General features: G+C 69.8%; 41 protein-coding genes and 2 pseudogenes. 30 read left to right on the plus strand and 13 right to left on the minus strand.

The annotated features are described in order from the left end of the window. The first annotated feature begins 104 nt into the window (after positions 1 to 104). The 6 genes and pseudogenes from ACWEOO_RS40380 (at position 105) to pgsA (ending at position 6657) form a co-directional block, all read left to right on the plus strand. A complete protein-coding gene (locus tag ACWEOO_RS40380) occupies positions 105 to 2522 on the plus strand; it encodes a DNA translocase FtsK 4TM domain-containing protein (RefSeq protein WP_452147562.1) in 2418 nt (805 codons plus the stop codon). 4 nt (positions 2523 to 2526) lie between these two features. Beyond that, positions 2527 to 3093 carry a hypothetical protein gene (locus ACWEOO_RS40385; protein ID WP_452147563.1) on the plus strand — a complete coding sequence of 189 codons (567 nt, stop codon included), beginning with the start codon at positions 2527 to 2529 and terminating at the stop codon, positions 3091 to 3093. A gap of 112 nt (positions 3094 to 3205) precedes the next feature. Then, on the plus strand, positions 3206 to 3973 hold the full coding sequence (locus ACWEOO_RS40390) for a helix-turn-helix domain-containing protein (protein WP_452147564.1): 768 nt from the start codon (positions 3206 to 3208) through the stop codon (positions 3971 to 3973). Positions 3974 to 4021: 48 nt separating this feature from the next. Beyond that, a pseudogene (locus ACWEOO_RS40395) lies at positions 4022 to 4609 on the plus strand (MiaB/RimO family radical SAM methylthiotransferase); the annotation flags it as partial. A gap of 273 nt (positions 4610 to 4882) precedes the next feature. Continuing rightward, positions 4883 to 6037, plus strand: a pseudogene (locus ACWEOO_RS40400) (radical SAM protein); the annotation flags it as partial. Beyond that, positions 6034 to 6657 (plus strand): CDP-diacylglycerol--glycerol-3-phosphate 3-phosphatidyltransferase, encoded by a 624-nt coding sequence (gene pgsA, locus ACWEOO_RS40405; RefSeq protein WP_359933609.1) that lies wholly within the window; start codon positions 6034 to 6036, stop codon positions 6655 to 6657. The pseudogene ACWEOO_RS40400 and the gene pgsA, both read left to right, overlap by 4 nt. Positions 6658 to 7706: 1049 nt before the next feature. Here the strand turns inward: pgsA and ACWEOO_RS40410 are convergent. Further along, complete coding sequence (locus tag ACWEOO_RS40410) at positions 7707 to 8822, minus strand: DUF2332 domain-containing protein (RefSeq protein WP_452147565.1); 1116 nt, start codon at positions 8820 to 8822, stop codon at positions 7707 to 7709. A gap of 173 nt (positions 8823 to 8995) precedes the next feature. Here ACWEOO_RS40410 and ACWEOO_RS40415 point away from each other — a divergent pair, with 173 nt between their 5' ends. The 3 genes from ACWEOO_RS40415 to ACWEOO_RS40425 all read left to right on the plus strand — a co-directional run bounded on the left by ACWEOO_RS40415 (position 8996) and on the right by ACWEOO_RS40425 (position 10930). Continuing rightward, a complete protein-coding gene (locus tag ACWEOO_RS40415) occupies positions 8996 to 9856 on the plus strand; it encodes an SCO6745 family protein (RefSeq protein WP_452147566.1) in 861 nt (286 codons plus the stop codon). Between the two features lie 161 nt (positions 9857 to 10017). After that, on the plus strand, positions 10018 to 10476 hold the full coding sequence (locus ACWEOO_RS40420) for a CinA family protein (RefSeq protein ID WP_452147588.1): 459 nt from the start codon (positions 10018 to 10020) through the stop codon (positions 10474 to 10476). Between the two features lie 163 nt (positions 10477 to 10639). Next, positions 10640 to 10930: a helix-turn-helix domain-containing protein gene (locus ACWEOO_RS40425; RefSeq protein WP_355690095.1), complete on the plus strand. Its 291-nt coding sequence runs from the start codon at positions 10640 to 10642 to the stop codon at positions 10928 to 10930. A gap of 5 nt (positions 10931 to 10935) precedes the next feature. Here ACWEOO_RS40425 and ACWEOO_RS40430 read toward each other — a convergent pair whose 3' ends face one another. The 3 genes from ACWEOO_RS40430 to ACWEOO_RS40440 all read right to left on the minus strand — a co-directional run bounded on the left by ACWEOO_RS40430 (position 10936) and on the right by ACWEOO_RS40440 (position 16936). Continuing rightward, positions 10936 to 11421: a DUF4262 domain-containing protein gene (locus ACWEOO_RS40430; protein WP_452147567.1), complete on the minus strand. Its 486-nt coding sequence runs from the start codon at positions 11419 to 11421 to the stop codon at positions 10936 to 10938. Positions 11422 to 11501: 80 nt separating this feature from the next. Continuing rightward, positions 11502 to 12287: an Fpg/Nei family DNA glycosylase gene (locus ACWEOO_RS40435; RefSeq protein ID WP_452147568.1), complete on the minus strand. Its 786-nt coding sequence runs from the start codon at positions 12285 to 12287 to the stop codon at positions 11502 to 11504. Between the two features lie 11 nt (positions 12288 to 12298). Further along, entirely contained in the window at positions 12299 to 16936 is a 4638-nt protein-coding gene (locus ACWEOO_RS40440) for an ATP-dependent helicase (protein ID WP_452147569.1), read from the minus strand. Positions 16937 to 17045: 109 nt separating this feature from the next. Here ACWEOO_RS40440 and ACWEOO_RS40445 point away from each other — a divergent pair, with 109 nt between their 5' ends. Together ACWEOO_RS40445 and ACWEOO_RS40450 are read left to right on the plus strand one after the other, a co-directional pair. Beyond that, on the plus strand, positions 17046 to 18188 hold the full coding sequence (locus ACWEOO_RS40445; protein WP_452147570.1) for an LppM family (lipo)protein: 1143 nt from the start codon (positions 17046 to 17048) through the stop codon (positions 18186 to 18188). Further along, complete coding sequence (locus ACWEOO_RS40450; protein WP_355690102.1) at positions 18185 to 18379, plus strand: DUF3046 domain-containing protein; 195 nt, start codon at positions 18185 to 18187, stop codon at positions 18377 to 18379. The genes ACWEOO_RS40445 and ACWEOO_RS40450 overlap by 4 nt, the downstream gene beginning before the upstream one ends. A 28-nt stretch (positions 18380 to 18407) precedes the next feature. Here ACWEOO_RS40450 and ACWEOO_RS40455 read toward each other — a convergent pair whose 3' ends face one another. Further along, positions 18408 to 18968, minus strand: a complete 561-nt coding sequence (locus ACWEOO_RS40455; RefSeq protein WP_452147571.1) for a GrpB family protein — start codon at positions 18966 to 18968, stop codon at positions 18408 to 18410. A gap of 39 nt (positions 18969 to 19007) precedes the next feature. Continuing rightward, entirely contained in the window at positions 19008 to 19799 is a 792-nt protein-coding gene (locus tag ACWEOO_RS40460) for a hypothetical protein (RefSeq protein WP_452147572.1), read from the minus strand. Positions 19800 to 20049: 250 nt separating this feature from the next. On the opposite strand from ACWEOO_RS40460, the gene recA reads away from it, so the two are divergent. The 6 genes from recA (at position 20050) to ACWEOO_RS40490 (ending at position 27889) form a co-directional block, all read left to right on the plus strand. After that, the gene (recA, locus tag ACWEOO_RS40465) at positions 20050 to 21123 is read left to right on the plus strand and encodes a recombinase RecA (protein ID WP_359933627.1); all 1074 of its coding nucleotides are present in this window, start codon (positions 20050 to 20052) and stop codon (positions 21121 to 21123) included. Between the two features lie 1759 nt (positions 21124 to 22882). Further along, positions 22883 to 23443 (plus strand): regulatory protein RecX, encoded by a 561-nt coding sequence (locus tag ACWEOO_RS40470; RefSeq protein ID WP_452147573.1) that lies wholly within the window; start codon positions 22883 to 22885, stop codon positions 23441 to 23443. 378 nt (positions 23444 to 23821) lie between these two features. Beyond that, positions 23822 to 24214 carry an MmcQ/YjbR family DNA-binding protein gene (locus ACWEOO_RS40475; protein ID WP_452147574.1) on the plus strand — a complete coding sequence of 131 codons (393 nt, stop codon included), beginning with the start codon at positions 23822 to 23824 and terminating at the stop codon, positions 24212 to 24214. Between the two features lie 195 nt (positions 24215 to 24409). Next, positions 24410 to 24754: an antitoxin gene (locus ACWEOO_RS40480; RefSeq protein ID WP_359933635.1), complete on the plus strand. Its 345-nt coding sequence runs from the start codon at positions 24410 to 24412 to the stop codon at positions 24752 to 24754. Positions 24755 to 25742: 988 nt separating this feature from the next. After that, on the plus strand, positions 25743 to 27383 hold the full coding sequence (rny, locus tag ACWEOO_RS40485; RefSeq protein ID WP_452147575.1) for a ribonuclease Y: 1641 nt from the start codon (positions 25743 to 25745) through the stop codon (positions 27381 to 27383). A gap of 11 nt (positions 27384 to 27394) precedes the next feature. Continuing rightward, the gene (locus ACWEOO_RS40490) at positions 27395 to 27889 is read left to right on the plus strand and encodes an N-acetyltransferase family protein (protein ID WP_452147576.1); all 495 of its coding nucleotides are present in this window, start codon (positions 27395 to 27397) and stop codon (positions 27887 to 27889) included. On the opposite strand, the gene ACWEOO_RS40495 is transcribed toward ACWEOO_RS40490, so the two are convergent. The 5 genes from ACWEOO_RS40495 to ACWEOO_RS40515 form a co-directional block, all read right to left on the minus strand. Beyond that, the gene (locus tag ACWEOO_RS40495) at positions 27886 to 28836 is read right to left on the minus strand and encodes a neutral zinc metallopeptidase (protein WP_452147577.1); all 951 of its coding nucleotides are present in this window, start codon (positions 28834 to 28836) and stop codon (positions 27886 to 27888) included. The genes ACWEOO_RS40490 and ACWEOO_RS40495 overlap by 4 nt on opposite strands. 27 nt (positions 28837 to 28863) lie before the next feature. After that, a complete protein-coding gene (locus ACWEOO_RS40500; protein WP_359933643.1) occupies positions 28864 to 29154 on the minus strand; it encodes a hypothetical protein in 291 nt (96 codons plus the stop codon). Positions 29155 to 29223: 69 nt separating this feature from the next. Continuing rightward, entirely contained in the window at positions 29224 to 30387 is a 1164-nt protein-coding gene (locus tag ACWEOO_RS40505; protein WP_452147578.1) for an acyl-CoA dehydrogenase family protein, read from the minus strand. Positions 30388 to 30432: 45 nt separating this feature from the next. Next, a complete protein-coding gene (locus tag ACWEOO_RS40510; protein ID WP_359933647.1) occupies positions 30433 to 31008 on the minus strand; it encodes a DUF1707 SHOCT-like domain-containing protein in 576 nt (191 codons plus the stop codon). Between the two features lie 21 nt (positions 31009 to 31029). Beyond that, positions 31030 to 31722, minus strand: a complete 693-nt coding sequence (locus tag ACWEOO_RS40515) for a type 1 glutamine amidotransferase (protein WP_452147579.1) — start codon at positions 31720 to 31722, stop codon at positions 31030 to 31032. On the opposite strand from ACWEOO_RS40515, the gene ACWEOO_RS40520 reads away from it, so the two are divergent. Genes ACWEOO_RS40520 through trxA form a run of 7 tightly spaced genes read left to right on the plus strand, consistent with a single transcriptional unit; the run spans position 31703 to position 37676 of the window. Further along, on the plus strand, positions 31703 to 32638 hold the full coding sequence (locus ACWEOO_RS40520) for an FHA domain-containing protein (RefSeq protein WP_452147580.1): 936 nt from the start codon (positions 31703 to 31705) through the stop codon (positions 32636 to 32638). The genes ACWEOO_RS40515 and ACWEOO_RS40520 overlap by 20 nt on opposite strands. A gap of 17 nt (positions 32639 to 32655) precedes the next feature. Then, positions 32656 to 33867 (plus strand): 1-deoxy-D-xylulose-5-phosphate reductoisomerase, encoded by a 1212-nt coding sequence (dxr, locus tag ACWEOO_RS40525; RefSeq protein ID WP_359933653.1) that lies wholly within the window; start codon positions 32656 to 32658, stop codon positions 33865 to 33867. Then, positions 33864 to 35180 carry a M50 family metallopeptidase gene (locus ACWEOO_RS40530; protein ID WP_452147581.1) on the plus strand — a complete coding sequence of 439 codons (1317 nt, stop codon included), beginning with the start codon at positions 33864 to 33866 and terminating at the stop codon, positions 35178 to 35180. The genes dxr and ACWEOO_RS40530 overlap by 4 nt, the downstream gene beginning before the upstream one ends. Before the next feature lie 6 nt (positions 35181 to 35186). After that, positions 35187 to 36335, plus strand: coding sequence for a flavodoxin-dependent (E)-4-hydroxy-3-methylbut-2-enyl-diphosphate synthase (gene ispG / locus ACWEOO_RS40535; protein ID WP_355690133.1), 1149 nt, complete (start codon positions 35187 to 35189; stop codon positions 36333 to 36335). A gap of 40 nt (positions 36336 to 36375) precedes the next feature. Further along, positions 36376 to 36924, plus strand: coding sequence for a nucleosidase (locus tag ACWEOO_RS40540; protein ID WP_359933657.1), 549 nt, complete (start codon positions 36376 to 36378; stop codon positions 36922 to 36924). 57 nt (positions 36925 to 36981) lie between these two features. Further along, entirely contained in the window at positions 36982 to 37344 is a 363-nt protein-coding gene (locus ACWEOO_RS40545; RefSeq protein WP_359933659.1) for a MerR family transcriptional regulator, read from the plus strand. Further along, positions 37341 to 37676 (plus strand): thioredoxin, encoded by a 336-nt coding sequence (gene trxA, locus ACWEOO_RS40550; protein WP_359933661.1) that lies wholly within the window; start codon positions 37341 to 37343, stop codon positions 37674 to 37676. The genes ACWEOO_RS40545 and trxA overlap by 4 nt, the downstream gene beginning before the upstream one ends. A 30-nt stretch (positions 37677 to 37706) precedes the next feature. Here trxA and ACWEOO_RS40555 read toward each other — a convergent pair whose 3' ends face one another. Beyond that, positions 37707 to 37871, minus strand: a complete 165-nt coding sequence (locus ACWEOO_RS40555) for an SRPBCC domain-containing protein (RefSeq protein WP_452147589.1) — start codon at positions 37869 to 37871, stop codon at positions 37707 to 37709. A 39-nt stretch (positions 37872 to 37910) separates the two neighbouring features. Further along, positions 37911 to 38270, minus strand: a complete 360-nt coding sequence (locus ACWEOO_RS40560) for a nuclear transport factor 2 family protein (protein WP_452147582.1) — start codon at positions 38268 to 38270, stop codon at positions 37911 to 37913. 122 nt (positions 38271 to 38392) lie between these two features. On the opposite strand from ACWEOO_RS40560, the gene ACWEOO_RS40565 reads away from it, so the two are divergent. The 6 genes from ACWEOO_RS40565 to ACWEOO_RS40590 all read left to right on the plus strand — a co-directional run bounded on the left by ACWEOO_RS40565 (position 38393) and on the right by ACWEOO_RS40590 (position 43619). Then, a complete protein-coding gene (locus tag ACWEOO_RS40565; protein WP_359933669.1) occupies positions 38393 to 38557 on the plus strand; it encodes a ribbon-helix-helix domain-containing protein in 165 nt (54 codons plus the stop codon). Continuing rightward, positions 38554 to 39189 (plus strand): VOC family protein, encoded by a 636-nt coding sequence (locus ACWEOO_RS40570; RefSeq protein WP_452147583.1) that lies wholly within the window; start codon positions 38554 to 38556, stop codon positions 39187 to 39189. Before ACWEOO_RS40565 ends, ACWEOO_RS40570 begins: the two co-directional genes overlap by 4 nt. A gap of 92 nt (positions 39190 to 39281) precedes the next feature. Further along, positions 39282 to 40523, plus strand: a complete 1242-nt coding sequence (locus ACWEOO_RS40575; protein ID WP_452147584.1) for an MFS transporter — start codon at positions 39282 to 39284, stop codon at positions 40521 to 40523. A gap of 49 nt (positions 40524 to 40572) precedes the next feature. After that, positions 40573 to 41397, plus strand: a complete 825-nt coding sequence (locus tag ACWEOO_RS40580) for a GNAT family N-acetyltransferase (RefSeq protein ID WP_452147585.1) — start codon at positions 40573 to 40575, stop codon at positions 41395 to 41397. A gap of 10 nt (positions 41398 to 41407) precedes the next feature. Next, a complete protein-coding gene (locus tag ACWEOO_RS40585; RefSeq protein ID WP_452147586.1) occupies positions 41408 to 41767 on the plus strand; it encodes a DoxX family protein in 360 nt (119 codons plus the stop codon). A gap of 88 nt (positions 41768 to 41855) precedes the next feature. After that, on the plus strand, positions 41856 to 43619 hold the full coding sequence (locus ACWEOO_RS40590; RefSeq protein WP_452147587.1) for a proline--tRNA ligase: 1764 nt from the start codon (positions 41856 to 41858) through the stop codon (positions 43617 to 43619). Positions 43620 to 43655: the final 36 nt, after the last annotated feature.

The raw sequence follows: 43655 nt of genomic DNA on the forward strand, positions 1-43655 counted from the left end.
CTGGCGCCCCGACGCGGGGGCAGCGAACGACGCGCGGGGGTGCACCCCCCCCCGCGCGGACCAGCACGCCCAAAAACAGCGGACCGGGCCCGTTCGCGGCCGCCATGCTCGCGCTCGGCCGCGGGGTGGTGAAGATCTGGATCGGCATCGCGCACCTGCTCGGCAGCATGGTGCGGGGCATCGGTCACAGCGCTCGCGACCTGGAGCCGGAGCACCGCCGGGACGGCGCCGGCCTGTTCCTGATCGGTCTGGCGGTCGTCGTGGCCGCCGCGATCTGGTGGGACCTCCCGGGCGCGGTCGGCAACGGCGTCCGGACTGTCGTCGGCGGCAGCATCGGCATGCTCGGCTGGGCGCTGCCGCTGATGCTGGTCGTCATCGCGATCCGCACCCTGCGTCACCCCGACCGCAACGGCCCCGCCGGACGACAGGTCATCGGGTGGACCGCGGTGTGCCTCGGCGTCCTCGGCCTGATCCACATCGCCAACGGCCTGCCGCGCCCCAGCAACCCGGCCGACGGCCCGCTGCGTGACGCCGGCGGCGCGATCGGGTACTTCATCTCGTCGTTCCTGTCGGACCTGCTGACGCAGTACGTCGCCGCGCCGCTGCTCGTCCTGCTGTCGATCTTCGGCGCGCTGGTGGTCACCGGCACGCCGGTGTACGCGATCCCGCTGCGGTTCCGCGCGGCGTTCGACGTACTGATGGGACGCACCGAGCTGCCCGAGGACGCTCCGTCCGTGGCCGCCGCCCCGACCGACGACACCGTCCGGCTGACCCGCAAGCAGCGGCGTGCGAAGGCCGAGCTCGACGAGGACGGCGAGCCGACGGTCAAGCCGTACGACTCTCCGGTGCTCGCGGAAGGCCCGAAGCGCGGCCGCAAGAAGGCGAAGCCGCCGGAGGACGACGCGTACGACGTCGACAGCGATGAGAGCGCTGCCGCCGCTGTCGAACCCGCCTTCGAGGCGCCTGACCCCGTGAGCAAGCCGCCCGCGCCGGCCCCGGAGCCGCCGCCGCACACGCCGCTGCCACAGCGGGTCGAGCAGCTCAGCCTCTCCGGCGACATCACCTACACGCTGCCGGACGGGCAGATACTCAAGCCCGGCTCGGTGCACAAGGCACGCACCAAGGCCTCCGACCAGGTCGTCGACCGGCTGACCGAGGTGTTCGAGCAGTTCGGCATCGACGCCCAGGTCACCGGCTACACCCGTGGCCCGACAGTCACCCGCTACGAGGTCGAGCTCGGCTCCGCGGTCAAGGTCGAGAAGGTCACCGCGCTGTCCAAGAACATCGCGTACGCCGTCGCGTCGGCCGATGTCCGGATCCTGTCGCCGATCCCGGGCAAGTCCGCGATCGGTATCGAGATCCCGAACACCGACAAGGAGACCGTCAGCCTCGGCGACGTGATCCGGTCCGCGACCGCCCGCAACGACCACCATCCGATGGTGGCCGGACTCGGCAAGGACGTCGAAGGCGGGTTCGTCGTCGCGAACATGGCGAAGATGCCGCACCTGCTGGTGGCCGGCGCCACCGGTTCGGGCAAGTCGTCGTTCGTCAACTCGCTGATCACGTCGATCCTGATGCGCGCCACGCCCGACGAGGTGCGGATGATCCTGGTCGACCCCAAGCGGGTCGAGCTGAACAACTACGAGGGCATCCCGCACCTGATCACGCCGATCATCACCAACGCCAAGAAGGCGGCCGAGGCGCTGCAGTGGGTCGTCCGCGAGATGGACATGCGCTACGACGACTTGGCGGCCTTCGGCTTCCGCCACGTCGACGACTTCAACAAGGCGGTCCGCGGCGGGAAGGTGAAGCCGCCGCCGGGCAGCGAGCGGGTGCTCACGCCGTACCCGTATCTGCTGGTGATCGTCGACGAGCTCGCCGACCTGATGATGGTCGCGCCGCGCGACGTCGAGGACTCGATCGTCCGCATCACCCAGCTGGCCCGCGCCGCCGGCATCCACCTGGTGCTCGCGACGCAGCGGCCGTCGGTGGACGTCGTCACCGGTCTGATCAAGGCCAACGTGCCGTCCCGGTTGGCGTTCGCGACGTCGTCGCTGGCCGACAGCCGCGTCATCCTCGACCAGCCGGGTGCGGAGAAGCTGGTCGGTCAGGGTGACGGCCTGTTCCTGCCGATGGGCGCGAGCAAGCCGATGCGTATCCAGGGGTCGTGGGTCGACGAGGCCGAGATCCGCTCCGTGGTCGAGCACTGCAAGGAGCAGCTGCAGCCGACCTACCGCGAGGACGTCACCGCGGCGCCCGGCCCGAGCAAGGACCTCGACGACGAGATCGGCGACGACCTGGACCTCGTGGTGCAGGCGGCGGAACTCATCGTTTCCACCCAGTTCGGCTCCACGTCGATGCTGCAGCGTAAGCTCCGCGTCGGTTTTGCCAAGGCCGGCCGGCTGATGGACATCCTGGAGAGCCGCGGCGTCGTCGGTCCCAGTGAGGGTTCCAAGGCCAGGGACGTCCTGGTCAAGCCCGACGACCTAGAGGACTTCATCACCACCCTCCGAGGAGAGTGACACCGTGACCGCCGCGAGCGCACTGCCCAGGCAGGAACGATTCGACGTCGATCCCGAGCCCACGCCGTTCACCGTCCGGGCCTCCCAGAAGGTGCACGGCGGACTCGCCGTCGGCGCGGCGCTGGTGGCGATCGGCTTCGCGGCGTCGGGATCCACCAGCCCGACCGGCGTCCTGCGCTGGCTCGCGGCCGCGGCGTTCGCGGTGCTGGCGCTGGTGTGCGCCCGCGCGCTGACGGTGGGGGAGATGCTGGTCGCCGACGACGTCGGCATTCGGCTGCGGATCGGCAGCGAGTGGGTGGGTACCCGCTGGGAGGACATCGAAGAGGTGACGGTGCTGCAGCGGCGGCATCCGCTCGACGACGGGCGGATCGCCGTACATCTGCAGGATCCCGGGCCGATCCTCGGCGCGATGCCGAGTTCGACCCGCAAGACGACTGATGCCAACCGGCGCCTGACAGGGTCCTCGCTCGCGATACCGTTCGGGTTGACGGCCCGGCCGTCCAACGGGGAAGTGGTGCAGGCGCTGCACATGCTGGCCGATGCGAGATGTCCGGTCAGGGAACAACTCTGACTCGTCCGTGACTCCGTCGGGCGAGGGCCGTTGAGATGATGTCCGCGGCACTGCCGTCGGCGAGCACAGCCCGTCCGGGGGACAGGGCGACGAACGAGAGGGTGGTGGCGAGGTGAGCATCGGCAGCGATCTCACGGCGGCCCGCGAGCGGGCCGACATGACGATCGAGCAGCTGAGCGCTGCGACCCGAATCAGATCCGGGCTGCTGATCGCCATGGAGGCCGACGACTTCTCCCGCTGCGGCGGGAACTTCTACGCCCGCGGGCACATCCGGTCGATCGCCCGCGTGGTCAAGGCCGACCCCGCCCCGTTGCTCGCCGCCTTCGACGCCGAACACGCCGTCGAGGAGGAGAAGTCCCGCCGCGAGGAGCGCGCCGCGGTCAAGGCCCCGACGCTGCGGCCGGCGAGGCCGCGCTGGGCACTGCTGGTCGGCGCGATCCTGGTCATCCTGATGGGCTGGGGGATGGTGCGCCTGTTCACCCTGCCCAGCGACATCGAGGCCAACGCGTCGAAGACCGCGACCGCCACCGCGACGGTCACGACGCCGACCCCGAAGCCGACGCCGCAGCCGAGCGTTCAGCCCACCAAGACGCCGACCTCGGCGAAGCCGCCGGCGCTGAAGACCTCGCTGACGCTGACGGCGAAGGGCAACGGCACGTACTTGACGGTCCGCGACAAGAAGAACCGCCGCCTGTTCCAGGGCCGCCTCGGCCCCGGCATCGCGCAGTCCGTCACCAGCTCCGGCGACATCCGGGTGACAGTGGGCAACCCCGCCAACCTCGTCGTCGTGCTGAACGGCAAGCAGATCCCGACCAAGCTCTACCGCTTCACCGCCCACCCGGACGGCACCCTCAGCAAGACCTCCGGCACCGGGTCCTGAAGCTGCTGAGTTAGGTAGGGACGTGCACAGCGCGTCATACTCGTCGGGATGACTACGCCACCCACCACCGTCGCCCTGGTCACGCTGGGCTGTGCCCGCAACGATGTCGACTCCGAGGAACTGGCCGGCCGGCTCGAAGCCGGCGGATTCCGCCTCGTCGACGACGCCGCCGAGGCGGACACGGTGGTGGTGAACACCTGCGGCTTCGTCGAGGCCGCCAAGAAGGACTCCGTCGACACGCTGCTCGCGGCCGCCGACTACAAGGAGTCCGGGCGCACGCAGGCCGTCGTCGCGGTCGGCTGCCTCGCCGAGCGGTACGGCGAACAACTCGCCGAGGCCCTCCCGGAGACGGACGCGATCCTCAGCTTCGACGACTACGCCGACATCTCGGACCGCCTCCGCAGCATCCTCTCCGGCGCCAAGCACCAGCCCCACGTACCCCGCGACCGCCGCAAACTCCTCCCACTCGCCCCCGCCGACCGGCACACCACTCCCGGCGTAGCCATCCCCGGCCACGGCGACACAACCCCCGACGCCTCAACCGGCACCGCTGCCGCCGGAACCGGTGCCGCCGGGACTGCTTCCGCCGGGACCGCTTCCGCCGGGACCAGTGCCTCCGCGGCCGGTGCCTCCGGTACTGCGCAGTCCGGGACTGCCGCGTCCGAGGCCGCCACCTCCGGGGCCGCCACCTCTGGGACTGCCGTGTCTGGGACTGCTGCGTCCGGGGCCGCCACCGCCGGGACTCCCGGCACCGGCTCGGCCGCCTCTGGGGGCTCCGCCTCCGGGCGGGCTGCTGTTGTGGGCTCGCACATCCCCGAGCAGCTCCGGCCGGCCGGCGCCGGCCCGAGCGCTCCTGGCGAGCTCAAGGGACGCTTCGTCACCGGTGCCCCGGACGAGCTGAAGATCGACGCCCCCGACCTCGCGACCGCCCCCGCCAGCGGCCCCCGCGTGATGCGCCGACGCCTCGACGGCGGCCCGATGGCCCCGCTGAAGCTAGCCTCCGGCTGCGACCGCCGCTGCGCGTTCTGCGCGATCCCGATGTTCCGGGGCGCCTTCGTGTCTCGCCGCCCGGGCGAGGTGCTCCGCGAGGCCGAGTGGCTCGCCGAGAACGGCGTACGCGAACTCTTCCTCGTCTCCGAGAACTCCACCTCCTACGGCAAGGACCTCGGCGACCTCCGCCTCCTGGAGACCCTGATCGGCGAGATCGCCCAGGTCGCAGGCATCACCCGAGTGCGCGTCTCGTACCTGCAGCCTGCCGAGATGCGCCCCACCCTGATCACCGCGATGACCGGCACCCCCGGCGTCGTGCCCTACTTCGACCTGTCCTTCCAGCACGCCTCCGGCCCGCTGCTGCGCCGCATGCGCCGCTTCGGCGACTCCGAACGCTTCCTCGAGCTCATCGCCCAGGTCCGCGCGGCCGCACCCACCGCCGGCATCCGCAGCAACGTCATCGTCGGCTTCCCGGGCGAGACCGAGGAGGACGTCGACATCCTCTGCGACTTCCTCTCCCGCGCCGGCCTGGACGCGATCGGCGTCTTCGGCTACTCCGACGAGGACGGCACCGAGGCCGAGACGTACGACGGCAAGCTCGACGAGGACACCATCGCCGCCCGCCTGGACCGCGTCACCCGCCTGGCCGAGGACCTGACCTCCTCGCGCGCCGAGTCCCGCATCGGCGAACTCGTCGAGGTCCTGGTCGAATCCCTCGACGACGCCTCCGACGCCTCGGGTTCGGACACCTCGGCTTCGGACGCTGCCGGGTCGGAGACCTCGGGGTTGGACGCTGCTGGGTCGGACGCCTCGGCGTCGGGCACCGCCGGGTCGGACGCCTCGGGGTCGGACGCTGCCGAGTCGGCCTCCGGGCAGTCGGCCGAGGGACGGGCCGCGCACCAGGGCCCGGAGGTGGACGGAATCACCACGCTGACCGGCCTTCCGGACGGCGTACGGGTGGGCGATCTGGTGTCCGCGAAGGTCGTCGCGAGCGACGGTGTTGACCTGATCGCCGAGTTCGCGGCACTCGTGAGCACCCCAAGCGGCCGTCCGGCAGCTAACCTGACCGCGTGAGCAACCCCCCGACGAACCCGGCACCGGGCGCCGCCGGCGGTCCACTCCACGCGCCCAGCGCCTGGAACCTGCCGAACGCGCTCACGGTCCTGCGGCTGGTCCTGGTACCGCTGTTCGTCTGGCTTCTGCTCCGCGACGGCGGCGAGGGCACTGGCGACCGGCTGCTCGCCACCGCCGCGTTCGTCGTCGCCATCGTCACCGACCGCTTCGACGGCGACATCGCCCGGCGCTGGAACCTGGTCACCAACTTCGGCAAGATCGCCGACCCGATCGCCGACAAGGCCCTCACCGGCGCCGCGTTCATCGGCCTCTCGTATCTGGGCGAACTCCCGTGGTGGGTCACCGTCGTCGTCCTGGTCCGCGAATGGGGCGTCACCCTCCTCCGCTTCTGGGTCATCCGCCACGGCGTCATGCCCGCCAGCCGCGGCGGCAAACTCAAAACCGTCCTCCAAGCCATCGCCCTGGGCCTCTACCTCCTCCCATGGCAAGACGTCGCCCTGATCCACTGGCCCGCCGTCATCATCATGGCCGCCGCCGTCCTGGTCACCCTCATCACAGGCCTCGACTACCTCCTCCGAGCCCTCCGCCTCAGAGCCGCAGCCAAACGCCCCCTCCCATAACCGCCGAACACGGCTCACCGCGCCGCCGACAACTGCCCGCACATGGCGCGCAGCCCACCGCCCTGGAACCCGGTGCGGACGGGTACGGCGTACGGCCGGGCCCTGCCCGTGTACGCCATGCCGCGGGGGCGACAGGTGCGCGGTCCGGGGTGCCGATGCGTCCGGGTATGGGGTGCTGCCTGGGACTGTTCGCACGCGGCGGCAGCGAGCATGGCGTGTGCCGCCGGAGAACCTGGTGCGGACGGGTGCGGCGCACCGCCGGGCTCTGCCCGCGTACGGCGTGCGCGGGCGACAGGTGCGCGGTCTGGTGGCTCCCATGCGCCCGGGCGGGGTGCTGCCGGGACCTGTTGGCACGCGGCGGCAGCAAACAACGCGTGCCGCCGGGGAACCCGGTGCGGACGGGTACGGCGTACCGCCGGGCCCTAGCCGCGCGGGCGTGCCCTGAGCGACAGGTGCGCGGTCCGACGGTTCCGGCGCGTGGGGTACGGCGCGCTGCCGGGGACTGTTCGCACACGGCGGCAGCAAACAACGCGTGCCGCCGGGGAACCCGGTCTGGACGGGCACGGCGTATTGCCTGGGACTGTTCACGTACGGCGTGCTGCGAGCGACAGGGGCGCGGTCCTGGGCTTCCGGTGCGTCCGGGTACGGCGTGCTGGCGGGGACTGTTCGCGTACGGCGTGCCGCGGGCGACAGGTGCGCGGTCCGGGGGTTCCGGTGTGTGGGTACGGCGTGCTGCCGGGGATTGTTCGTGTACCGCGCGCCGGGGGCGACAGGCGCAGACTCCCAGGCAGGTGTGGAACTGCTACGGCGTGACCGCCGGGATCGTGGGCTTACGGATCTGTCGGACCGAAGGCTGGTCAGGCCGGGGATGGTCGGACCTAGGGACCGGTCTGACCCGCGGGCCGGCCAGCGCAGGGGAGCTGGGCAAGGCGTCGGTGCGATCCAGGGGGCCGACGGGGTAGGGCTGGGCTCAGGACTCGCCCAGCAGGCTCAAGAGCTCTCACGGTCGGCTCAAGACTCGGCCAGCGGGCTGACGGCGGTCAGTGGGCTTACGACTCGGCCAGCCAGGTGAGCATTTCGCCGCGGAGCCAGCAGCGGCCGACTGCGGTGGCGTGGAGTGAGCTGTGATTGAGCACCGCCAGCCCGAGAATGCTGTGGCCGGAAGCCCGCCGGTCGCCGAACGTCGGGATCGCCGGCGCGACCCCGACCCCCTCGACCGACACCCACGCGACCGGCCGCCGGGTCGCCGCCTCGTCCAGCCGCTGCAGGAAACGCAACCGCCCTTCGAGATCCAGACCGGACAACGCCCAGGTCGTGATCACCACCGGCAGTACGCCGTCCGGCACCGACCCGATCGCGTCCGGAAGAACGTCGACAACGTCACCCTGGACAAGCAACGGGGGAGCCGCCGTCGCCAAAGCCAACTCCGCCTCGAGCCTCGCCCCTCGCTCCACCTGATCCGGCGGCACACACGCCCGTAGCCACCGCGCCACATCCGCATCCGTCACATCAGCCGGATCCGCATCAACCACCACCCGAGCCCCAATCTCCGGCATACCCAGAGACGGCACCCGCCCCTCACCCACAACCGAAGCCGACACCTGAACCGCCGACCCCGGATCACCCAACGACTGCCCGTTCCCGTACGCGATCCCCACCCGATCAACAGTCAAATTCAGCCCAGTCGACCGCCCCACATCGACCAACCCGACCGACTCCGCCCCCACCCGCCGCGCCACCTCAGCAACAGCCGGGTACACCAAGGCATGCCGTCCACCCTCGTCCCCCAACACCTTCCGCCCCGAGGCAACCTCCACGAGAGCCTCTCCCAACCGCCCCACCACCCCCACAGCCACCCGACCAACCTCCGTACCCGGCGCGCTGGGGTGAACTGCGGTGCTGGCGAAGGCGGCGACTAGCTCGGGGGCCTGGCCGGCCAGGGCGAAGTAGTGAAGTGCGGCGAGGATCCCCGCCGGACGCCGGCCGCGTGGAGAGGCGCTCTCGATGACCCGCAGCGCTTCGTCAGACTCACTCAGCGCGATCGCGATCTGCGCGTACACCGGTGAGATCTTCGGCGCGTCGACCTCACCGAACCGTCGATATGTCTGCGCGAGCGTACGCCCACGACCGCCACTCTTCGCGCTTCCAGCAGTCGACTTCGGCATCCGAGCGAGTCTAGTCACGCCCGCGCCGCCTGCCCCCAATACGACCAATCTCGTAACTGCGCGAGACAGGGTGCCGTGAGACTTCCTCAAGCGTGTCGGATCAGGACGAGCGTCTTCGTAGCCACTGTGAGAGACCAGCAACGGGCCGGTCGCTTCAACCTCCGGAGATCAGCATGTTGGACACCCGCACCGCCTCACTAGCACTCGCCACGCCGGCCGCCGTCGCGCGTCGGCTCGGGAACGAGCTGCTGGAACCGCTGCACCTGGTCGCTTACATGTCCGACGAGCCGAACGAAGCGCTCCAGGCCCTCGGGTATGAGGGCTACTGGCCCGGATACTTCGCCGCACGATCCGCCCCACTGGGCCGGGTACCTGCCGAAGTCGTGGACGCGCTCTTCTACAACTTCGCCCCTGGCGAGGTCGCCGCCTGCATCCCGGCCTGCTGGGCCGTCGCAACGCCCGAGGCAGCACTCGAGGCCCACCGCCAAGGATGTGTCGCGGCACTACGGCGCATCCTGGGTGACCTCGCCGACACGCCGGCGGTCGCCCGCGCCGCGGACCTCGCGATCCGCGCAGCGATGAACGCCCCTATGGGAGGACGGATCCTGTACGCCGCCCTACGGTCGCTCCCGGTGCCGGACGAGCCGCTCACCCGCCTCTGGCACGCGGCCACGCTCCTCCGCGAGCACCGCGGCAACGGCCATGTCGCGGCGCTGGTGTCCGAAGGCATCGACGGCCAGGAAGCCCACGTGCTGCAGGCGCTCGACTGGGGCATGGCCCCGGCCGACTACGGACGGCTTGACCCGCTGACGCCGGCTCAGCTCGAGGCGGTTGTGGACGGCCTGCGCAAACGCGGCCTCGTGGACGCAGAAGGCAAGTTCACGCCTGCCGGCCGCGAGACGAGGAACCGCATCGAGGCCCTCACGGACGCGCTCGCCGCCCCCGCGTACGACTGCCTGCAGCCGCACGAGATCGACCAACTCACCGCCGACCTCGAACCCCTGGTCGAACGCATCGCCACAGCCGGCTACTAGCCGAACGCGCACCCACCGTCACCGTCGACACACCACGAGGGGCATGGTGTGCGATGTGGGGTAGTGGGTGTGGTGTTGGCTGATGGCACTGGAGCGCCGGTGTGGATCGAGAGTCGGAGGTGGGCGTGGCCGGAGACGCAGTTGAGGCGGCGGTTGGCCGATTGGTGGAGCTCTTGCTGGAACATCGCGTGACACTGGCCACGGCTGAGTCGTTGACAGGGGGGATGGTCGGGGCGGTTCTGACGGATGTGCCGGGGGTGTCGGCTGTGTATCGGGGCGGCGTGGTGGTCTACGCGACTGACCTGAAGGCCAAGCTCGCGGGTGTGCCGGAGGATATGCTGGCTGCTGTGGGGCCGGTGCACCCGGACACGGCCGCAGCGTTGGCCACCGGTGTGCGGGAGCGTCTGGGGGCGGATTACGGGCTCGCGACGACAGGTGTGGCCGGTCCGGACCCGCAGGCGGGTATCGAAGCCGGCACGGTGTACGTCGCAGCGGCCGGGCCGAGCTCCCTGCAGGTGCGGAAGCTGCAGTTGAGCGGCGATCGGACAGCCGTCCGCAGGGGGAGTGTGCAGGCCGTCCTGGAACTCGGGGCAGAAGTTGTGACGGAAGATCTCGACTGAACGGGGTGTTGGGACCAGCATGGGGACAGGTAAGGCAGACTGGCACGGCGCACCGAAGGTGGACATTGCGAGAAGTAGTGACCGAGCAACAGGTACCGTTGGTTCCTACGGCCGAGCTACCGTGCGAGTAGGTACGGCCGGACAGGCGGAAGGGAGAAACCTCATGGTGCTGGTTCGTGGCCTGCTGGGCGACGTACTGCGGCGTAAGCGGCTGCGCCAGGGGCGCACTCTGCGCGAGGTCTCCGCCGACGCACGGGTCAGCCTCGGCTACCTGTCCGAGGTCGAGCGCGGTCAGAAGGAAGCTTCGAGTGAGCTGCTGGCGGCCATCTGTATGGCGCTGGACGTGCCGCTGTCGACCGTCTTCGCCGAGGTGAGCGAGGATCTGGCGCGGGAAGAGGCTCTGGTGCTGGCGCACCCGGCCATCGAGACCGAGGTCGTCGCCTCCGCCGCCTGACCTGGTCATCGCCCGTCTCCGTCGGGACCAGGACTACTGCTGGGCGGCTGGATCAGGCCTGTGCGTCCCGGCCACACGAGCTGCAGGGCCGGCAACGACGGCTGCCCAGGCTGCCGGAACATCGCGTTGGCGGTGAACAGGTGCAACGCTGAGTCCGGAAACCGGAGCAGCTCGGCTGTGTGTGGGGGCGGGAACAGCTCCGACAGGTCGTCGCCCTCGTCGAACGTCGCGCCGTCCATCACGGCCCAGGCGAGCGGCTTGAGCCCGAGATAGGCGTGACACGGCTCAGGCTCGAAAACGATGATCTCCGGATGCCGGTACAGGCTGAGGCCGAGTGTGTACCCGAAGGCCGGGTTCCGGTCGCCGTCGCCCTCGACGAACTGCATCGTCCACCCGTACGTCTGGATGTTCCGCTCGATCTGCCGCGAGTACCGCTCGTCGGTCAGCCCGCCACACTGGTCGCACATCGCCTTCTCCTCTCGCTCGAACATTTGTTCGATGCGTCAGAGAAGGTATCCGTGTTCGATCCCGTCGGAGGAGTTGTCCACAGGGCATTCCCACGACGGAGAGGTCACGTCTCGGGCTGGCAGGCCGGGCACCAGTAGGTGACTCGTTCCCGGGTCGGCTCGCCGAGCATCTCGGTGAGGATCGTCGTGCCGCACCGGCGGCAGGGCTTCCCGGCGCGCTCGAACACCCATGAGCGTTGTCCCGGCCGGTCGATGCCGGTGCTGACCTGCGCGACGTTGCGTACGTTCGCTTTCATCAGCTTCCGGCTCAGGTCGACCGCGGCGGGGACATCGACCTCCGCCACCGGACGCCGCGGGTGCAGGCCGAGCAGGAAGCAGACTTCGGTGCGGTAGAAGTTGCCGATCCCGGCGAGGTTGCGTTGGTCCAGCAAGGCCTCGCTGATCGTGCGCCCAGCATCGGACTCGACATTCGCGATCGCGGTCGCCCGGTCGAACGACGGCGACAGGAGATCGGGGCCGAGATGCCCGACGACGCTGTCTTCCTGGTCGGTGGCGACCAGGTCGAGCACCGGAAGGCGGTATCCAACGGCAGTCCAGGCTTCCGTTTCGAGAACCGCGCGTATCTCGTGGCCCGGCCCGCCACGCCATCGCTCACCCGGTCGATAGAGATGCCAGCTACCGTCCATCCGGAAGTGGCTGTGCACCGTGACCCCACCGGAGAGCCGCATCAGGATGTGCTTGCCGCGCGCAACCACCTCCGCCACTGTCCGCCCGCTCAGATCGGTCGTCGCCAGCGACGGCACGCGGAAATCGGTGCGAACGAGCACCTGGCCGGCAAGCGCCTGGTTCAGTCGCTTGCAGGCCCGCCAGACGGTGTCTCCTTCAGGCATGACTCGCTACTTCAGGCCCGCAGCCGCAGGCCGCGCGGCGTTGCGTGGAACCCTGCCTTGGCCAACGCGTCGCCGAACGCCGTATGCCGGACCTGCTCGCCGTCGGCTGTCTCCACACTGAGCTTGCCGAGCTGACCGTCCCGAATCGCCAACGCCAACGCGTCCACGGCTGGCTGGAGCAGGTCCGGATCCTCGGTGAAACTCAGCACCGTCCGGCCGCCACGCTCGACGTACACGATCAGCTGCCCGTCGACCATCACGACCAACGCGCCCGCCTTCCGGCCCGGACGATGTCCGCCGGCACTCTCTCGCTCAGGCCACGGCAGCGCCGCGCCGTAGGGATTCGCTGGATCGGACGCAGCCAGTACGACGGCGCGCGCGGTTAGCTCCTCGTCCTTGCGGCCGCCTGCCCGGGAACCGCCAGGGCCGAAGCGCCCCGGTGGACCGAACGGTCCGTCAGGTTTGGCCGGCGTCGGCAGCTCAGCGAGCGCCCGTAGCCGGTCGACGGCGCCGGGCAACGCGAACTGTGCGGCACCCAGCCCAGCGACGAAGTACCCGCGGCGACATCGACCGGACTCCTCGAACGCACTCAGCACCTTGTAGACGGCCGCGAACCCGCCCGGCGTCCGCTCGGTGATCACCGAACCTCGCGTCACGATGCCGTAGCGATCGAGCAGCGTCTCCGCCGCGGCGTGGGCGCGCCTAGTCGCGTCGGAGCTCCGCTCGGGGAGCAACGACCATCGGCCGCCCGCGGTGGGCGGACCACTCCGTGACGGCATCGCGGGACGCCCAGGTCGAAGCGGTCGCCCAGGACGCGCACGTGGAGTGGAACGACGTGTCCGATGACTGCCTCGGCCGCCGCCGACGAGCGACCGGACCGGCGTGAGGGTGTCGTTCGTCAGATACCCCGCCCACACCAGGTCCCAGAGAACGGTCACCAGCGTCTCGTCCTCCACCACACCCGAGCGGGATCCGACGACGTCGCTCAGTTGGCGGAAGAAGAACGCGCCGCCGCCGGACAACGCGTCGAGGACGGCCTGATGGGTCTCGCCGAGCTCGAAGGCCGGATCCGGGTCGGGCAATGTCAGGTCGCAGTTGTCCGCGAGATGAAGCGACACCCATCCGTCCGTCCCCGGCAGCGAACCTGAGCCGGCCCACACCACTTCACCGGTCGCCGTCAGCTCGTCCAGCATCGACGGCTGATACCCGGGGACGCGCGACGGCAACACGATCGACTCGAGCGCCGACGCCGGAACCGCGCATCCCGCGAGTTGCTCGACGGCGCCGAGCAGCACGTCGTACCCGCGGCCGCGACTGCTTGTGATCCCTTGCCAGGCCGGCAGGAATCGCGCCAGCGCAGACGGATCGACCGGCTCGACCTCCTTCCGCAACGCGGCAAGTGAGCGCCGGCGCAACAGGCGCAGCACCTCGCTGTCGCACCACTCGAGCGCGATCCCGCCCGGCAGGAACTCACCCTCGACGACTCGACCGGCCGCACTCAGCCGACGCAGCGTGTCCGTGACGACGGCGACTCCGATCCCCAGATGCGTCGCCAGATCGATCGCGCGGAACGGTCCGTGCGTCCGCGCATACCGCGACACAAGGTCGCCGAGCGGATCGGCGACCGGCTCGGCGTGTGCCTCCGCGACCCCAGGTGGCAGCGGCACACCGAGGGCATCGCGCAACCGGGCGACGTCCTCGACGACAGCCCATCTGTGCTCGCCCGCGATCCGCACCCGTACGACGCGACGCGCCGCGGCCAGCGACGTCAGCCAGGACTCCGCGTCCGAACCGTCGACACACCGCTGGGTTGCCTCCGGCAACGACAGCGGGCCGACGATCCGCAGTACGTCGAACAAGCCCTCGGCGTCGCGGGCTCGACGATCCTCGGCCAGGCGTTGCAGCTCGGCCTCGGTCCGCAGCACGACCTCCGCGTCGAGCAGCTCTCGCAGCTCGGTCCGCCCGAGCAGCTCCGCCAGCAGGCTCTGGTCCAGCGCGAGCGCGGCGGCGCGCTTCTCCGCGAGCGGGCTGTCGCCCTCGTACATGAAGGCGCCCACATAGCCGAACAGCAACGACTTCGCGAAGGGTGATGCCTCTGGTGTCTCGACCTCCACGACCGAGATCCGGCGCTCTTCGATCCCGGTCAGCAGATCCTTCAACGCCGGCAGGTCGTATACATCCTGGAGGACCTCGCGCAGCGTCTCGAGCACGATCGGGAACGAGCCGAACTTGCTGGCCACACTCAGCAGCTGCGAGGCGCGCTGCCGTTGCTGCCACAGGGGTGATCGACGCCCCGGGTTGCGGCGTGGCAGCAACAACGCCCGCGCCGCACACTCGCGGAACCGCGCCGCGAACAACGCCGATCCGCCGACCTCGTTGGTGACCAGATCCTCGATGTCGGCCGGATCGAACAGGACCAGATCCGCACCAGGCGGTGCCTCGTCCGTCTCCGGCAGCCGCAGCACGATCCCGTCGTCGCCGGACACCGACTGCGCGTCCATCCCGTACCGATCCCGGAGCCGCGCGGCGATCGCCAGTGCCCACGGACCGTGCACCTGACCGCCGTACGGCGAATGCACGCAGACCCGCCAATCGCCGAGCTCGTCGCGGAACCGCTCGACGACGATCGTCACGTCGTCAGGCACGCGGCTGGTCGCGTCGCGCTGCTCAGCGAGATACGAGACCAGGTTGTTGGCGGCGAACTCGTCCAGGCCGGCGGTCCGCGCGCGCTCGACCGCTTTGGCCGCCGGCAACGACGCCATCTTGCGAACGAACGCCCCGGTCGCCGCGCCGAGCTCCGCCGGTCGCCCGACGGCGTCGCCCTTCCAGAACGGCAACCTGCCCGGCTGACCGGGAGCGGGGGAGACGAGCACCCGGTCGTGCGTGATGTCCTCGATCCGCCAGCTCGACGCGCCGAGCGTGAACACGTCGCCGACGCGCGACTCGTACACCATCTCCTCGTCGAGCTCGCCGACCCGATGGTTCGTCGACTCGCCGACCAGGAACACCCCGAACAGCCCGCGGTCCGGAATCGTCCCGCCGCTGGTCACTGCGAGCCGCTGCGCGCCCGGCCGGCCGGAGATCTCACCGCTCACCCGGTCGAACACGATCCGCGGTCGCAACTCCGCGAACTCGTCGGACGGATACCGGCCGGACAGCATGTCGAGCACCCCGTCGAACGCCGATCTCGGCAGCGTCGCGAACGGGGCGCAGCGTCGCACCAGAGCAAAAAGGTCGTCGACGTCGATGGGCTCGAGCGCGACGATCGAAACGATCTGCTGCGCGAGCACGTCGAGCGGATTCGCGGGGATGTGCAGACTCTCGATCAGCCCGTCCTGCATGCGCTGCACGACGACGGCGGTGTCGATCAGATCGCCGCGGAACTTGGGGAACAGCACGCCGCGGGAGACGGCGCCGACCTGGTGACCGGCGCGTCCGACGCGCTGCAGCCCGCTGGCGACGGACGGCGGCGCCTCGACCTGGATGACCAGATCCACGGCGCCCATGTCGATACCGAGCTCCAGGCTGCTCGTCGCCACGACGCACGGTAGCCGCCCAGACTTCAGGTCGGCTTCGATGAGTGCACGCTGCTCCTTGCTGACCGAGCCGTGGTGGGCCCGCGCGATCAACGGCGGCGCAGCAAGTGATCCGCCGGACTGCGCCATCAGCTGAGCCGGCGAGCCGAGCTCGGGCAGCTCCAGCTCGGCGCGCTCGGCGGCAATCTCGTTCAGCCGGGCTGTCAGGCGCTCGGCGAGGCGGCGCGAGTTCGCGAAGACGATCGTGGAGCTGTGCCGGCTGATCAGGTCGAAGACCTGCTCCTCGACATGCGGCCAGATCGATGCGTGCTGTTGCGGCCCGGCCGCGGACCCTGAGGTCTCCACCTCGGTCGCGGCCAGCTCGGCCATGTCTTCGACCGGGACGACGACACTGAGGTCCCACTGCTTCGTGAACTTGGGCTGCACGACCGTGACCGGCCGCTCGCCGCCGAGGAACCGCGCAACCTCTTCCACCGGTCGCACGGTCGCGGACAGACCGATGCGCTGCGCCGGCTTCGGCAGCAGCGAATCGAGCCGCTCGAGGGTCAGCGCCAGATGTGCACCGCGCTTGGTCCCGGCGACGGCGTGCACCTCGTCGACGATGACGGTCTCGACGCCACGCAGGGACTCCCGGCCTTGCGACGTCAGCAGCAGGAACAACGACTCCGGCGTCGTGATGAGTACGTCGGAGGGCCGCGACGCGAACCGCCGCCGCTCGGCGGCCGGGGTGTCGCCCGATCGCACCGCGACCTCGACGTCGATCGGCGCCTCACCGAGCCGGCGGGCGGTCTCGCGGATGCCGATCAGCGGGGCGCGGAGGTTCCGCTCGACGTCGACGGCGAGGGCCTTCAGCGGTGACACGTAGAGAACCCGGCAGCGCAGCTTCGGGTCGGACGGTGGCGGCGTCGTCGCCAGCCGGTCGAGTGCCCAGAGGAAGGCCGCCAGCGTCTTCCCGGAGCCCGTCGGGGCGACCACGAGCGCGTCCCGGCCCGCGGTGATGGCGTCCCACGCCTCGAGCTGGGCCGGGGTGGCCGCCTCGAAGACGTCGCCGAACCACGCCCGGGTCGCGGGCGAGAACCGGCTCAACGCGCTGGTCTTCTTCACGCCGACCATCTTGCCGGGTCCTGCCGACAGTTTTCACGAACCGTCCGGTCGCCCACCGTGAGCACACGCTTTCCGTCCGATGCACAGCTTGTCCCCTTCGTCTGGAATGATCGACGGCATGATGAACCGCGTACGTGCAGCCCTCGTCGTCGTGGCCTGCCTGGTCGGGCTGACCGGGTGCGTCAAGCTCGACGCCGACCTGAAGGTCGGGTCGAACGAGACGGTCTCGGGGACCATGAAGATCGGGGTGGACAAGCAGCTGCTGCAGTCCAGCGGCCAGTCCCTCGACAAGGTCCGGCAGCAGATCGAGAGCAGCATCAAGTCGGGCGCCACCGAAGGCGTCGAGTGCAAGTCGTACGAGGATGACAAGTACGTCGGCTCGGATTGCTCCTTCAAGAACGTGCCGTTCGACAAGATGGGCAGCTCGAGCGGTGACGGCGTCAGTTTCACCAAGGACGGCGACAAGGTCACGGTGACGGTCAAGGCCAGTAACCTGGGCAGCAACCTGCCGTCCGGTGGCAGCCAGCCGGACGTGAACTTCAAGATCACCATGCCGGGCAAGATCCTCGAGCACGACAGCGGTGCGAACGTCAGCGGCCGGACGGCGACCTACGACAGCATCGACAAGCTGGGGAAGATCTCTCTGACCTCCGAGGCCGGCGGCGGGTTCCCGATGTGGGCGCTGATCCTGATCATCGTGCTCGTGGTGCTCGCGATCGCCGCGGTTGTCTTCTTCATGCTGCGCAGCCGGAAGGCGAAGGGCCCGCAGGGCTACGGCCAGCAGTTCCCTGGGCAGTACCCGGGCCAGCCGGGTCCGTACGGCGGCCAGGGGCAGTACCCGGGGCAGCCCGGATACGGCCAGCAGCAGTACGGCCAGCCCGGACAGCAGTACCCGGGTCAGCCCGGTCAGTACGGCGGACAGCCGGGCCAGCCAGGTCAGTACGGCGGGCAGCCGGGCCAGTACCCGGGCCAGCCGCAGCAGGGGCAGCCCGGTCAGGGACAGCCCGGTCAGGGCCAGCCGCCGTACGGCGGTCAGCAGCCGGGGCAGCCTGGTCCGCAGCAGTACCCTGGGCAGCCTCAGCAGGGGCAGGGACAGTGGGGCTCGCAGCCGCCGCAGCAGCAGGCTCCCGGTGGTTGGGGTCAGCAGCCTGGACAGGGTCAGCAGCCTGGTCAACCGCAGCAGGGTTCGCCCTACGGCCAGCAGCCGCCGCAACAGGGCGGGTGGAGTCAGCCCCCGAAGGACAACGACGGGCAGGCATGAGACTGACGGAATTCTGGGCACGGATGGATCACCATCTCGGGCCCGCGTATGCACGGACCTGGGCAGAGACCCAGGTGGTTCAGGAGCTCGACGGCCGCACGGTCGTCGAGGCCCTGGCCGACGGTGAGGCCGCCAAGGTGGTGTGGCGAGCCGTGTGGGCGCACCTCAACCTTCCGCCCAGTGAGCGCTGATGCTCAGAGCAACGACTCGAGCCGCCCGCTAGCTGGTCCATCCGGTGCGGGCGGCCCATTCCTCGGCCGGTAGATAGATGAGATCGCAGACCGGGTCCTTCAGGTCGGCGTAGTCGCCGATCTCGAGTCGGAGCGCGGCGGCGTGCTGCTTGAAGACGGCGTACGCGCGTGCCGTCTCCGGATGATTGCGCAGATAGTCGCGGAACAGCAGCGCGTACCGCTGGTTGGCCCGGCCGGCGACCCGGATGTGCAGGTTCACCCGACGCCGGTACATGGGCTCGACCAGCACCCGCTTCACCCAGTGGATGTCGTCCGCGGGCAGCCCCGGCACTGGATGGTCGCGTCGTGGCGGGCGGAGTTCCCAGTCCGCCGCGACCATCCGCTCGGCGACGTCGTCCAGTTCGGGTTCGGTGGCCACCGTCACCTGGATGTCGAGGATGTCCTTGGCCGGCAACCCGGGGACCGAGGTCGAGCCGATGTGATCGATCCGCTGGACCAGTTCGCCGAGCTGTCCACGGATCGCGTGTGCGGTCTTCTCGTACTGCGCGGGCCACGTCTCGTCCGGCTGCACGATGACGATCTCGTTCATGCGCAGATCATCCCAAGCCGGCCCGGGCGTGGGACAGCTTCAGAGAGGTTTGACCCGGAACCCGCTGGCGATGAGCAGGTCCGCGGCCTCGTACGCCGCCTTCTTGATGCCCTTGCGCTCGTCGAAGAAGCCGCCGACCACGCCGACGCCGGGAAGCTTCCCGACGAACCGGGCGCCCAGGCTGCCGCGGGGACGCTCCTCGAACACCTCGCTGAGCCCGCCGAACAGCTTGCTGAGCCGCCAGACCAGCCGCACGCCCTTGCGCAGCCCCATGTCCTTCGACACCTCGTCGAGGCCCAGTTGCTCCGTGACGTCCTTGCCGGCGACCTCCGGGTCGTCGTACTTGAGGACCTCGTCAGGCGTGATCGGGCGGTCGGTGAGGACCCGGATGATGATCGACGTCCGGTCGGCGTGCGCCTCCACGCCGTACTCGCGGCAGACCGCGCCGATCACCATCGCCTGCACCGCCGCGCCGAGGGTGTCCTTCATGGGCAGCCGGTCCGCCGCCGCGCCGCTGAGCCGGGGGAGTCCGGCGACGACCGCGGCGAATCCGCCCAGCCGCTCGACCCACCAGTCGCAGCGCTCGGCCAGCGGGAGCGTCGGCCACTCGTCGTGGCCGGGCACCTTCATCTGCAGCAGCCGGTCGATCGCGAGGATCAGCCCCTTCTCGGCCAGGTTGGGCTTCTCCTGGTCGGAGTAGTCGGTCAGGAAGCTGCGGATACCGAACGGGTCCTGCGAGCGGAGCGCGTCGAGCACGATGTCGATCCCGAACTCCACCCGGCTGATTGCGAGGACCACGGCGGAATCGGGTACGTCGGGACGGTCTGTCACGCCCGCAAGAGTAGGGATCGGCCGGGTCAGGATGGTTGCCCGGACAAGCTTCGGCGTGTCAGTTGTGATTCGAACACGTGTTCGGGATACTTTGGTGCTCGGAAGGTGGCCGGGACGGCCGAGTTGTCCACAGATTCGAAGTGGCTGCGAAAACTGTCCGTGGCGGCGAATACCTTCTCTGGCGACAACGAAGTTCCTTCGGGCGGCCGGCCGGCGGCCCCGATTATCAGATGGGTCAGGTGGCAGTCACATGGCGGGTGCAGCGAGTGCGGAGCGCGCGGCGGCCGATCGCGAGAAGGCGCTTGCGACCGCGCTGACGCAGATCGAGCGGCAGTGCGGCAAGGGTGCGGTGATGCGCCTGGGTGAGCAGGGCAAGGCACCGATCGAGATCATCCCGACCGGCTCGATCGCGCTCGACATCGCGCTCGGGATCGGCGGTCTGCCGCGCGGCCGGGTGGTAGAGATCTATGGTCCGGAATCCTCCGGTAAGACCACGGTCGCCCTGCACGCGGTCGCGAACGCCCAGCGGGCCGGTGGGATCGCGGCCTTCATCGACGCCGAGCACGCCCTCGACCCGGAGTATGCGCGGAAGCTCGGCGTCGACACCGACGCGCTGCTGGTCTCGCAGCCCGACTCCGGTGAGCAGGCGCTGGAGATCGCCGACATGCTGGTCCGCTCCGGCGCGATCGACATCGTCGTGATCGACTCGGTGGCCGCGCTGGTGCCCCGCGCCGAGATCGAGGGCGAGATGGGCGACAGCCACGTCGGTCTGCAGGCCCGGCTGATGAGCCAGGCGCTGCGGAAGATGACCGGTGCGGTCAACGGCACCGGGACGACGGCGATCTTCATCAACCAGCTGCGCGAGAAGATCGGCGTCATGTTCGGTTCGCCGGAGACCACGACCGGTGGTCGCGCGCTGAAGTTCTACGCGTCGGTGCGGCTGGACGTGCGCCGGATCGAGTCGCTCAAGGACGGCACGGACGTGGTCGGTAACCGGACCCGCGTCAAGGTCGTGAAGAACAAGGTGGCCCCGCCGTTCAAGCAGGCCGAGTTCGACATCATCTACGGTCAGGGCATCAGCCGCGAGGGCAGCCTGCTCGACCTCGGTGTGGAGCAGGGCTTCGTCCGCAAGGCCGGCGCCTGGTTCACGTATGAGAGCGACCAGCTCGGCCAGGGCCGGGAGAACGCACGGAACTTCCTGCGTGACAACCCCGATCTGGCCAACGAGCTGGAGAAGAAGATCAAGGAGAAGATGGGCATCGGCCCGACGCTCGACGCCCCGGCCGACGAGGCCGCCAAGGCCGAGGTTGATGTCGACTTCTGATCGCCCCTCCGCGGGCGGCAGCGTCCCCCGGCAGCCACCGGCTGCCGACGACGCTGCCCCCGCGGCGCTGTCTCTACCCCACGACGAACGCCTCGCCCTGGCCCGCAAGCTTCTGGCCGAGGGCGTGACCGGGGCTGCGAACTCCACGGACACAGCGGCCTCCACCGAGCGCCCGTCGTACCAGCGAGCGTCGGCTCGCCGGGTGTCCGCGGAGCGTGGCGGCGATGTTGCAGCTGATGAAGGCGACACTTCGTCCGCCGGCGCGGGGCGAGGAACACGTCGTACGCGAGGTCGTGGCGCGAAGCCTGTCAACGCATGGGACGACTCCGACGACTTCCTCGACAGCGGGGAGACAGAGCGGAGCACCGGCCGACGCACCAGCTCCATCAGGCGAACTGTCGGCACGGTCGACCCCTGGGACGAGCCGTCGAGCGGCTCAAGCAGACGAGGTTCTCGCCAGACCTCCGCACGGCCGGATGCCGAGCCGCAGGCTCCAACAACAGCCCGACGCGGTACGCCGTCGCGGCCTGCCGCTGCGAATCCAACCGACCCGTGGGGCGACGAGGACGAGCGTCCAGCCCAGACGTTCGAGGCCCAGGCAGCCGCCCGCCAAGCCGAAGCCCAAGCCTTCGCCGACGACATCCCCGCGCCACGCCGCGACTCCCAGTCCTGGCCCAACAGCTCAGTAGCACCCGCGATCCGGCGCGATTCATCTACTCCCGCCTCGCGCGACACCCTCGGGAAACCGGCCGCCTTCGACCCATGGGGAGACCCCGCCAACAACGCTGCGCCCGCCTCCGCCAATGAACAACCAGAGCCCGCCGCAGCACCAAAGCTCGAGCGGCCCCCAAGGACGACGGACGCACCCACCACTAAGCGGCGCTCAAAGCCACCACTCGCAGACGACCGCTCGTCACAGCCGAACAGCGCACCCACTGAAGGTGACCGGCGCAACTCAGCCGAAGACCTGTGGGCAGATCTAGCCGACGCTTCCGACGACGCACGGCGGCCAGTCGGTGCACTCGCCGAAGATGTCACTCGACACTCTGCCGATCGATCTGGCGACGGATCTGCCGACGGACCTGGCGACGGGCTGTGGGCGGATCCTGCAGGCGCACCTTCGGCCGAGCGGCGGCCAAGGGCGGGCACGGCCGCTGAAGGTGCTGGGCGAGGCTCGAGGCCGGCGGATGATCCGTGGGCGGATGCGGCTGATGCATCTGTTAGCGAGTCGTCGGGTTCCTCTGCCGGTGCCGCCTCAGCAGACCGGGCACAAGAGTCTCGCCCCAGCGCGACCGGTGCGACGTCTGGCGACGCGGGCACCAACGCATCCAGGGGAACGTCGACAGAGCCGCGTCGCCAGACCTCGACAACGGCGTCCCGCGAGAAGCACACCGCAGCGTCCCGTGAGACGCGCGACGCAGCGTCTCGTGAGACGCGCGACGCAGCGTCTCGTGAGGAGTCGGCTGTGGCGCCTCGTGGGTCTCACCGCAGCGCGGCCGGTGCGGCGTCTGGCGGCTCGGGTGCCGAAGGATCCATGGGGACGTCGACGGAGTCGGGTCGCCAGGCGCCGTCAGCGGCGTCTCGTGAGACACACAGTGCAGCGCCTCGTGAGACGTCCGACGCAGCGCCTGGCGAGGCGTCGGCTGTCGCGCCTCGTGAAGCGCCGACTGCGGGGCCTCGTGGGGCGGCGGCCGGGGAGCGGCGGGGATTGGCGCGGCGCCGGGTTGGTGGTGGATTTGGGCGGCGCGGGAAGCGGCCCGTGGGGGATGAGCCTGAGGGGACGGGGGATCCGCAGCTTGATGGGGAGGCAGGCGATCCGTACTCGGTGGCGCGGACGATTCTGCTGGACAAGCTGACGGGGCAGCCGCGTACGCGGGCTGAGTTGGCCGACGTGCTTGCTGAGCGGGAGATACCGGACGAGGTGGCCGACGAGGTGCTGGATCGGTTCACCGAGGTCGGGTTGATCGACGACGCCGCGTTCGCGAACGCGTGGGTGGAGTCGCGGCATCGCGGTCGCGGACTGGGGAAGCGAGCACTGGCGCAGGAGCTGCGGCGACGCGGAGTGGACGACCAGCTGGCGCGGGATGCGCTCGAGGAGCTGGATCCTCAGCAGGAAGAGCAGACGGCTCGCGAGCTGGTACGGCGGAAGATGCGGTCGATGCGTTCGCTGGATCGGCAGGTGGCGATGCGACGGCTGGTCGGCATGCTCGCGCGCAAGGGATACTCGGGCGGTCTCGCGATGAGCATCGTCAAACAGGAACTCGACGCCGGCCACGACGAGTTCCCACTCCTCGATTCCTCCGGCCTGGAGCCCGAGTAATTCTTCGCGCCACACCACCACCAGCCCAACTCGTCACGGAGAAAGATTCTCGCCAGGCGAGGGTGCTGGGGGGCAGAGCCTCCGTACGCAAGTCGCCGGTATGTCCATCGAATCCTTGTACCGGTCGAGCGAGAAGGCCCACCAGGTGACGCTCCCCGGGTCGCGCTGTAGCCGGAGCCTCACCTCGACGCTCTTCAGCCGGGCGTTCGTGACGCGGCCGAGCCCAGGGTGCTGGCGGCCGGCGGGGGCGGAAGTTGTGTTTGTGTCGGCGGTCGATGAGGAGGCTGCCGAGTTCTACGTGCGGGCTGGGTTCAACCGGTGTGTGGGGCCGTGGTTGTGGGCAGGGAGTGGCGCCGGGCGGGAGTAGCGTCGGGCGGTATGACGAGCCTGGGTGATGTGGAGCGGTTGGTCTCGGGGTTGCCGGAGACCGAGGAGGCCACTCGGCATGGGATGCGGACGTGGAAGGTCGGCGGGAAGGCGTACGCGTGGGAGCGGCCGTTCAGCAAGGCGGATGTGAAACGGTTCGGGGACGAGACGCCGCCGGACGGCCCGATTCTTGCGTTGGTGGTCGAGGATCTCGCGGAGAAGGAAGCTGTGCTCGCGGCGCGGGCGAAGGACGGGTTCTTCACGATTCCGCATTTCAATGGGTACGCCGCTGTGCTGGTGCAGCTGGATCGGGTGTCTGAAGCGGTACTCGAGGAGGCGTTGCTCGACGCGTGGTTGGTGCACGCGCCGGCCGAGGTTGCCAAGGCTCATCTCGACGGACGGTAGACGGTGTACGGCTGTTGTGGGGGTGTCGAGCGAGCCTGTTGTCACGCAGGGTGACGGCGTTCCGGGGGTGGGCTGCGGCGAGGGGCGTTGACGGGTGCGGCGTGACGGTGTGTTATCCGAAGTAGGGCTGGTACTTGGGCCGGTCCGTAGGCTGGGATTTTCCGTCGATCCGCCCCAGACACCGCGGAGGGTGCAATGAACGATTTCCAGGAACAGGCGAAGAACTGGCTCCGGAATGTCGTCAAGCAGAACCCGGACAAGATCAAAGCCGGAGTCGAGAAAGCCGGCGATCTGATCGACAAGCAGACCGGCGGGAAGTACGCGGACAAGGTCGATTCGGCGCAGGAGAAGGTCGGGAGCTTCGTCGACAAGCAAAACGCAGGGGAAGCGCCAGGCCAGGCGGGGGCGGAGCCGGCCGAGACATCTCAGCCCGCGTCGCAGTCCGGTGAGACGGCGCCCGGATCCACTCCCGGCACGTCGGCCGGATCATCGGCGGGCACGGCTCAGTCGGAGACGTCGGACGGCAGGACGAACAGCTAGCTGAGGCGCCGGCGGCGGGCCTCACGGCGGCACGGGACACGGCCTGCCGCAACTCGAGCGGCGGGACCCGGGGTGCGCAGGTGGTAGGCCCGCGCCCGTTGGTCGGTAGGCGTGAGGCCGCTCGGCCACCAAGGTGAGCGTTGGGGCGGTGGCAGTGAGGCTCGTCGCCGTGCTGGTGGCGGGCCTGCGGCCGCGAAGAGGCTGAACGCCTGTGGCTACGGTAGAGAGCCGGTAGCTGGGGGTGTGAAGGAGCGGCAGCCGGGAGCCTTGGGGACCGAGGCGGAGGCGGCCGGTTGACCGCGGCGAGTGTGCAGCCGCGGAGGCGGGTGGGAGTGCGGTCGCGGCGGTGGTGGGGGTGTGGTTGGGGCTTGCCCGGTTAAGTGGTGGTGGGGGTAGACCACGGTGGGGAGTGGTCTGGGTGGGATCGGGGTGGGGGGTTGTGAGTGTCCGCCTTGACCGGCGTGGGGGGCGCGCCTAGCCTCGGCATCAGGAAGGGATGAAACCACCGGATCGGTGGCGGGTATAAGAACGGCCGGCTGGTGAAAGGTGCCGATCGGCCGCGAAAACGCAACCACGCTCGACCGAGCTGAAGGAAGGACGACGGCGTTGTGCATCGCCGTCGGAATAGGCGGCACCGCGCGCAAGGCCGGAACGGGATGCGGGCGGAGTCATCGTGGTCTCCGAGGTGTCGTACGGCGACGCACGGTGAGCAGGCGAACGCTGGACGGCTGCGCAGGCAGTCGCTGCGTCGTCGGCGGACGGGGGTCCGCGGGCACGCTGGGCAGCAGCCACGCTGAGCGGTAGACGAACAGCGGCTTCACCGTCGGCACGGCCGGACAGGGCAGCACCGGTACCGCCTCAGCCGAGGTGGCGCCGGCACCGCCGTACCCCGGTGACGCCTTACCGAACGGCCGGGCGGCCGAGTGGCTGATCCCTTCGACCGATGGCCACAGTCCCGCGTGGGACTCGAAGGAGAGGGGAGACGCCGATGACCGCGATGTCGGTTGGCCTGGCCCTGATCGGATTGCTGATCGCAGGACTGCTGGCCTGGATCGGCCTGACCCTCTCTCGCCGGAAGGCCGTCGACACCGCACGGCAGGAGATCACCCAGCGCGAGGAGGCGGACCTGGTCCGCCGCCAGGCCGAGGAGGACGCCGCCGTACTGCGGACGCGGGCCGAGGCGGCCGAGCAGCGCGCCGAGGAGATCCGCCGGGCCGCGGAGGACCGGGCGTCGGAGGTACGGCGGGACGCGGAGCAGCGGGCGTCCGACGTACGCCGGGAGGCCGAGGGGGAGGCGCAGTCGATCCGCGACGACCTGCGCGAGCAGCGGCTGGAGATGGAGCGCCGCGAGCACCGCCTGACCGAACGCGAGGAGCGGCTCGACGAGCAGCACCGCGGCATCGAGGAGCGCCAGACCGAGCTGACCACGCAGCTGGCCGCACTCGAGCAGCGCAAGCAGGAGATCAAGGACCTCGAGGACGAGCGCCGCCGGATCCTCGAAGGCGTCGCGAACCTGACCGCCGAGCAGGCGAAGGCGGAGCTGGTCGCGGCGATCGAGGACGAGGCGAAGCGGCACGCGCACGGCATCGTCCGTGAGATCGAGCGGCAGGCGCTCGACGAGGGTGAGACGAAGGCGCGCAAGATCATCACCGGCGCGGTGCAGCGGCTGGCTTCGGAGCAGACCAGCGAGTCAGTCGTGTCGGTCGTCCATCTGCCGAGCGACGACATGAAGGGCCGGATCATCGGCCGCGAGGGCCGCAACATCCGGTCGTTCGAGCAGACCACCGGTGTGAACCTGATCATCGACGACACCCCGGAAGCGGTGCTGCTGTCCTGCTTCGACCCGGTACGGCGGGAGACGGCGCGGCTGACCCTGGACTCGCTGGTGCTGGACGGCCGGATCCACCCGAGCCGGATCGAGGAGATCTACGAGCGCAGCAAGGGCGAGGTCGCCGAGCTGTGTGAGCGGGCGGCCGAGGACGCGATGGCCGATGTCGGGATCACCGATCTGCACCCGGAGCTGATCCGGACGATGGGCCTGCTGCGGTACCGGACGTCGTACGGGCAGAACGTGCTGAAGCATCTGGTCGAGTCGGCGCACATCGCCGGGATGATGGCGGCCGAGCTCGGGCTGGATCCGAAGCTGTGCAAGCGCGGCGCGTTCCTGCACGACATCGGCAAGGCGCTCACGCACGAGTCCGAGGGCAGTCACGCGATCGTCGGTGCGGAGCTGGCCCGCAAGTACGGCGAGAACGACGACGTCGTGCACTGCATCGAGGCGCACCACAACGAGGTCGAGGTGCGGACCGTCGAGGCCGTGCTGACGCAGGCGGCGGACGCGGTGAGCGGCGGGCGGCCGGGCGCGCGCCGGGAGTCGCTGGAGGCGTACGTGCAGCGGCTCGAGCGGCTCGAGGAGATCGCGATGCACCACGACGGCGTGGAGAAGGTGTTCGCGATGCAGGCCGGCCGCGAGATCCGGGTGATGGTGCTGCCGGACGCGGTCGACGACATCGCGGCGCAGGTGATGGCCCGCGACATCGCGAAGCAGGTCGAGGAGGAGCTCACCTATCCGGGACAGATCCGCGTGACCGTGGTTCGCGAGTCCCGGGCGACCGAGGTCGCGAAGTAGTGGATCCCGGCGTGGTGGTCGAGCCCGCGACGCGGGCCGACATCGACCGGATGATCGGCGCGCGGGACGGCGAGCCGGCCGCGCAGCACCACATCAGGGCTCGTTGGGAGGTCCAACAGTCGGGCGAGGGTGTCTATCTGATCGCGTGGCGCGACGGCGAGATCGTCGGGCAGACGATGCTGCTGCGGCGGTCGAAGTACGACGAGGTTCACGCCGACGCGGAACCGGCCGAGATCAACGCCCTGCACGCGTTTGTGCGGCGGCAGGGCATCGGTACGGCGATCATCCGCGCCGCCGAGGAGATCGCCGCGGGGGAGTGGCACCGGTCGGCGATCGGTCTTGCGGTCGGTCTCGACAACGACCGGGCTCGCGCGCTGTACGAGCGCCTCGGGTACGCGCCGTGGTCAGGTCCGCGGGTCGTGGACCACTGGACCGAGCAGGCGGCGGACGGGACTGTCGTCCAGACGCACAGCGATTCTTGCGAGTACTTGCTAAAGAAGTTCTAGGCGAGGCTGGCCGCTGACGCGGTGAACGTGTTGCACGCCGCCGGCGAGCCCGCGTCGAAGCCGCGACGGGTCCACCGACTGTGGTTCTTGGCGCTGCCGTGGTCGCGCTGCGTGCCCCACTCATCGCCGCGGTGGCTGATGGTCCAGAGCCAGCGTTCCCGCCACGATCCGCTGACCGGGAAGAAGCTTCGGTCGGCGCCGAGGTAGGCGCCGCTCAGACAGGACGCCTGGAGTTCGATGCGCCGGCTCTCCAGGAGCGGGGCGTCGACGCCGTTCGCGTACGCCGTGCGGGTCGCGGAGGCGTCGCTGATGCCCGCCAGGTGCTGGATGTGGTGGCCGTACTCGTGCGCGACGAGATGTGCCATGGTCGTGCGAGCCCAGAGCTTGTTGTACTGGCGGTAGTTGTCGATGTCGAACGTCGCGTTCATCGAGATCACGCCGTTGCCGCAGTACGCCGCCGAGTCCTGCACGTCGCACGCGGTGCGGGTCTTGCCGGTGAAGATGTCCAGCCGGGGCGACTCGAAGGTGAAGCCGGCCTTCTCGACGACGGGCTTCCAGACCTTGTCGAGGCACACGATGTAGGCGGCGTAGTACTTGCGCACGTTGCCGACCGAGGTCGGGCGGATCGCGGGCTCCTTGCAGCGCGAGGCGGGGAGCCGGCCGACGCGATACAGCGGGTTCTGGGCGACGATCCGCAGCTTCGCCGCCAGCATCGCCTTCGTCGAGTCCACGGTCGCCGTCCGCGTCGGACTGGACGCTGTCGGCGAAGGCGTCGGCGAGGAAGGGGTGGGCGACGAAACAACAGATGGCGTAGGTGTCGTGCGAGCCGCCAGCGTCGCACCTGCCGTCGGTACGTCGTCACGCCCGCCCGCCTGCCGTACGACGACCACAGCGGCCACGACGACAGCGACAACGACAGCGGCGACGATCCCCACCCGCGAATTCACGGGCCGCAGCCTAGCCGGGCGCGGGGATCAGTGGCGCTTCTGATCCCGCAGATGCGTCGGCGTCACGTCGATCGGGTCGTCGGCGACGGGCCGCGGCGGATCGGTGCGGTACTGCCGCTCGACGTCCGGATCCATAACCGCGGGCTCGCCGCGCGGACGCCGGTTGGCGAGGCGGTACGACAGCCAGATCCCGGCCGCGCCGCCGAGCATGATGATGATGCCGAGCGCTGTCAGGTTGAACGTCTCGGACGTGTCCCGGACGGCGAACGCGATGACGGCGCCGATCACGACGAGTGCGATTCCGGCCCCGATCCGCATAAACAGCTCCTTCCGAACGCGGAGTAACCGATCTCACTCCCTGTGCCCAAAAGTAATCAACGGTATGCGTCAGCGGAAGGCGGACTGGCCGGTCAGCGCTTGGCCGATCACCAGTTGGTGGACCTCGGAGGTGCCCTCGTAGGTGAGGACGGACTCCAAGTTGTTGGCGTGCCGCATGATCGGGTACTCACCGCTGATCCCGTTCGCGGCGAGGATCGTGCGGCACTCGCGGGCGATCGCGATCGCCTCGCGGACGTTGTTCAGCTTGCCGACCGACACCTGCTCGGGCCGCAGCGTGCCCTTCTCCTTCAGCCGGCCGAGGTGGACGGCGAGCAGGATGCCCTTGTTCAGCTCGACGGCCATGTCGGCCAGTTTCGCCTGCGTCAGCTGGTACGCCGTCAGCGGCTTGTCGAACACGATCCGCTCACCGGCGTACTCGACCGCGGTCTCCAGGCAGTCCCGGGCCGCGCCCATCGCTCCGAAGATGATGCCGAAGCGGGCCTCGTTCAGGCAGCCGAGCGGCCCGGACAGACCGCGTGCCTCCGGCAACATCGCGGACTCCGGCAGCCGGACGTCCTCCAGCACCAGCTCGGAGGTGATCGACGCGCGCAGCGACATCTTCTGCTTGATCTCCGGCGCGGAGAAGCCGGGCGTCGCCGTCGGGACCACGAAGCCGCGGACGCCGTCGTCGGTGCGAGCCCAGACCACCGCGACGTCGGCGACCGAGCCGTTGGTGATCCACATCTTCGAGCCGTTCAGGATCCAGTCGGACCCGTCGCGGCGGGCGTTCGTGCGCATCCCGGCGGGGTTCGAGCCGAAGTCGGGTTCGGTCAGCCCGAAGCAGCCGATCGCCGCACCCGCGGACATCCGGGGGAGCCACTCGTTCTTCTGCTCGTCGCTGCCGTACTTCCAGATCGCGTACATCGCCAGCGAGCCCTGCACGGACACCAGCGACCGCATCCCCGAGTCGGCGGCCTCGATCTCCAGACACGCCAGCCCGTACGCGACCGGTCCGAGGCCGGCGCACCCGTACCCGGTCAGGTGCATCCCGAGAAACCCGAGTGACCCGAGCTCCTTGGCCAGATCGCGCGCCGGAATCGACCCGGTCTCGAACCACTGCGGCAGCGAAGGCCGCAACCGCTCGTCCGCGAACCGCCGCGCGGTCTCCCGGACGTCGACCTCCTCCGAGGTCAGCAGGGAGTCGACATCCACCAAGTCCAACGAAGCAGGCATGTGCTCACGCTAGCCGCTCGAACCCCCGCTGGGCTGTGCGTCGGCTCACTTGCGGTACCAGGGCCACCACCAGTGGCGCTTGCGTGGGTGGCGGACGACGACGCTGGCGTGGTGGGCCTTGCCGGTGACGTGCAGGCGGACGCCGCCGGGGCGCGGGGCGACCGCCTTGTTCTTCGCGCTGCTGTGGTTGGCCTCGACCTGGTCGATGTCGACGCTCCAGCCTTCGGGAATGACCATCACGACCGAGCTGTGGATGGCCTGTGCGTCGACGTGGATGTCGGACCAGTGCACGATCGCCTCGGTGAAGTCGAGTTTCACCGACGAGTGTTCCGCGATCGCGGTCAGCCGCTCCGGCACGACCCACGCGCCCTCACGCTTCTGCGCGCTGTGCCGTGCCCGGAGCGTCAGTTCCTGGGAGCTGCCGTGGGCGACCGGCACCAGGTCCGCGGTCGCGTTGCGGAGCTCGAGTTGCGTCTTGGCCGAGTAGATCTGCGTCAGTCGCTCGTCCAGCTCCTGGAAGTCCAGCCGCCCGTCGGAGTGCGCCTCCTGGACCACAGCGGCGGCGCGTTCACGGTCGTTGTCGGATGCCCGGTGGTTCGGCGGCGGCTGCTCCAGACTCATGTCCCATAAGGTAGCGCCGCATCAGCCGACGAGGGACAGGAATCGACCGACGACGGCCGACCAGGTCTTGTCCAGTTCGGCGGCGTGGCGCTCCGCGTCGGCCACCACCGCGTCCGGGTCGAACCCGAGGGCCCGCAGCCGCTGGGGGTTCCAGCGCCGTACGCGGTCTGCCTCCACCTCCGGATGGAACTGCACGCCCCAGCTCTGCCCGATGCGCAGCATCTGGTTCGGGCACCGTTCGCTGGACATCAGCAGCACCGCGTCGTCCGGAAGCCGGGTGATCTGGTCCTGATGGCTCTCGACCGCCAGCACCGTCGACGGCAGGGCGGCCAGCAGTACATCGTCCTCGGCGGCCGGGAGCACCGTCAGCGACGTCACACCCTTCTCCGGCTGCCCGTACTTCCCCTGCACCTCGCCGCCGAACGTGTGGGCGAGCAACTGCGCCCCCAGACAGATCCCGAGCACCGGCACCCGGCCGTGGGCGGCGCGCAGCAGCGCACGCTCCGCCGGCAGCCACGGGGAGCGTTCGTCCTCGTCCGGCAGCATCCCGCCGCCGAGCAGGATCAGCGCCGCATGCCCGTCCACGCTCGCGGGTACGGGTTCCCCGTCCCACGCCCGGACGACGGCCGGGGTGATCCCGCGCTCGTCGAGCCAGTCGAGCAGTCGGCCCGGTCCACTGTCACGGTCGTTCTCGATGATGAGTACAGAAGTCACGCGGCAACGGTACGGCGGCGGCACACCGGGCATCGCCGTACCGGAGTGGCGATTCCTGGATACTGATGCACTGGGGGTGCCGATGGAGCCGGTCAGTGGATTCGTGCGCGCTGTGGTCGGAGATGTGGCGTTCATCTTCGGCAAGGGCATGGTCAGTGCGTACCTGCTTGCGCGCCGCAACGGATGCGCGCGGCCGCAGCTCGACCTGCTGGTGCGCTCGCACGGCCAGTACGTACCGCTGTCGGTCCCGGCGGGCACCGTCCCCGCGGTGGGTCGCCTGGTCGGGCTGGACGAGATCCGCCCGGCTCCGATGATCACGGTCGAGTTCACCCCGGGCGACACCGGCGCCGAGGCGCATCTGGCCGCCAACAACCCGGTCCTCATCACCATCACCGATGTCAGTCACCGCGAGTACGACGCGGTCGTGCTGACCACGACACTCGGCGCGGCGGCGTACGCGCAGCTGCCGCCCGGGTACTACCACGTCTCCGCCGTCGTCATCGACGAGTACGGCGACCTGCTGCAGGGGTACGGCGCTCAGCACAACCTGCTCGTGGAGAAGGGCGACGACCTGATCGTGTCGCTGTCGATCCGGACCGCCGGTGTGGCGGAGATCGCAGCGGCGCTGGAGACCGGTCCGCAGCCCGCGCTGGTGGGCCAGGACGGTGACGTCGTACCGCTCCTGGACTTGGTCCGGATCGGCCGCGCGCCGGACTGCGACCTGATCGTGGACCGGCAGGAGATCAGCCGGCACCACGCCGAGCTGTTGCGGATCGACGCGTCCAGCTACGAACTGCGCGACCTGGGCTCCACCAACGGGACCCAGGTGAACGGCGTACCGATCGAGACGGCGCCGGTCGTCCACGGCGACGAGATCCGGCTCGGGGAGCTCCCGTTCCGCATCCTGCTGTCCTGACCTGGAACAATGGCGCCGTGAACCCGCGCAGCGTCGTCATCCTCGGCTCGACCGGCTCGATCGGTACCCAGGCGCTCGAGCTGATCGGACGCAACCGCGACCGCTTCCGCGTGGTCGCGCTGTCCGCCGGCGGCGGCAACGTGGCGCTGCTCGCGGAGCAGGCGCTCGAGTTCGGTGTCGAGGTCGTGGCGGTGGCGAAGGCCACGGTCGCGCAGGACCTGCAGCTCGCGTTCTACGCCGAGGCGCAGCGGAAGGGGTACGCGCAGGGCGAGTTCCGGATCCCGAAGATCGTCACCGGGCCGGACGCGTCCAGTGAGCTCGCGGCGATGCCGTGTGACGTGGTCCTCAACGGCATCACCGGATCGGTCGGCCTGCACGCGACGCTGGCCGCCCTGGACGCCGGGAACACGCTGGCGCTCGCGAACAAGGAGTCGCTGGTGATCGGCGGGCCGATCGTCACCCGGCGGACCAAACCCGGGCAGATCGTCCCGGTCGACTCCGAGCACAGCGCGATCGCCCAGTGCCTGCGCGGCGGCTCGCCGGACGAGGTCCGCAAGCTGCTGCTGACCGCGAGCGGCGGCCCGTTCCTCGGCCGGCCGCGCGCGGAGCTGGCGAACGTCTCGGTCGCGGAGGCCCTCGACCACCCGAACTTCGCGATGGGCCCGGTCGTCACGATCAACTCCGCCACACTGGTCAACAAGGGGCTGGAGCTGATCGAGGCGCACCTGCTGTTCGGGATCCCGATGGACCGGATCGACGTGGTGATCCACCGGCAGCAGGCGATCCACTCGATGGTGGAGTTCACCGACGGCGCCACGATCGCGCAGGTCGGCGTACCGACGATGACGGTGCCGATCGCGCTCGCCCTCGGCTGGCCCGACCGGATACCGGACGCGTCGCCGCCGTGGAGCTGGGCCGAGGCGAGCACCTGGACCTTCCAGCCGGTCGATCACGCAGAGTTCCCGTCGGTGGCGCTGGCCCGCGAGGCCGGGACCCGCGGCGGCACCGCTCCGGCCGTGTTCAACGCCGCGAACGAGGTCTGCGTGCAGGCGTTCCGGGACGGCCGGCTGCCCTTCCCGGCGATCGTCGACACAGTGTCCCGGGTGGTGACCGAACACGACGTACCCTCGTATGAGGAACTGTCTGTCGACGACGTGCTCGCGGCGGACGCGTGGGCCCGGAACCGGGCTCGTGAGATCACCGGCGTACAGGAGACCCAGCAGGCATGAGTGTGCTTCTCACCACCCTCGGCATCGTGCTGTTCGTTGTCGGGGTGCTGCTCTCTGTGGCGCTGCACGAGCTGGGCCACATGCTCCCGGCGAAGGCGTTCGGGATGAAGGTCACGCAGTTCTTCGTCGGTTTCGGGCGGACCCTGTGGTCCACCAAGCGCGGCGAGACCGAGTACGGCATCAAGGCGATCCCGGCCGGTGGATTCGTCCGGATCATCGGCATGATGCCGCCCGCCAAGGGCCAGGACCCGGCTCAGCCGCTACGGGTGCGCAAGGCCAACACCGGCCCGATCCAGTCGATGGTCGAGAACGCCCGGTCCGCGGAGTACGAGACGATCGCGCCCGAGGACAACGGCCGGCTGTTCTACCAGAAGGTGTGGTGGAAGAAGCTGATCGTGATGGCGTCCGGGCCGCTGGTCAACGTGCTGATCGCCGCCGTGCTGTTCACCGGTCTCTTCACGCTGTACGGCGCCCGGGTGCCGCAGACCACCATCTCCACCGTCACCGACTGCGTGATCCCGGCCGACCAGGCCTCCGCGGACCGCAAGTGCCAGGACGGGGACAAGGTGTCGCCGGCCAAGCAGGCCGGGTTCCAGGTGGGCGACCGGATCGTCTCGTTCAACGGCACCGCGATCGACAGCTGGGACCAGCTGACCCCACTGATCCGGGCGAACACCGACAAGGCCGCCACGATCGTTGTCGAGCGCAACGGCCAGCAGCTGACCCTGAAGACCAGCACGATCGTCAACCAGGTGCTGGACAAGCCAGGGTCGGACAAGTACGTCTCGGTCGGCTTCCTCGGCGTCTCGCCGGAGAACAGGCTCGAGCGGCAGAGCGTCGGCTACGCGTTCGACCAAATGGGCACCTACACGGTCGCCACGGTGCAGGCCCTCGGCCGGTTCCCGGAGAAGCTGGTCGGCGTCGCCAAGTCGATCGTCGGCGGTCAGCGCGACCAGGACAGCCCGATGAGCGTCGTCGGCGCCAGCCGGGTCGCGGGCGAGATCGCCTCCAGCAACCTCGACGTCGGCGCGAAGTTCGCGAGCCTGATCATGCTGCTCGCCTCGCTGAACCTGTTCCTTGCCCTGTTCAACTTCATCCCGCTGCTGCCGCTCGACGGCGGTCACATGATCGGCGCGATCTGGGAAGGCATCCGGCGCGGCTTCGCCAAGCTGTTCGGCCGCCCGGACCCCGGGTACGTCGACGTGGCCAAGCTGCTCCCGATCGCGTACGTCGCGGCCAGCGCGATCGTGGTGATGGGCGTGCTGCTCGTCATCGCCGACATCGTGAACCCCATCAAGCTGTTCAACGGATAAGGACACATGAGCATCAACCTCGGCATGCCTGCCTTGCCACCCCCGACCCTCGCACCGCGTCGCAAGACCCGCCAGATCAAGGTCGGCAAGGTGCTCGTCGGCGGCGACGCGCCGGTCTCGGTGCAGTCGATGACGACGACGCCGACCAACGACGTCAACAAGACGCTGCAGCAGATCGCCGAGCTGACCGCCGCCGGCTGCGACATCGTCCGGGTCGCCTGCCCGCGGCAGGAGGACGCCGACGCCCTGCCCGAGATCGCGAAGCACTCGCAGATCCCGGTGATCGCCGACATCCACTTCCAGCCCAACTACGTGTTCGCCGCGATCGAGGCCGGCTGCGCGGCGGTCCGGGTGAACCCGGGCAACATCCGCCGGTTCGACGACCAGGTCAAGGAGATCGCGCAGGCCGCGAAGGACCACGGGACGTCGCTGCGGATCGGCGTGAACGCGGGCTCGCTGGACAAGCGGCTGCTGGAGAAGTACGGCAAGGCGACGCCCGAGGCGCTCGTCGAGTCGGCCGTCTGGGAGGCGTCGCTGTTCGAGGAGCACGACTTCCACGACTTCAAGATCTCGGTCAAGCACAACGACCCGGTCGTGATGGTGCAGGCGTACGAGATGCTCGCCGAGCGCGGCGACTGGCCGCTGCACCTCGGGGTCACCGAGGCCGGCCCGGCGTTCCAGGGCACGATCAAGTCGTCGGTCGCGTTCGGCGCGCTGCTGTCGAAGGGCATCGGGGACACGATCCGCGTCTCGCTGTCCGCGCCGCCGGTCGAGGAGGTCAAGGTCGGCCTGCAGATCCTGCAGTCGCTGAACCTGCGCGAGCGCAAGCTCGAGATCGTCTCCTGCCCGTCCTGCGGCCGCGCCCAGGTCGACGTGTACACGCTCGCCGAGCAGGTCACCGCCGGGCTCGAGGGCATGGAGGTCCCGCTCCGGGTCGCGGTCATGGGCTGCGTCGTGAACGGCCCGGGCGAGGCCCGCGAGGCCGACCTCGGTGTCGCGTCCGGCAACGGCAAGGGCCAGATCTTCGTCAAGGGCGAGGTCATCAAGACCGTCCCCGAGTCGGCGATCGTGGAGACCCTCATCGAAGAGGCGATGCGCATCGCCGAGCAGATGGAGCCCGCGGAGGGCGCCGAGCCCACCGTCACCGTCAGCTGATCGACGCAGAGCAGGTCATCCGCCGACTACGCTTCGGCGGGTGACCAGTTACCTGATCGTCAGTGCGATCCGCGCAGAAGCTCGGTACGTCCCGGAACACCTGCCGGTCGTCACCACCGGCGTCGGCAAGACCGCGGCGGCGGTCGCCACCGCCCGAGCCCTGGCGGAGCGGGACACCGACGGACTGGTCGTACTGAACGTCGGTACGACGGGTGCGCTGCGCGACGGGCTGTCCGGGCTGTACCTGCCGAGCACGGTCGTCAACCACGACCTCAACGCGGACGCGATCCGGGCGATCGGCCTCGACCCCCAGGAGGAGCTACCGGTCGAGGGCGGCGACGGCACGGTCCTCGCGTCCGGCGACGTGTTCGTGACAGACCCCGCCGTCCGGGCGAGGCTGGCCGAGCGGGCGCATCTGGTCGACATGGAGGCGTACGGCGTCGTGTACGCCTGCCGCGCATACGGCGTACCGGTCCGCGTCGTGAAACACGTCTCGGACTCGGCCGACGAAACCGCACTCGACTGGCCGGCCCTCGTCGACGCCAGCGCCAAGGTGCTGGGGGAGTGGGTCCGCTCGCACACCTCCTAAACTGGGCTTGACCTTGACCCTGGGGGCAAGGTTTAGCGTCGGGGTGAAGGAGGCGGGATGCGGATCAGCGATCTGGCGGCCGAGGCCGGTGTGACGGTCAAGGCGGTTCGGTACTACGAGGCGCAGGGTCTGCTCAAGCCGCGGCGGGAGGCCAACGGGTACCGGTCGTACGACGCGGACGACGTGGTCGTGGTGCGCGAGGTGAAGGCGTTGCTGAGCCTCGGGCTGACCGCGGAGCAGACGTACCCGTTCATCGAGTGCCTGCGGGCCGGCAACGCCCGCGCGGACGTGTGCCCGGCGTCGCTGACGGCGTACCGGACGCGGATCGCGGAGGTGGACCGGCGGATCGCCGAGCTGACCGATCTGCGGGCCCGGCTGACCGACCTCCTGACCGACGCCGAGAACTGGAGAACGCCATGAGCGACCTGCGCAGTGTTGACGAAGCCACGTTCGACGAGGAGGTGCTGCGGTCCGAGAAGCCTGTGCTGGTGGACTTCTGGGCGCAGTGGTGCCCGCCGTGCCACCAGATCGCGCCGGTCCTCGCGCAGATCGGTGCCGAACGCAACGACCAGCTGACCGTGGTGAAGCTGAACTCCGACGAGAACCCGGCGATCTCCGCCCGCTACCGGGTGATGGCGCTGCCGACCCTGATCCTGTTCCACCGCGGCGAGATGATCTGGTCCGTCGTCGGCGCCCGCCCCAAGCACAAGCTCCTCAAAGAGCTCGACGACGCGCTACTCGCCGCCGTCTAACCTCGCCGCGACCGCGGCCAGCACCCGCGATCAGTGAGCTCGCTGGCGTTCGCGTTCCGCCGCGGACGCCAGCCGCTCCTGGTGAAACCGCACTACGGTCCCTCCGCTCGAAGCCGACACTGTGACCTGCACGGTGCTGTCGTGCGACCAGTCCACCGGCTGCCATGTCAACCGCACGCGGTTGTTCGCGCGCAGACTCCGCCCAGCCGGCGTCTTTGGTCAGGCCTGTCGGCATCAGAGCGCCGTCTGCTGGTGGAAGGCGACGCGCCAGTCGCCGTGGACGTCGGTCCAGACCGTGCTCGCGTACGACGGCAGGTGCACCTCGTTGCCGTCGACCAGGGCCGTGACGTCGACGTGGTAGGTGACGATCGCGGTGTGGTCGTCGACCGTGATCACCTGCTCGTCGCTGCGGTCGGTCTTCACGAACGGGTTGTGGTTGATCCGGATCCCCGGCACCGCGGTCGCCTTGTCGATGATCCCGAACTTGGTCACCGCGACCGCGTCGTCGAGCAGGTACTTCTCGTAGAAGTCCCCGTCACCTTCCCGGTTCGCCTTCCACAGCAGGTCTTCGAGCTCCAGCAGCTTCTCTCTCATGGCATCCATGCTGCCGCGCACTTAGGACAGATCCGGTCCTAGCCTGCGTAGACCTCCACCAAGATTCATCGTCGGGACTCCTCGATTGACTGGTAGCTGCCTAGGATGCTAGCAATATAGCCATGGCGGACGACGCGGGCAAGAAGGTGCAGTTCAACGTGTATCTGCCGCCGGCGCTGGTGCGGCGGGTGAAGCACAAGGCGATCGACGACGGGGCGAGTTTGTCCGCGCTGGTCGAGCAGGCGCTGTCGGAGTACCTCGACAACCATGGGGAGGCCCGGGGATGAACAACACGGTGATCCGGCCGTTGCGGTTCACGGCGGACGTGGAGGCGATGCGGACGTTCCTGGAGACGCTGGGGTTGCGGTCGCGGATCGAGTCCGAACGCGGCGGCTGGGTCGACATGCTGGCCGGTCGCGGGATGGTCGCGCTGCACGACGCGGCGTCGAGTTCGACGGGCGGGCTGCCGGGGCAGACGAGGCTGTCGTTCGAGGCCGACGATCTCGGCGAGTTGAAGGACCGCCTGGAGCAGGTCGGGTTCGTCGACGCCACGGTGTTCGACGAGGCGTACGGGCGGGTGCTGTCGGTCAGCGGTCCGGAAGGCGTGGTGATCTGGGTCGACGAGCGCAACGACGACCTGTACGGCTACAAGCTGCACACCGCGAGGCCCGACGAGCGCTGGTCGGTCACGCCGTACCTGACCGGTGCGGACGAGGCGCCGTGGCGGCGGTTCCTCGACGCGCTCCGGGTGCCGCGGGCCGCCCGGTTCGGACCGGCCGGCGGGGAGTTCGACGTTCGGCTCGATCTCGTGACGACCGAGGACCTGGACGACGTACACGCGCGGGTCGGCGGTTCGCGCACCGAGGACAGGCTGGAGATCGTCGACCCGGACGGTCAACTCGTGGTGGTTCACGGATGATCGCCGTACACCGGACCGACCGCGACCTCGGGGACGAACTGATGTGGATGAGCCTTGACCTCGACCGCACCTGAGGATGGAGGATGCCCGGCATGACTCGGCTGCGGGACGACCCGGACTTTCGGCGGTACTGGTCAGCGCGAGCGTTGTCGACCACCGGGTCGATGGTGACGGCGATCGCGCTGCCGGTGCTGGTGTACCGGCTGAGCGGCTCGACGGTTCTGACCGCCGTGGTGACCGCGCTGGAGTCGGCGCCGTACCTGCTGACCGGTCTGTTCGCGGGTGCGCTGGCCGATCGCTGGAACCGGCGGCGCGTGATGGTCACCGCGGACACGGTGAACGCGGTGCTGGTGGGGTCGGTGCCACTCGCGCATCTGCTCGGCGCGCTCACTGTCGTCCAGGTCCTGATCGTCGCGTTCGCCGTCCAGGCCGTGCACACGTTCTTCGACGGCGCGAACTTCGGCGCGCTCCCTGTGCTCGTCGGCCGGGCCCGGGTCGCCCAGGCGAACTCCGCGGTCTGGACCGCCTCGAGCCTGATCGAGCTGCTGGTGCCGCCGCTGACCGGTCTGCTGCTCGCCGTCCTCGATCCGGCCAGCCTGCTGACGCTGGACGCGCTCAGCTTCGCGGCGTCCGCGTTCGCGGTCCGCGGGATCGTGCGGGCGCTTTCCGAGTCCCGCGACGGGCGTCCGCCGTTGCGGCCGCGGGTGGTCCTGAACGACATCGGCGACGGTCTGCGCTATCTGATCCGGCACGCCGGGGTTCGCACGATGACGATCGTCGGCAGCGTCCAGTCCTTCGCCGGCGGCGGGTTCATGGCGCTGATCGTGGTCTGGTGCGACCGCGTCCTGCACATCGGTACGTCGGGACTCCGCTTCGGTCTGGTCTGGGGTACGTGGGGGATCGGCGGGCTGATCGCCGCGCTCAGCCTCCCGAAGTTGCTCAAGCGGATGTCACCCGCGGCGATCACGCTGTACGCGCTGCCGGTGTCGGCGCTGCTGGGCGTGCTGTCGCCGTTGTCGCCGCACTGGATCGTGGCCGCGCTGGCGTTGCTCGTCTGGGGTTCGGCGTACGTGCTGGTGATCGTGAACGCGGTGTCGTACCGCCAGCAGGTGACGCCGGAGAACCTGCTCGGCCGGGTCAACACCGCGGGCCGGATGCTCTCCTGGGGCGTCGGGTGGACGCTCGGCTCGGTCGTCGGCGGGCTGCTCGGCACCGAGTTCGGGGCGCGGACCGGGATGGTGCTGATGGGGCTGTTCGGCTGCGTCGGCGTGGTCTTCGCCTGGACGTCGCCGCTGCGCCGGATCGCCGCCGAGCACGAACCGCAGGTGGCCTGACCCGGCCCCGTTGCATACGAACGCGGGGCTGATCCGCTAGGTTCTGCGCGTGGGAGTACGGGTTCTCGGTCCTCGTGACCTCGCGGCGGCGCGCGCGGTCATCGCCCGTGATCCGGTGGTGAACGTGTTCGTCGACAGTCTCGTGCAGGCGTCCGGGCTCGACCCGCGGCGCGGTGCGGAGGTCTGGGGGTACGTCGAGAAGGGCGCGCTCGAGGCCCTGTGTCACGCCGGCGGGAACATGGTGCCGGTCGGCGCCGGCGACGCGGCGCTGCGGGCGTTCGCGGCGTACGCGCTGCGGCGCGGCCGGAACTGCTTCCAGATCCTCGGCCAGGCGCGCTCGGTCGAGCAGCTGTGGGCCATTCTCGAGCCGCACTGGGGGCCGGCCCGGGAGGTGCGCGACGACCAGCCGTTCATGGTGATCGACGGGCCGCCGGCGATCGCGCCGGACCCGCTGGTGCGCGCGGTGGAGCCGGTCGAGCTGCCGATCCTGTACCCGGCGTGCGTGGCGATGTACACCGAGGAGGTCGGCGTACCGCCGCAGACCGGGCCGGACGGGACGTTCTACCGCTCACGCGTGGCGGAGCTGATCCGGGCCGGGCGGGCGTTCGCGCGGATCGAGGACGGCCGGGTCGTGTTCAAGGCCGAGGTCGGCTCGGTCGGAACCGGTGTGTGCCAGATCCAGGGCGTCTGGGTGGACCCGGAGTACCGCGGCCGCGGGCTGGCCGCGCCCGGCATGGCCGCGGTGGTCGAGCTGGCCCGGCAGATCGCCCCGGTCGTCACGCTCTACGTCAACGCGTTCAACCGGCCGGCGCGGGCGGCGTACGAGCGGGTCGGGTTCCGCACCATCGAAACCTTCGCCACCATCCTGTTCTAAGCTCCGACGCATGCCATCGCGAAGCACTAAGGGTCTGGCCGCGCTGTTCGGCGTGCTCGGGACGTTGCATTTCCTGAAGCCCGGGCCGTTCGAGCAGATCGTGCCGAAGGTGCTGCCGCGGAAGAAGGAGCTCGTGTACGTGTCCGGGGCGGCGGAGCTGGCCTGCGCGGCCGGGCTGCTGCACCCGCGGACCCGGCGACTGGCCGGGCTGGCGAGCGCGGGGCTGCTGGTCGCGGTGTTCCCGGCGAACGTCCAGATGGCCGCCGACCTGCGGACGAAGGGGTCCCGGACCGCTCAGGCGATCGCGTACGCGCGGCTCCCGTTGCAGCTGCCGCTGATCCGGTGGGCGATGAAAGCTGCCCGCGAGTGACCTGTGGATAACGTGGTGAGAGCATCACCACCGGACCGATATTCTCTGTGATGTCCCGTACTCGACTTTTGCCCGCTTGGAGACTCCCGTGATTTTGCGTATGTCGTCGTTGTTCCTCCGCACCCTTCGCGAGGACCCGGCGGACGCGGAGGTCCCGAGCCACAAGCTGCTCGTCCGCGCCGGATACATCCGCCGCGCCGCGCCCGGCATCTACACCTGGCTGCCGCTCGGCCTGCGGGTGCTGCGCAACGTCGAGCGGATCGTCCGCGAGGAGATGGACGCGATCGGCGCCCAGGAGCTGGTCTTCCCGGCGCTGCTGCCCCGTGAGCCCTACGAGGCCACCGGCCGCTGGACGGAGTACGGGCCGAACATCTTCCGGCTGAAGGACCGCAAGGGCGCCGACATGCTGCTCGGCCCGACGCACGAGGAGATGTTCACGCTGGTCGTGAAGGACCTCTACTCGTCGTACAAGGACCTTCCGCTGTCGATCTACCAGATCCAGAACAAGTACCGCGACGAGGCGCGGCCGCGGGCCGGCGTGCTCCGCGGGCGCGAGTTCGTGATGAAGGACTCGTACTCGTTCGACGTCGACGACGACGGCCTCGCCGCGTCGTACGAGAAGCACCGCGACGCCTACATCAAGATCTTCGACCGGCTCGGCTTCGACTATGTGATCGTGCAGGCGATGTCCGGCGCGATGGGCGGCTCGCGGTCCGAGGAGTTCCTCGCAATCGCGGAGAACGGCGAGGACACCTTCGTCCGCTCCCCGGGTGGGTATGCCGCGAACGTCGAGGCGGTCGTGGTGCCGCAGGCGACGCCGATCGACGCGTCCGGCGTGCCGGCCGCCGAGGTCGTGGACACGCCCGACACCCCCACGATCGACACCCTCGTCGACGCGCTGAACGCCAAGCACGCGCGCACCGACGGCCGCGAGTGGACCGCCGCGGACACCCTGAAGAACGTGCTCGTCATGCTCGTGCACCCGGACGGCAGCCGCGAGCCGCTCGCGATCGGCGTCCCGGGCGACCGGGCGATCGACGAGAAGCGGCTCGGCGCGCAGATGGAGCCGGCCGAGGTCGTCGCCTTCGAGGAGGCGGACTTCGAGAAGCACCCGTCGCTCGCGAAGGGCTACATCGGCCCCGGTGTGCTCGGCAAGGAGAACGCCTCCGGCATCCGCTACCTGCTCGACCCGCGGATCGCCGAGGGGTCGGCCTGGGTCACCGGCGCCGACAAGTCCGGCTTCCACGTCGTCAACCTGGTGCACGGCCGGGACTTCACCGCGGACGGGACCATCCAGGCCGCCGAGGTCCGCGACGGGGACCAGGCGCCGGACGGCTCGGGCGAGCTGGAGACCGCGCGCGGGATCGAGATGGGGCACATCTTCCAGCTCGGCCGCAAGTACGCCGACGCCCTCGACCTCAAGGTCCTCGACCAGAACGGCAAGCTCGTCACGGTCACCATGGGGTCGTACGGCGTGGGTGTCACCCGCGCGGTCGCCGCGATCGCCGAGGGCAACCACGACGAGCTCGGTCTGGTCTGGCCGCGGGAGATCGCGCCGGCCGACGTCCACCTGGTTGCCACCGGCAAGGACAGCGAGGTCTTCGCCAAGGGCGCGGAGATCGCCGCCGAGCTGGAGGCCCGCGGGCTGAGCGTCATCTACGACGACCGCGAGAAGGTCTCGCCGGGCGTGAAGTTCAAGGACGCCGAGCTGATCGGCGTCCCGACCATCGCGGTCGTCGGCAAGGGTCTCGCCGACGGCACGATCGAGGTCAAGGACCGCCGCTCCGGCGACCGCGCCGACATCCCGGTCGCGGACGTCGTCGACCACCTGGTCGCCACAGTCCGCGCCTGACCCGCCCCGCTCCGCGCCTGACCCGCCGCGCTGCGC

The sequence above is a fragment of the Kribbella sp. NPDC004138 genome, assembly GCF_053603655.1.

What these genes read in the sequence shown, in the direction of transcription:
- ACWEOO_RS40380 (WP_452147562.1), top strand. Translation starts at nt 105, where the DNA reads ATGCTCGCGCTCGGCCGCGGGGTGGTGAAGATCTGGATCGGCATCGCG.
- ACWEOO_RS40410 (WP_452147565.1), bottom strand. Translation starts at nt 8,822, where the DNA reads ATGCCGAAGTCGACTGCTGGAAGCGCGAAGAGTGGCGGTCGTGGGCGT.
- ACWEOO_RS40415 (WP_452147566.1), top strand. Translation starts at nt 8,996, where the DNA reads ATGTTGGACACCCGCACCGCCTCACTAGCACTCGCCACGCCGGCCGCC.
- ACWEOO_RS40425 (WP_355690095.1), top strand. Translation starts at nt 10,640, where the DNA reads ATGGTGCTGGTTCGTGGCCTGCTGGGCGACGTACTGCGGCGTAAGCGG.
- ACWEOO_RS40430 (WP_452147567.1), bottom strand. Translation starts at nt 11,421, where the DNA reads ATGTTCGAGCGAGAGGAGAAGGCGATGTGCGACCAGTGTGGCGGGCTG.
- ACWEOO_RS40435 (WP_452147568.1), bottom strand. Translation starts at nt 12,287, where the DNA reads ATGCCTGAAGGAGACACCGTCTGGCGGGCCTGCAAGCGACTGAACCAG.
- ACWEOO_RS40440 (WP_452147569.1), bottom strand. Translation starts at nt 16,936, where the DNA reads ATGGTCGGCGTGAAGAAGACCAGCGCGTTGAGCCGGTTCTCGCCCGCG.
- ACWEOO_RS40445 (WP_452147570.1), top strand. Translation starts at nt 17,046, where the DNA reads ATGATGAACCGCGTACGTGCAGCCCTCGTCGTCGTGGCCTGCCTGGTC.
- ACWEOO_RS40450 (WP_355690102.1), top strand. Translation starts at nt 18,185, where the DNA reads ATGAGACTGACGGAATTCTGGGCACGGATGGATCACCATCTCGGGCCC.
- ACWEOO_RS40455 (WP_452147571.1), bottom strand. Translation starts at nt 18,968, where the DNA reads ATGAACGAGATCGTCATCGTGCAGCCGGACGAGACGTGGCCCGCGCAG.
- recA (WP_359933627.1), top strand. Translation starts at nt 20,050, where the DNA reads ATGGCGGGTGCAGCGAGTGCGGAGCGCGCGGCGGCCGATCGCGAGAAG.
- ACWEOO_RS40475 (WP_452147574.1), top strand. Translation starts at nt 23,822, where the DNA reads ATGACGAGCCTGGGTGATGTGGAGCGGTTGGTCTCGGGGTTGCCGGAG.
- ACWEOO_RS40480 (WP_359933635.1), top strand. Translation starts at nt 24,410, where the DNA reads ATGAACGATTTCCAGGAACAGGCGAAGAACTGGCTCCGGAATGTCGTC.
- rny (WP_452147575.1), top strand. Translation starts at nt 25,743, where the DNA reads ATGACCGCGATGTCGGTTGGCCTGGCCCTGATCGGATTGCTGATCGCA.
- ACWEOO_RS40500 (WP_359933643.1), bottom strand. Translation starts at nt 29,154, where the DNA reads ATGCGGATCGGGGCCGGAATCGCACTCGTCGTGATCGGCGCCGTCATC.
- ACWEOO_RS40505 (WP_452147578.1), bottom strand. Translation starts at nt 30,387, where the DNA reads ATGCCTGCTTCGTTGGACTTGGTGGATGTCGACTCCCTGCTGACCTCG.
- ACWEOO_RS40510 (WP_359933647.1), bottom strand. Translation starts at nt 31,008, where the DNA reads ATGAGTCTGGAGCAGCCGCCGCCGAACCACCGGGCATCCGACAACGAC.
- ACWEOO_RS40520 (WP_452147580.1), top strand. Translation starts at nt 31,703, where the DNA reads ATGATGAGTACAGAAGTCACGCGGCAACGGTACGGCGGCGGCACACCG.
- ACWEOO_RS40530 (WP_452147581.1), top strand. Translation starts at nt 33,864, where the DNA reads ATGAGTGTGCTTCTCACCACCCTCGGCATCGTGCTGTTCGTTGTCGGG.
- ispG (WP_355690133.1), top strand. Translation starts at nt 35,187, where the DNA reads ATGAGCATCAACCTCGGCATGCCTGCCTTGCCACCCCCGACCCTCGCA.
- ACWEOO_RS40545 (WP_359933659.1), top strand. Translation starts at nt 36,982, where the DNA reads ATGCGGATCAGCGATCTGGCGGCCGAGGCCGGTGTGACGGTCAAGGCG.
- trxA (WP_359933661.1), top strand. Translation starts at nt 37,341, where the DNA reads ATGAGCGACCTGCGCAGTGTTGACGAAGCCACGTTCGACGAGGAGGTG.
- ACWEOO_RS40560 (WP_452147582.1), bottom strand. Translation starts at nt 38,270, where the DNA reads ATGAGAGAGAAGCTGCTGGAGCTCGAAGACCTGCTGTGGAAGGCGAAC.
- ACWEOO_RS40565 (WP_359933669.1), top strand. Translation starts at nt 38,393, where the DNA reads ATGGCGGACGACGCGGGCAAGAAGGTGCAGTTCAACGTGTATCTGCCG.
- ACWEOO_RS40570 (WP_452147583.1), top strand. Translation starts at nt 38,554, where the DNA reads ATGAACAACACGGTGATCCGGCCGTTGCGGTTCACGGCGGACGTGGAG.
- ACWEOO_RS40575 (WP_452147584.1), top strand. Translation starts at nt 39,282, where the DNA reads ATGACTCGGCTGCGGGACGACCCGGACTTTCGGCGGTACTGGTCAGCG.
- ACWEOO_RS40585 (WP_452147586.1), top strand. Translation starts at nt 41,408, where the DNA reads ATGCCATCGCGAAGCACTAAGGGTCTGGCCGCGCTGTTCGGCGTGCTC.